This window comes from Stenotrophomonas sp. PFBMAA-4, assembly GCF_030053215.1.
Lineage (GTDB): Bacteria > Pseudomonadota > Gammaproteobacteria > Xanthomonadales > Xanthomonadaceae > Stenotrophomonas.
Map to the genome: position 1 here is coordinate 54,597 of NZ_JASGBW010000007.1, position 56,385 is coordinate 110,981.

The following is a 56,385-nucleotide window of genomic DNA, read 5'->3' on the forward strand; positions in this document are numbered from 1 at the left end:
TGCTGGCATCCCAGGCGGCATTGAGGCGCACGCCAAACCGCGGCGTGATCCAGTGGCCGATATCCGCGGCGACATAGCGCGAGCCTTCCGAATCGGTGCCGAGGGTGACGGTGCGCACTTCGGCCGGGCGCTTGCCCACGTAGTTGATGATGCCGCCCGGAGCCATCACGCCGGCGGCCAGGCCCGCTTCACCCTTGAGGATCTGCACCTCCTGCACGTTCTCCAGCGCCAGGCGCTGTTCGCCGGCGATGGCCAGGCCGTTGAAGCGGTAACCAGTGGCGGCATCCAGGGCGAAGCCGCGGATGGCGATGTTCTGGTAGTAGCCGACCGGCGCGTAGGCATCGCCCAGCGACGCATCGTTGCTGGCCAGCTCGGACAGCGAACGCACCTGGCGGCGGTCGAGGTAGTCGCGGTCCAACACGTTCACCGAGGCCGGCGTGTCCTGCCAGCTGCCGCCACCGAAGGCATTGGCGCGCGAGGTATCGCCGGCGGGTTTGCCGGCCTGCACGCGCACGGCGGCCAGTTCGGTCGGCGTGCGTTCGGCGCCGGGGGCGGCCGCGTCGGGCGACGCCTCGGCTGCGCTGGCGTGCAGCGGCAGGGCGGCGCAGAGGGCGAGGGCGAGCAGGGTGGGGCGCAGGCAGCGGTTCATTCGGTTCGTCTTCTGACAGCAAGGGAGACGAAGCGACGGCGCACGGACGCACCTGCCCGGACCGGGGGTGCGACTGCTGCTCAAAGCTCCCTACGCCGGTGCAAACCGGATCAGGTTCCAAGGGACTCTCTCAGCCTGGCAATCCAGGCACCCCCGCTTCAGGTGACCATTTCACTACAAATGCCGGCGATTTGCGAGCCAGGGGTCGGATCCCTTTCCGCAGGAAAGGGCTCCGACCCCGACGCCGTGCCCGCCGGGAATGGGGTCAGAGCCCTTCCCGTTGGGAAGGGATCCGACCCCTGCACCTGACCTCACGCGGCCGCGCGCAGCGCCTGCAGCAAGGCCTGGCCGGCCTTCGAGTGGAACCATGCCGGATGCCCCAGCATGAACGGCTGCCACGCCACGTCGGCATTGGCGGTGGAGCCGGTGATGCCTTCGAAATACTCCACTTCGGACAGTGCGAAGTCGAAATGGACCATCGGCAGCAGGTCGGCCAGCAGCTGCACGCGCGCGGCCGACAGTGGCAGCACCTCGCGGTAGCCCTGCAGCAGGGCCAGGGCGATGTCGATGCGCACGGCGTCGGAACCACGCTCCAGTTCCAGCCAGGCCACCGCATTGCGCTCGATGGCCGTGGCCAGGTCGAACAGCGCGCTGGTGGGCGAGGCCAGGCCGAAATCCAGCACGGTGGCCACCGCGCCGTCGGCATCCCACAGCAGGTTGGAGACGTGCCAGTCGTTGTGGGCCCACAGCCGTGGCTCATCACGCAGGCGCGCCGCCAGGCCCGCATGCCAGGGCAGCACGTCGGCGCGCAGCTGCGCCTGCCAGGGAATGCGCGCCAGGTAGCGGGCCAGCCCAGGCCGGTGTGGCAGGTCGGCCTGCAGCGCGGCAATGGGGTCATCGGCGCGGATCAGGTCATCGCGCGCCACCAGGATGTGGGTGCTGCGCTGGGGCGCCGCGTAGCTGGCCGACGCCTGGTGCAGGCGCGCCAGCATGCGCCCGGCCTGCCGCGCCTGCGCGCTGTCGGTCAGCAGCGACCACGACACCGCGTCGCGGTACAGGTCCGCGCCGGCACCGGCCGCATGCAGTTCATAGGTCCACGGCCCGTGCTCGACCGCCGTCGCGCCGTCGGCGGCGGCCAGGACCTGCACCACCGGCACGCCGTGTGCGGCCAGGTGGGCGATGAAGTGGTGTTCTTCCTGCAGGCAGGCGGCGCTGCGCACGCTGTGGTGGTGGCGCTTGATGAACACCCGGCCCATCGCGCCTTCGATGATCGCCGCCGTCGACAGCGGGCGCGGGCTGTGCCAGTGCAGCGTGCTGTCCGCCGCCAGCGCCGGGTACCGGGTGCGCAGCCACGCGACTTCGTCGGCGCTGATCGCCGGCCAGTCGGCAGCGACCTTGTCGTTGTTGAGGCCCTGCACGCGATGGGGGGAAGAAGTCATGCCGCAGCCGCTGCCCGGAAAGGAATCACCAAGGCTGCGCATTCAACGCCATGGGCGCGGCGGACGCAACCGGCGGGCGGCGAACGAAAACGGGCAGGTCAGCGACCTGCCCGTTGCCTGGATCACCAGGGAATGCTGCGCTTACCAGCCGCGATGACGGCCACGGTCGTGGTAATGGCGGCGGTCATGGCCACGGTCGTGGTAGCCGCGGCTGTAACCACGGTTGTAGCCGCGGTCGTAACGACGGTTGTCATAGCGACGGTCGTAGCGGCGGTCGTGGTGGTCCTTGGTGGTCAGGTTGCCGATCGCACCACCTGCCACGGCGCCGCCGACGGTCGCGGTCGGGTCACCGTTGGAGATCAGATGGCCGGCCACGCCGCCCACCACCGCACCGACCACGGTGCGCTTGTCCTTCCTCGACATCGCGCTGGCATCGCTGACCACGGCCACGCCGGCCAGCAGGGCAAGCGCCATCGCCAGGCCACGGAAGCTGATTGCGGACGTACTGATCATGTTCGGTTCTCCTGTCTGGGCATGCCACGGTGGGCAGGGAGGGCGGGGGCGCCCCGGCTGCCGTGATGTCCACGCTGGGCTTCCAACATTGTCGGAACATTGCGCGTGGACACCGTGCGGCGTGCGCATTCATCTAGCGTCAAACGGCATGAAGCCTGCCTGAAAGTTCAATCGCCAGAGGGGAAGGATTCAGATTTTGCCGTCACGCAGGTAGTCGAACAGCTCGGCGTCGCCCTTCAGCCCCAGCTTGAGCATCGCATCGCCCTTCTGCCGGCTGATGGTGCTGACGCTCTTGTGCAGCTGCACGGAAATTTCCTTCACCGTCATCCCGGTGCCCAGCAGGCGCAGCACTTCCACTTCGCGTGGCGACAGCGGCTTGCCATCGCCCTCGCGCATGCGCCAGCTGCCCGCTTCCTCCACCCGCTCGCGCAGGCTGCGGCTGATGTAGGGCTGGCCGCGATACACCGTCTGGATGGCCTGCGGCAGTTCGTCCATCGACGAGCCCTTGTCGACCAGGCCGAGCACGCCGCTGTCCAGCACCATGCGCAGGATGGCCAGGTTGTTGGACACGCTCAGCATCAGCACCGGCAGGTCGGGGTAGCGCCGGCGGATCATGCCGATCATCGCGAAGCCATCGGCCTGCGCGCTGCCGGGCATCGAGTAGTCGGTCACCAGCATGTCGCAGGGCTGGCTGGCCAGCACGGCCATCAGGGCCTGCACGCTTTCCGCTTCGCCGACGACCCGGCCCACGCCGCTGGATTCGATCACGGCACGGGTGCCGATGCGTACTACCGGGTGGTCGTCTGCGATGATGATGCGCAAGGTCATGCTCTAGTATGGCCTTTCAGGCGGTGCCGGCCGCGAGCTGCACGGTACCCGGCGGGTTTCTGGGAGAACGTCGCAGATGCGGAACCGGGCAGTACGTGGATGGGCCTTCCTGCTGGGGCTGCTGGGCCTGTGCGCGCTGGCGCAGGCGGCACCCGGGGCATTGCTGCTCAGTCCGCAGGATCGCGCCTACCTTGCCGCACATCCGGTCATCGTCGTCGGCCAGTATGACAGTGGCTGGCCCCCGTTCGAATCACTCAAGGACGGTCAACAGGTAGGACTGGGCCCAGATTATCTGTCGCTTTTCGCACGTCAACTGGGTGTGAAGGTTGAAGCGCGCCAATACCCGGACTGGAGTGCCGTGCTGGATGCGGCGTGCCGCGGCGAAATCGACGTGGTGATGAACGTCGCCCTCAACGCCGACCGCGCGAACTGCCTGGTCTCGACCGCCGCCTACGCCGAAGCGCCCTTGGCGCTGGTAGGCCGCGCGGGGGATCTGCGTTCGTCGAGCAACCCCGACCTGGACGATCTGCGCGTGGTGATCGAGCGCGATTTCCTCACCGGGCCGCAGATCCGGGCCCGGTACCCGCGGGCGCGCCAGATTGTCGCGGACGATACATCTGCGGCCCTCCAGATGGTCAAAGACGACAAGGCCGATGTCTTCATCGGCAATGCCTACGTCGCGACCGCGCTGATTGCGCGCTCGTCGCTGCAGGGGGTGGTGCTGCTGCGCCCCAGCGATCTGCCGCCGGAGCGGCTGCACTTCGCCGTCCCCGCGGTGAAGCAGCCCTTGGCCGACGCACTGGATGTAGCCCTGGCCGGTACCAGCCAGGCACAGCGCGATGCCTTCGCACGGCACTGGCTGCCCACGCCGCAATGGTCCGCGTCGGCACAGCTGGCCCTGAGCCAGGCCGAGAAGCAGGTCCTCCAGCAGCGGGTGAAGATCGCCTACCCGCCCAATGCGCCGCCGCTGTCGTTCGCCGACCGGTACCGGCAGCCGGGCGGGCTGGCAGGCCAGTTCCTGCAGCGCCTGGAGGCGGCGGGGGCCACGCTGGACGTCGAAGACAGCCACGATTGGTACGACGCCCGCGAGAAGGCCCGCCGCGGCGAGCTCAATGCGGTGATGGGCATTCCCAACGACTCGCATTACCTGGGGCCGGACTGGATCTTCAGCCAGCCCTATCTCACCGTTCCCAATGTGATCGTGTCAGCCATCAACGGGCCGCCGGTGCTGGGCCTGGGGGATCTGCGCGGCAAGCGCGTGCTGTTGTCCGACCCGGACAGGCTGCGGGCGCGGGTGCTGCAGGAAGCCCCCGATGCCAGGATCATCGCTGCGCGCAGCGCCGAACAGGCCCTGCAGCGCCTGGAGGCCGGCGATGCCGACGTCTATGTCGGCAATCTTTCGCTGGTCGATCACCTGCTGCGCAGCCGCTTCAGCGGGCACCTGCAGATTGCGGCGCCGGCCGGCTTCAACGACCAGATGGCGCTGGCGGTGGATCGCGACCATGCCGCCCTGGCCACGGTCTTCGACCGCCTGCTGCTGCAGATGGGGGAGGACGAGAAGCAGGCGCTGCGCGATCAGCTGCTCGCCACCGATGCCCGTCACGGGTTCGCGCTGCATGGTGGCATGGGCTGGAGCCTGCCCATCCTGCTGGTGCTGCTGACCGGTGCAGTGGTGCATGCGATCGGCTACATGCGCCTGCGCCGTGAAGTGGCCGTCCGCCGTGACGTCGAGCAGCGCCTGGCGGAGGTGAGTGACAACCTGCCGGCGGTGGTCTACCAGGCCCGCCATGATGCCCGCGGCCGGCTCAGTTTTCCGTTCATCGCGGGCGACATGCAGCCCCTGTTCGGCATCACCGGCGATACGGCGATGGCCGATGCCGGCGCGCTGCTGGCCTGCATCGATGAAGCGGACCGCGAGCACCTGATGCGCACGATCGAGGTCGCCAAGCGCAACTTCGCCCCGCTCGCGCTGGAATTCCGCGTGCAGCCCGTGGGCCTGCCCCCCTGCTGGGTGCGCACCGAAGCCCACCCTTATTCGGCCGAGGCCGGCGCGGTGACCTGGAGCGGCTACTGGGTGGATGTGAGCGAGGCACGCGCGCAGGCCGATGCGCTGGCCGCGGCCACCCGCGAGGCGGAACAGGCGGTGGAAGCCAAGTCGCGCTTCCTGGCCACCATGAGCCACGAGATCCGCACGCCGATGAGCGGCGTGCTGGGCATGCTGGAAGTGCTCTCGCACTCGCCGCTGGACCAGGAACAGAAGCGCATCATCGGGGTGATCGAAGATTCGGCGCAGATGCTGCGGCAGATCCTCGATGACATCCTCGACTACTCGCGCATGGAGGCCGATGCGCTGCCGCTGGCGCCGGTACCGACGCCGCTGCGGCCGCTGCTGGAAAGCGTGTGCAGCCTGCTGTCGGCGCAGGCCACCGCGCGCGGCCTGGACCTGCAGGTGGAGATCGACCCGCGGCTGGCACAGGCGCACGAGGTCGATGGCGTGCGCCTGCGGCAGATCATCTTCAACCTGCTCAGCAACGCCATCAAGTTCACCGCGCAGGGCAGCGTGCGCCTGCAGGTGGATGTCCTCGGGGCCAGCACCGCAGAGGGCGGCCAGCCGCTGCGGCTGAGCGTGTCGGACACCGGCATCGGCATCGCCGAGGCGCAGATCCCGCACCTGTTCGCGCCGTTTGCCCAGGCCGGCGCGCACATCCAGCGCGAACACGGCGGTACCGGCCTGGGCCTGAGCATCTGCCACCGGCTGGTGCAGAAGATGGGCGGTGACATTTCCCTGCAGAGCGTGCTGGGCCAGGGCACGCGGGTGGACGTGCTGCTGTCGCTGGTGGAGGCGCGCGCCGATGACGTGCAGGCGCTGCTGTCCGAACAGGAACAGACCGCGCTGCTGCCACCGGCGCTGCGCGAGGCGCGCGTGCTGGTGGTGGAGGACCACCCCACCAACCAGGCGATGATGGCCTGGCGCCTGCAGCAGCTGGGCGTACCGCATGCGCTGGTGGACGACGGCCAGCAGGCGCTGGACCGCCTGTCGGCCGAGCCCTTCGACCTGGTCATCACCGATTGCCGCATGCCGGTGCTGGATGGCTTTGCCTTCGCCCGCCTGCTGCGCGAGCGCGAAAGCCGCAACGGCCAGCCGCGCCTGCCGATCCTGGCATTGACCGCCAGCGTGGTCAGCGATGATGCACGGCGTTGCCGCGAGTCCGGCATGGACGACGTGCTGGCCAAGCCGCTGTCGCTGGCCACGCTGCGGCAGGCGCTGCTGCGCTGGCTGCCACAGGCGGCGGCACTGCAGGTGGAGGTGGCGGACGCCGCGCCGGCGCCCGCTGCAGAGGTGCCGGAGACAGCGGAACTGCCTGACCTGGCCGCCCTGCAGCAGCGCTTCGGCTCACTGCAGGTGGCCACCCAGCTGCGCGACAGCCTGCTGCAGGCCAGTACGGCGGACATCGCGCAGCTGCAGCGCGCGCTGGGCGAAGCGGACCGCGCCGGTGCGATCCAGCAGCTGCACCGCATGGCCGGCGCGCTGGGTGCGGTGGGCGCACGTGGCCTGGCCGAGCGCGCGGCGGCGCTGGAACAGCAGCTGCAGCAGGCCAGCGATACCGACGCGGCTCCGGCGCTGCAGCAGGTGGGCGCGTTCGTGCAGCACCTGCAGCAGCAGCTGCAGCGCCTGGCCCCCTGAGCCGCCGGTTACCGCGGGGCCGGTGGCTGCGCGGCCTGCTCCTGCAGGAAGGCAATCACCAGCGCGCGGCGTTCGGGGCTGGGGAAGGCGTTGTACATGCGCGTGCCCGGCACCACGTGGGTGGGCGACTGCAGGAAGGTATCCAGCGTCTGCGCGCTCCACACGAAACCGGCGCGGCGCATGCCATCGGAATAGGCGTAATCGGGCAGGCTGCCGGCGCGGCGGCCGATGACCCCGTGCAGGTTGGGGCCGAAGCGGTGGATGCCACCGGCGTTGACCGTGTGGCAGCCCGCACAGATCTCGAAGGCCTGCTGCTGGGCCTGCAGGCGCACCTGTTCGGGCGTCAGCGGTGCCGACGGCGTGCGCTGGCAGGCCGTGGTGGCCAGGGCGAGGGTCAGCAGCAGGGGCAGGCAGGCGCGCATGGGCGGGCAGGATAACGGTGTGCCCGCAGCAGCGGGCTGCGACATGCGGTCGCAGCCCGGCAGCCTCACATGCCCGAGTAGTTCGGTCCGCCGCCGCCCTGCGGGGTCACCCAGACGATGTTCTGGGTGGGGTCCTTGATGTCGCAGGTCTTGCAGTGCACGCAGTTCTGCGCGTTGATCTGCAGCCGCGCGCCATCGCCTTCGCCGACGAACTCGTAGACACCGGCCGGGCAGTAGCGCGCTTCCGGGCCGGCGTACTCGGCCAGGTTCACCTGCACCGGCACGCTGGCGTCCTTCAGCGTCAGGTGGCTGGGCTGGTTCTCGTCGTGGTTGGTGCTGCTCAGGAACACCGAGCTGAGACGATCGAAGGTCAGCACGCCGTCGGGCTTGGGGTAGGCGATGCGCGTGTGCTTGGCCGCCGGTTCCAGGCAGGCGTGGTCCGGGGTGCTGTGGCGCAGGGTCCACGGCGGGTTGCGCACGCCCAGCTTGGGCAGCAGCCACTGCTCGATGCCGGTCATCAGCGTGGCCACGGTCTGGCCCTTCTTGAACCACTGCTTGAAGTTCTTGGCCTGCTGCAGCTCGGCGTGCAGCCAGCTGGCTTCGAAGGCCTTCGGGTAGGCGTCCAGTTCATCGTGCTGGCGGTCGGCGGCCAGCGCGTCGAAGGCTGCATCGGCACACAGCATGCCGGTCTTGATCGCGGCGTGGCTGCCCTTGATGCGGCTGACGTTGAGGTAGCCGGCCTCGCAGCCGACCAGCGCGCCACCGGGGAACACCGTCTTCGGCAGCGACATCAGGCCACCGGCGGTGATGGCGCGGGCGCCGTAGCCGATGCGGGTGCCGCCTTCCAGGTGCTTGCGGATGGACGGGTGGGTCTTGAAGCGCTGGAATTCCTCGAACGGGCTCAGCCACGGGTTCTTGTAGTCCAGGCCGACCACGTAGCCGATGGCGACCTTGCCGCCGTCGGCGTGGTACAGGAACGCGCCGCCATAGGTGTCGTTGTCCAGCGGCCAGCCGGCGGCGTGCACCACCAGGCCCGGCTCATGCTTGGCCGGGTCGATCTGCCACAGCTCCTTGATGCCGATGCCGTAAGCCTGCGGGTCCTTGCCTTCATCGAGCTTGTAGCGCGCGATCAGCTGGCGGCCGAGGTGGCCGCGCGCGCCTTCGCCGAAGATCGTGTACTTCGCATGCAGGGCCATGCCGCGTTCGAAGGCCGGACCGATGGTGCCGTCCTTCTCGATGCCCATGTCGCCGGTGGCCACGCCGATCACTTCGCCGTTGTCGCCATACAGCACTTCGGCGGCGGCGAAGCCGGGGAAGATCGCCACTTCCAGCGCCTCGGCCTGCTGCGCCAGCCAGCGGGTCACTTCGCCCAGGCTGATGATGTAGTTGCCGTCGTTGTGGAAGCACTCCGGCAGCAGTGCATGCGGCGTGCTGCGCGCGCCGGTCTCGCTGAGGAACAGGAATTCGTCGCGGGTGACCTTCTGCTTCAGCGGCGCACCGCGCTCGGCCCAGTCCGGGAACAGCTCGGTCAGCGCGCGCGGGTCCATCACCGCACCGGACAGCACGTGCGCGCCCGGCTCGGAGCCCTTTTCCAGCACGCACACCGACAGCTCGCGGCCGGCTTCCACCGCGCGCTGGCGCAGGCGGATCGCGGTGGCCAGGCCGGCCGGGCCGGCACCGACGATCACCACGTCGAATTCCATTACTTCACGCGGGGGCAGGGCGTTGGCTTCAGCGCTCATCGATTGCATGACTCGTGGGTAGGGCCGGCATCGGGGCCACCGGCGGTGCCTGGGAATCGCGCGTGCGGCCACGAGCGAAACGGTTGTTTGAATGTGTCAGGGTACCGGGACGCGCGTGATCGAGCTAGATAGACGCCGTTCACCGCATGATTGCTGCAGCGCAGCGTAATGTCCCGGCCCCGGATGACCGACAATGGCCGGGTCCTGACTGCGCGTGAGTGCCATGGCTTTGCATCCGTACGATCTGTTCGATGTCCGTTCCCTGCTCAGCGAGGAAGAGCGCGCGGTGCAGGACAGCGTGGCCCGCTTCACCAACGAGCGCGTGCTGCCCATCATCGGCGATGCCTTCGACCAGGCCCGCTTCCCCGAGGAGCTGGTGCCGGAAGTGGCGGCGCTGGGCCTGCTCGGCGCGACGCTGCCGGCCGAGTACGGCGGCGGCGACCTGGGCGCGGTCAGCTACGGCCTGATCTGCCAGGAACTTGAGCGCGGCGATTCCGGCCTGCGCAGCTTCGTGTCGGTGCAGAGCTCGCTGTGCATGTACCCCATCTACGCCTACGGCAGCGAGGAACAGCGCCGCCAGTGGCTGCCGGCGATGGCCCGCGGCGAACTGATCGGCTGCTTCGGCCTGACCGAGGCCCACGGTGGCTCGGACCCGGCCAGCATGAAGACCCGCGCGGTGCGCGATGGCAGCGACTGGCGCATCAGCGGCAGCAAGATGTGGATCACCAGCGGCCCGGTGGCCGACCTGGCCATCGTCTGGGCGCAGACCGAGGACGGCATCCAGGGCTTCGTGCTGGAAAAGGGCATGGCCGGCTTCACCACCCAGGAAATCAAGCACAAGATGAGCCTGCGCGCCTCGCTCACCGGTGCGTTGTACTTCGATGACGTGCGCGTGCCCGACAGCCACCGCCTGCCGAACGTGAAGGGGTTGAAGGGCCCGCTGGGCTGCCTGACCCAGGCCCGCTTCGGCATCAGCTGGGGCCCGATCGGTTCGGCCATCGCCTGCCTGGATGAAGCGCTGGGCTATGCCAAGGAGCGCGTGCTGTTCGGCCGCCCGCTGGCTGCCACCCAGAGTGCGCAGATCAAGCTGGCCGAGATGGCCCGCCGGATCACCACCGCACAGCTGCTGGCCCTGCAGCTGGGCCGGCTGAAGGAAGCGGGGCAGCTGCAGCCGCAGCAGGTCAGCCTGGCCAAGTGGAACAACTGCCGCATGGCCATTGATATCGCCCGCGAATGCCGTGACCTGCTCGGCGGCGCCGGCATCACCACCGAACACGTGGCGATACGGCATGCGCTGAACCTGGAATCGGTGATCACCTATGAAGGCACCGAGACCGTGCACCAGCTGGTGATCGGCCGCGAGCTGACCGGGATCAGCGCGTTCTGAAGGTATCCGGTTTCCGGACGTGATACCGGGGAGCCGAGCGCGGGCTCGGCTCTACAGCAGCGTACGTGTAGAGCCGAGCCCATGCTCGGCTGCTTCCTTTCACGCGCCGCCGGCAAACCCGTGCTGGCGCCAGGCTTCGTACATCACCACGGCCACGGTATTGGACAGATTGAGGCTGCGGTTGTCCGGGCGCATCGGCAGGCGCAGGCGCCGGCCTTCGGGCAGGGCATCGAGCAGGTCCTGCGGCAGGCCGCGGCTTTCCGGCCCGAACAGGAAGGCATCGCCTTCTTCGAACGCCACGCTGTCATAGCGCACGCTGGCCCGGGTACTCAGGGCGAACAGCCGCTTGGGCGCGATGCGCGCCAGCGCGGTGTCCAGGTCGGGGTGCACCTGCAGGCGCGAATACTCGTGGTAGTCCAGCCCGGCGCGCTTGAGCTGCTTGTCTTCCAGTGCGAACCCGAGCGGTTCGACCAGGTGCAGCTGCGCGCCGGTGTTGGCGCAGAGCCGGATCACATTGCCCGTGTTGGGCGGGATTTCCGGTTGGAACAGGATCACGTGGAACAGGGGCGCGGCATTCATCGCTGCAGTGTACCTGCGACCGATGCCGCCTTTACGGCGCACGCCCTGCACGGGGCAGGGCGGACGCCGCTTACGGGCGCAGCAGGACCTGGGCGGTTTCGGTGGCCAGGGCCTGCAGGTCGGCAGCACTCGGGCGCACCTGCAGGGCCGGCAGGTTGGTGATGACCTGGTTGGCGACGCTGGTGGCGGCGGCGGCCAGGGTGGCGGCGTAGCGCTCGGCTTCCAGCTCGGCGGCCAGGGCCACGCGCTGTTCCAGGCTCGGGCGCACTTCGACGGCCGCCAGGGTGGTGATCGGCAGGGCGGCGGCGACCGGGGCGGTGATGAAGCCGCCGCGCTCGGCCAGCTGGTCGGCGCTGGGGCGCACTTCCACGGTGGCGAGGGTGACGATGCCGCTGGCCTGTTCCCAGGCCTGCTGGGCCAGCTGGTCGGCGGCCGGGCGGACCTGCACGGTGGACAGGGTCTTGATGGATTCGGAGGCCTGCACCGACGAAACAACCGCGGTGCCGGCAATCAGGGCGATGGCGATGGCAATGGTCTTGGCGTTCATGACGGGGCCTGTTTAGTGTTGGTGAGCAGTGGTGTGGTAGTAAGGTAGAACACCAATCCGGGGCATGCAAGGAAAATTTTCAATTTCCTTCTTTTGTTCAGCATCCAGTCATTTTGGATCTGAAGCCCTTCCTGGCGCAGGAACAACAAAGCAATCCCCGTGCCAACTTCACATCATTGATTTCAAAGGGTTTTGTAGGCGGTCTGGAGTGTCCGCGGGGCGGACACCTGTCCGTTCGAACCGCCGTGGACACTGTCCGGACGATGAATCCGGCCGCACGTGACCGTGTGGAAGGCAGGCCTGACGGCGCTGGGCGGCGGATACCCCCAGTGACTGGTGGCCGATACCGGCCCCCGCGCCCGCGCGCTAGGATCGCGATTCACCAACGTGACCAAGGACCCGGAAATGTCTCTCGCCCTGCGCCCGCGCACCGCGCTGCTGGCCGTCGCCCTCAGTACCGCCCTCGGCACGCTTGCGCCGACCGCGGCACTGGCGGCCAAGCCGGCCGCCGCCACCAAGGTCGATATCCCGTTCGAGCAGTTCACCCTGCCCAACGGCCTGCGCGTGATCGTGCATACCGACCGCAAGGCGCCGATCGTCGCGGTCAACATCTGGTACCACGTGGGCAGCAAGGACGAGCCGGCCGGCCGCACCGGTTTCGCCCACCTGTTCGAACACCTGATGTTCCAGAGCAGCGAAAACCACGACGGCGAGTACTTCGAGCCCTTCAAGCAGGTCGGCGCCACCGGCCAGAACGGCACCACCAACACCGACCGCACCAACTACTTCGAGAACGTGCCCACGACCGCGCTGGACATGGCGCTGTGGATGGAATCGGACCGCATGGGCCACCTGGTCGGTGCCATCGACCAGGCGGCGCTGGACGAACAGCGCGGCGTGGTGCAGAACGAAAAGCGCCAGGGCGAGAACCAGCCCTATGGCCAGGTGTGGGAAAAGATCAACCGCTCGCTGTACCCGGTTGGCCACCCGTACCACCACAGCGTCATCGGCTCGATGAACGACCTCAACGCCGCCTCGCTGGATGACGTCAAGACCTGGTTCCGCACCTGGTACGGCCCCAACAACGCGGTGCTGGTGCTGGCCGGCGACATCGACCTGGCCACCGCCAAGGAAAAGGCCGCCAAGTACTTCGGCAGCATCCCGGCCGGCCCGACCATGGCCCAGCCGAAGGTGGACGTGGCCAAGCGCGATGCCGACACCCGTGAAGTAATGACCGACAAGGTGCCGCAGGCGCGCATCTACCGCGCCTGGAACGTGGCCCAGGTCGGCACCACCGACATCGACCAGCTGCAGCTGCTGGGGCAGATCCTCGGCGGCGCCAAGTCCTCGCGCCTGAGCCAGCGCCTGCAGCACCAGGACAAGCTGGTGGACAACATCAGCGCCGGTGCCTATGGCTCGCAGCTGGGCTCCAACTTCATGGTCATGGCCACAGTGAAGCAGGGCCAGGACCCGGCCCAGGTCGAGAAGATCATCGATGAGGAAATCGAGCGCCTGCTGAAGGACGGCCCGACCGCCGACGAACTGTCGCGCGCCAAGACCGGCTTCCGCGCCGGCTTCATCCGCGGCATCGAGCGCATCGGTGGCTTCGGCGGCAAGGCCGACGCGCTGGCCGAGTGCGCGGTCTACACCGGCGATCCGGGCTGCTTCCGCACCTCGCTGGCCAACATCGACAAGGCCACCGCCGCCGACCTCAAGCGCGTGGGCGCGCAGTGGCTGGACAAGGGCAGCCACACCCTGGTGGTCGAGCCCGGCGAACGTGTCGCCCTGCAGGAAGAAGCCTCGGCCACGCCGAAGCCGTTCAACGTGCCGGCCGTGGATACGAAGTACAGCACCCTGCCGGAGCAGGTCGACCGCAAGGCCGGCGTGCCGCAGACCCGTGAGTTCCCGGCGCTGAAGTTCCCGGCGCTGCAGCGCGCCACCCTGAAGAACGGCACCACCGTGGTGCTGGCCGAGCGCCACGAGATTCCGGTGGTGCAGTTCAGCTACCAGTTCCCGGGTGGCTTCACTGCCGACCAGGGCCGCAAGCCGGGCACCGCCAACTTCACCATGAACCTGATGACCGAAGGCGCCGGCAAGCTGGGCTCGCTGGCCTTCGCCGATGCCGCCGACGCGCTGGGCGCCAGCCTGGATGCGGGCGCCGGCCTGGACTCGGTGACTGTCGACCTGTCGGCGCTGAAGGAAAACCTGGTGCCGTCGCTGGCGCTGTACCGCGACCTGCTGCGCGAACCGCGCTTCGAGCAGGGCGAGATCGACCGGGTGAAGGCTTCGTGGATCGCTGGCATCAAGCAGGAGAAGGTCAACCCGAACGCGGTGGCCATGCGCGTGCTGCCGCCGCTGCTGTACGGCAAGGGCCACCCGTACGCCATTCCGTTCACCGGCAGCGGTGATGAAGCGGCGATCACCAGCCTGGGCCGCGAAGACCTGGTCGACTTCCACCGCGACTGGCTGCGCCCGCAGGACGGCACCCTGATCGTGGTCGGTGACACCACCCTGGCTGAGATCGTGCCGCTGCTGGACAAGCAGCTGGGCGACTGGAAGGCCAGCGGCGATGCCCCGGTGATCAAGGCCAGCACCGCCGTGGCCGTGCCCAAGGCCGCGCGCGTGTTCCTGATCGACCAGCCCGGTGCGGTGCAGGCCAACCTGTTCGCCGGCCAGGTCGTGGCGCCGTCCAGCGACCCCGGCTCGACCCGCTTCGACATCGCCAACGGCGTGCTCGGCGGCGACTTCACCTCGCGCCTGAACATGAACCTGCGCGAGGACAAGCACTGGTCCTATGGTGCCCGTACCAGCGCCAGCAGCACCGTGGGCCAGCGCCCGTGGATGGCCATGGCACCGGTGCAGATCGACAAGACCGGCCCGGCCCTGGCGGAAATGCGCAAGGAGATCGCCGAGTTCGCCGATGGCAGCAAGCCGGCCACCGAGGCCGAGGTCAACCGCATCCGCAACATCCAGACCCTGAGCCTGCCCGGCGCCTACGAGACCGCCGCCGCGGTGGCCTCGACCATCGGCGCGATCGTGCAGTTCAAGCGCCCGGATGACTACGTGGTGCGCCGCAAGGCCGAAATCGAGGCGATGACCCCGGCGCAGGTGCAGCAGGCCGCGACCGAGATCAAGCCGCAGGGCCTGACCTGGGTGGTGGTGGGTGACCTCAAGCAGACCGAAGCGGCCGTGCGCGCGCTGAAGCTGGGCGAAGTGACCGTGATCGATGCCGAAGGCAACCCGGTCAAGAAATAAGGGATGTGCCTGCCCGCCCCGGCGGGCAGGCCTCCTGTGGTAGCGCCGGGCCATGCCCGGCGAGCGCGTAGCGCGGGATCTGGACGTCTTCGACGAACCGCCGGGCATGGCCCGGCGCTACCGCAGCCCGGCCCCGGCTACCCCCGATTCAGGCGGTTCAGGCAGAATCGCCCCATACCCTTCCAGGATCTGCCCATGCGCTTTCTGCTGCTGTCGTCCCTGCTGCTCACCGTCACCGCCTGCACCTGGGTGCCGATGGAACCGGCCGGCAAGACCGTGCGCGTGCTCCCGGCCGGCCCGCTGCCCGCCGGCTGCATCACCAAGGGCGAGGTCGTGGTCACCGTGAAGAGCAAGGTCGGCTTCTACAACCGCAACCCCCTGCGCGTGCAGGAAGAGCTGGAAACCCTGGCCCGCAACGAGGCCCCCAGCGCCGGCGCCAACGCCGTCCAGGCCGCTGCGCCGCCCGCCGATGGCAGCCAGCGCTTCGCCGCCTTCCAGTGCCCGCCGCGCTGAACAGGGACCATACGGCCAAGGCTGAATTCGTAAAGATGCGGTGAAAGCCCGGGGGTTATAGAATAGCGCCCCCTTTTGCCTGAGCCTTGGCGCTAACTTCGATGCTCTTCAAGAATGTCTCGATCGCCGGCCTGGCACACGTCGACGCGCCGCATACGCTGACGACCAAGGAAATCAACGAGCGGCTGCAGCCGACGCTGGATCGCCTGGGCATCCGCACCGACGTGCTCGGCGATATCGCCGGCATCCACGCCCGCCGCCTGTGGGACAACGGCGTGCTCGCCTCCGACGCCGCCACCATGGCCGGCCGCAAGGCGCTGGAAGATGCCGGCATCACCGCGGGCCAGGTGGGCCTGCTGGTCAACACCTCGGTCAGCCGCGACTACCTGGAGCCGTCCACGGCCTCCATCGTCTCCGGCAACCTCGGCGTCAGCGACGAGTGCATGACCTTCGACGTCGCCAATGCCTGCCTGGCCTTCATCAACGGCATGGATATCGCCGCACGCATGCTCGAGCGCGGTGACATCGACTACGCGCTGGTGGTGGACGGCGAGACTGCCAACCTGGTGTACGAAAAGACCCTGGAGCGCATGACCGCCCCGGACGTCACCGCCGACGACTTCCGCAACGAGCTGGCCGCCCTGACCACCGGTTCGGGTGCCGCCGCCATGGTCATGGCGCGCTCGGAGCTGGTGCCCGACGCCCCGCGCTACAAGGGTGGCGTGACCCGCTCGGCCACCGAGTGGAACCAGCTGTGCCTGGGAAACCTGGACCGCATGGTCACCGACACCCGCCTGCTGCTGATCGAAGGCATCAAGCTGGCGCAGAAGACCTTTGCCGCCGCCAGGATCGCCCTCGGCTGGGCCGTGGAGGAACTGGACCAGTTCGTCATCCACCAGGTCAGCCAGCCGCACACCGCCGCGTTCATCAAGAACTTCGGCATCGACCCGAAGAAGGTCATGACCATCTTCGGCGAGCACGGCAACATCGGCCCGGCCTCGGTGCCGATCGTGCTGAGCAAGCTCAAGCAGCTGGGCAAGCTGAAGAAGGGCGATCGCATCGCGCTGCTCGGCATCGGCTCGGGCCTGAACTGCTCGATGGCTGAAGTGGTCTGGTAAGACTCCCTGTAGAGCCGAGCCCATGCTCGGCTCACGCGCCCAGCGCGGTTCCACTGCGGCCTGACCGGAGAGCCGCCGAGCATCGGCTCGGCTCTACACTGCGCCGCGATTCTCCCTAGGTGCTCCGCATGCGCGATCTTCCCGGTTACCCCGCCCACCCGCAGCGTTTCGAGGTCCGTCCCGGCCTGTCGATGAGCTATCTCGACGAAGGCCCGCGCGATGGCGAGGTGGTGGTGATGGTGCACGGCAACCCGTCGTGGAGCTATTACTGGCGCACGCTGGTGGCCGGCCTGTCGGACAGATACCGCTGCATCGTGCCGGACCACATCGGCATGGGCCTGTCGGACAAGCCCGATGACCGCCGCTACGAGTACACCCTGCAGTCGCGCGTGGATGACCTGGACGCGCTGCTGCAGCACCTGGGCATCACCGGCCCGGTGACCCTGGCCGTGCACGACTGGGGCGGCATGATCGGCTTCGGCTGGGCGCTGTCGCACCATGCGCAGGTCAAGCGCCTGGTGGTGCTCAACACCGCCGCCTTCCCGATGCCGGCGGCCAAGAAGATGCCCTGGCAGATCGCGCTGGGCCGCCACTGGAAGATCGGCGAGTGGATCATCCGCAGCTTCAACGCGTTCTCGTCCGGGGCCTCGTGGCTGGGCGTGGAGCGGAAGATGCCGGCCGACGTGCGCCGCGCCTACGTGTCGCCGTACAACAGCTACGCCAACCGCATCAGCACCATCCGCTTCATGCAGGACATTCCGCTGTCGCCGGCCGACAAGGCCTGGTCGCTGCTGGAGCGCGCCGGCCAGGCGCTGCCGTCCTTCGCGGATCGCCCGGCCTTCATCGGCTGGGGCCTGCGCGACTTCGTGTTCGACCACCACTTCCTGAAGGGCTTCCAGGCGGCGCTGCCGCAGGCGCAGGTGCATGCCTTCGAGGACGCCGGGCATTACGTGCTGGAAGACAAGCACGAAGTGCTGGTGCCGGAAATCCGCGCCTTCCTGGACGCGAATCCCGTCTGAAGGATGTGCCGACCAACGGTCGGGCACCCACCCATTCCATCCCCGGTAGGTGCCGACCGTTGGTCGGCACGCCGGACTACGCTGCGATCGGGTTGTTATCGCCGCCTTCCCAGTCCGCTGCGGTCAGCGGGTCCAGGCCATAGGCGATGCGGGCCTTGTCGCACTGCGGGCTGGCCTTGCCGTACTCCCACGACGCGTCCACCTCGCGGCACACGCTGGGCCGGTTGGGGTGGATGGTGCAGCGCGAATACACGCCGATCTGCGCGTCCAGCGCCACGCAGCGCACGGGCTTGGAGTGCGTGCCGCGCATGCACAGGCGGTGCGGGTCCAGGGTTTCGGTCAGCTGGTGCGGCACGCCGCCGGGGGTGACCTCGTCCGATTCCATCCAGTGGAAGGCCACGCGATATTGGGTGCAGCAGGCGCCGCAGGTCATGCAGGGGTGTTGCATGGGCAAGCCGCCTCGGGCGGCAGTGGGAATCGGGAACGAGGCTGCGGATTTTCCACGAAGCGGGCGGCCGCGCAAGAAATTCCGTAAGCGGCGACAATGAACGGATGAACGGACCCTGCAATATCGCGGCGCGGCTGCCTGAACTGGCCCGCGAGCGCCCTGACCAGATCGCCATCCGTTGCCCCGGCCGCCGTGGTGCCGGCAACGGCATGGCCGCCTATGACGTCACCCTGGACTACCGCCAGCTGGACGCCCGCAGCGACGCCATGGCCGCCGGCCTGGCCGGCTACGGCATCGGCCGCGGCGTGCGCACGGTGGTGATGGTGCGGCCCTCGCCGGAGTTCTTCCTGCTGATGTTCGCCCTGTTCAAGCTGGGCGCGGTGCCGGTGCTGGTCGACCCGGGCATCGACAAGCGCGCGCTGAAACAGTGCCTGGACGAAGCGCAGCCGGAGGCCTTCATCGGCATCCCGCTGGCCCACGTGGCGCGGCTGGCGCTGCGCTGGGCGCCGTCGGCCACCCGCCTGGTCACCGTCGGCCGCCGCCTGGGATGGGGCGGCACCACCCTGGCCGCGCTGGAGCGCGCCGGTGCCAGCGGCGGCCCGATGCTGGCCGCCACCGATGGCGAGGACATGGCGGCGATCCTGTTCACCAGCGGCTCCACCGGCGTGCCCAAGGGCGTGGTCTACCGCCACCGCCACTTCGTTGGCCAGATCCAGCTGCTGGGCAGCGCCTTCGGCATGGAAGCGGGCGGGGTGGACCTGCCGACCTTCCCGCCGTTCGCCCTGTTCGACCCGGCGCTGGGCCTGACCTCGGTCATCCCGGACATGGACCCGACCCGGCCGGCGCAGGCCGACCCGGCGCGCCTGCACGATGCCATCCAGCGCTTCGGCGTCACCCAGCTGTTTGGTTCACCGGCACTCATGCGCGTGCTGGCCAGGCACGGCCGTCCGCTGCCGACGGTGCGCCGGGTGACCTCGGCCGGTGCGCCGGTGCCGCCGGACGTGGTGGCCACCATCCGCCGCCTGCTGCCCGCCGATGCGCAGTTCTGGACGCCCTATGGCGCCACCGAGTGCCTGCCCGTGGCCGTGGTGGAAGGCCGCGAGCTGGAGCGCACGCGCGGTGCCACCGAGGCTGGCGCCGGTACCTGCGTCGGCAGCGTGGTCGCGCCCAACGAGGTGCGCATCATCGCCATCGACGACGCGCCGCTGCCCGACTGGACGCAGGCGCGCGTGCTGGCCATCGGCGAGGTGGGCGAGATCACCGTGGCCGGGCCGACCGCCACCGATACCTACTTCAACCGCCCGCAGGCTACGGCCGCGGCGAAGATCCGCGAAACCCTGGCCGACGGCAGCACCCGCGTGGTGCACCGCATGGGCGACGTCGGCTACTTCGACGCACAGGGCCGCCTCTGGTTCTGCGGGCGCAAGACCCAGCGCGTGGAAACCGCGCGCGGGCCGCTGTACACCGAACAGGTCGAGCCGGTGTTCAACACCGTGCCGGGCGTGGCCCGCACCGCACTGGTCGGCGTAGGTGCCGCCGGCGCGCAGGTGCCGGTGCTGTGCGTGGAGCTGCAGCGCGGCCAGAGCGACAGCCCGGCGCTGCAGGAGGCCCTGCGTGCGCATGCGGCCGCCCGCCTGGCCGACGCTGGGCTGCAGCACTTCCTGGTGCATCCAGCGTTCCCCGTCGATATCCGTCACAACGCCAAGATCGGCCGCGAGAAGCTCGCCGTCTGGGCCAGCGCCCAACTGGAGAAGCGCGCATGAAGATCCTGGTCACCGGCGGCGGTGGTTTCCTTGGCCAGGCGCTGTGCCGCGGCCTGCTTGAACGTGGCCACCAGGTGCTGGCCTTCAACCGCAGCCACTACCCGGAACTGCAGGCGATGGGCGTAGGCCAGATCCGCGGCGACCTGGCCGATGCGCAGGCCGTGCTGCATGCGGTGGCCGGCGTCGACGCCGTGCTGCACAACGGTGCCAAGGCCGGTGCCTGGGGCAGCTACGACAGCTATCACCAGGCCAACGTAGTCGGCACCGACAACGTCATCGCCGCCTGCCGCGCGCACGGCATCGGCAGACTGGTCTACACCTCCACGCCCAGCGTGACCCACCGTGCCACCCACCCGGTGGAAGGGCTGGGTGCCGATGAAGTGCCTTACGGCGAGAACTTCCAGGCACCGTATGCAGCGACCAAGGCGATTGCCGAACAGCGCGTGCTGGCCGCCAACGACGCCACGCTTGCCACCGTGGCGCTGCGCCCGCGCCTGATCTGGGGCCCGGGTGACCAGCAGCTGGTGCCGCGCCTGGCCCAGCGTGCCCGCCAGGGCCGCCTGCGCCTGGTCGGTGATGGCAGCAACAAGGTCGACACCACCTACATCGACAACGCCGCGCTGGCGCATTTCCTCGCACTGGATGCACTGGCCCCGGGCGCGGCCTGCGCCGGCAAGGCCTACTTCATTTCCAACGGCGAGCCGCTGCCGATGCGCGAGCTGCTCAACAAGCTGCTGGCCGCCGTCGGTGCACCGGCCGTGGAAAAGACGCTCAGCTTCAAGACCGCTTACCGCATCGGCGCGATCAGCGAACGGCTGTGGCCGTTGCTGCGCCTGCGCGGCGAACCGCCGCTGACCCGTTTCCTGGCCGAACAACTGTGCACGCCGCACTGGTACAGCATGGAACCGGCGCGTCGCGATTTCGGCTATGTGCCGCAGGTGAGCATCGAAGAAGGGCTGCGCCGCCTGAAGGCCGCGTCGTGACGGCAGCGTCACGGCGCTGAAGGCTTCATCAGCCGCAGAGATCGCCATCACCGGTTGCACACCGGCAGATGCGCAGGATGGACCCAACGCCACACCGGCCGGACCACCCGCGAGGAACGCCATGCTGCATTACGCCGTCATCTTTTTCGTCATCGCCATCATTGCCGCCGTGCTCGGTTTCTCCGGCATTGCGGGCGCCGCCAGCAACATCGCCTGGATCCTGTTCGTGGTGTTCCTGGTGCTCGCCGTGATCTCGATGTTCCGCAAGCGCGGGTAGTAGAGTCGAGCTTGCTCGACTGCTTTTCCCGCTTTTTCGTAGAGTCGAGCCATGCTCGACTGCCCAACATCAGTCGAGCAAGCTCGACTCTACGAAAGCGGGTCGAGCGGGTTACACCAGCGCTCGATCGGCCGCGTGCCGCTCCAGCGCCAGTTCGATCAGCCGCGTGATCAGCGCGGTATAGCCCAACCCGCTGGCACCCCACAGCTTGGGGTACATGCTGATGCGGGTGAAGCCGGGCAGGGTGTTGATCTCGTTGATGACGATCTGCCCCTCAGCGGTGAGGAACACATCCACCCGCGCCATGCCCGCACATTCCAGCACCTGGTAGGCCTGCAGCGCGATCTGCTGGATGCGCGCCTGCGCATCGGCATCGATCGCCGCCGGCACCACCACGTCCGCGCCATCGGCGTTGATGTACTTGGTGTCGTAGGCATAGAACTCATCGTGCACCACCACTTCGCCGCAGACACTGGCCTGCGGCTGGTCGTTGCCCAGCACCGCGCACTCGATCTCACGGCCGACCACGGCCGATTCCACCAGCACCTTGTGGTCATGGCGCAGCGCCAGCTGCAGCGCGTCGGCAAACTCACCGGCCTGCTTGACCTTGCTCACCCCCACCGACGACCCCTGGTTGGCCGGCTTGACGAACAGCGGCAGCCCCAGCTGCGCGATCAGTGCCTGCACATCCACGCCTGCGGCCTCGTGGCGGCGGATGCAGACCCATGGCGCCACCGGCAGGCCCGCGTCGCGCAGCAGCCGCTTGGCCACGTCCTTGTCCATCGCCGCTGCCGACCCCAGCACCGGCGAACCGACGAAGGGCAGGTTGGCCATGCGCAGCAGCCCCTGCAGCGCGCCGTCCTCGCCCAGCGGGCCGTGCACGATGGGCAGCACCACATCGATCTGGCCCAGCGCGGTGGACGCATCCACCGGCTGCAGCTGTGCGTGGCCCGCGCCCGGCCGCAGCGCCAGCGCCGTGCCCGAAGGGCGCAACGCGATGCGCGCCGGGTCATCGGCATGGACCAGGAAAGTCCCGGGCTGGCTCAGGTGCCACTGGCCCTGCTTGTCGATGCCGACCAGTACGGGTTCGAAGCGCTCGCGATCGAGCGCATCGAGGATGTTCTTCGCCGACTGCAGCGAAACTTCGTGCTCGGAGGACATGCCCCCGAAGATGATGCCGACCCGGGTCCGTGCCATGGGTGTTGTCCTGTGCAACAAGGCCACACAGCATGAACCGCCCGGCCCGGTTCCGGTAGTTGCCAACCTTGGTTGGCATACCAGCAACAGCAGTGGGGTCAGAGCCCGTTGCACAGCAACGGGATCCGACCCCGTGCCGACCAACGGTCGGCACCCACCAAAGCAGAAGGCCGTTCCGACAGATCGCGGAAAACTGTCGAAGGCGGGGTGGGTCCGGTTGCGGGGGCGTGAGCCGCATGGATGCGGCGACCGAGCTTACATGGACGTACTTGCAGCGTCCCCCGCAACCGGACCCACCCCGCCATCCCACGGACTGCCCGCTTTTGACGTTGATCTTGCCGGCCAGAGGCCGGTGCCTCTGCGGGTGCCGGGCGGCCGCCCGGCCCAAGCCCGCCACCCACGCAGGTAGAATGCACGCATGGCTCTCTCCCTGCTCTCGTCCCTCAAGCCGCTCGCCGGCCGCGCCCTGCAGACCGCCCTGAACCGCGCACTGGCGCTGGATCCGGATACCCGGCATGCCCTGGCCAGCCTCGACGGCCGCCACATCGACCTGACCCTGGACGCACCGTCGCTGGCGATGCGCATCAGCGTGGCTGGCGACCAGCTGCGCGTCGGCCCGGTGGATGCACAGGAAGCCGACCTGGCCGTGCGCAGCAGCCTGGCCGGCGTGCTTGCCCAGCTGCCGCTGCTGGCCAATGCGCGCCGCGGCAGCGACAACGGCAAGGGCCGCGTGCGCGTGGCCGGCGATGCCGAACTCGCGCGCCGCCTGCAGCAGCTGGCCAAAGGCTTCGACCCCGACTGGCAGCAACCCTTCGTCAGCGTGTTCGGTGAAGTGCTGGGCGTGCAGGTGGCCAACACCCTGCGCGGCGCCCTGCAGCACGCGCGCCAGGGTGCCATCGACCTGGCCCACAGCGCCGCCGAGTTCATCACCGAAGAGTCGCGCGACGTGGTGCCACGTGCCGAACTGGATGCCTTCCACGACGACGTGGACGTGCTGCGCGACGACGTCGAGCGCCTGGGTGCACGCGTGCAGCGCCTGCGGGGTGCCGCATGAAGGCGCTGCTGCGGGCCAACCGCATCGGCCGCATCATCCTGCGCTACCGCCTCGACGATCTGCTGCAGGGCACGCCGGCCGAGCGCTGGCTGCGCCTGGCCAAGCCCTTCGTGCCGCGCGCCTCGGCTGACATCGCCTCGCAGTCGCGCGGTGCGCGCCTGCGCCTGGCGCTGCAGGATCTGGGCCCGATCTTCGTCAAGTTCGGGCAGATCCTGTCCACCCGCCGCGACCTGGTGCCGCCGGACGTGGCCAACGAACTGACCCTGCTGCAGGACCGGGTCAAGCCCTTCGATGGCGACACTGCGCGCCGCATCGTGGAAGAGGCGCTGGGCCTGCCGGTCAGCGAAGCGTTCGCCAGCTTCGACACCGAACCGCTGGCTTCGGCGTCGATCGCCCAGGTCCACGCCGCGACCTTGTCCGATGGCCGCCAGGTGGTGGTGAAGGTGCTGCGCCCGGGCATCGAGAAGCAGATCGATGCCGACATCGCCCTGCTCAATTCACTGGCCGCGCTGGTCGAGCGCACCCATCCGCGCGCCGACAAGATCCGCCCGCGCGAAGTGGTGGCCGAGGTCGAGAACACCCTGGCCGCCGAGCTGGACCTGCAGCGCGAAGGCGCCAATGCCAGCGTGCTGCGCCGCTTCTGGGAAAACAGCGACGACCTGTACGTGCCGGAAGTGATCTGGAGCCACACCGCCGAGCGCGCGCTGACCCTGGAGCGGGTGTGGGGCATTCCGTCCGACGACATCGCCGCGCTGGACAAGGCCGGCATCGACCGCAAGGCGCTGGCCGCCAAGGGCGTGCGGGTGTTCTACACCCAGGTGTTCCGCGACAACTTCTTCCACGCCGATGCGCACGCCGGCAACATCTGGGTCGACACCGATCCGGCGCGCCGCGACAACCCGCGCTTCATCGCGCTGGACTTCGGCATCATGGGCCAGCTCTCGCAGGAAGATCAGTACTACCTGGCCGAGAACTTCATGGCTATCTTCAACCGCGATTACCGCCGCATCGCCGAACTGCACGTGCAGGCGCGCTGGATGCCGGACAACGTGCGCATCGACGATCTGGAAGCGGCGGTGCGTTCGGTGTGCGAACCGTACTTCACCCGCCCGCTGTCGCAGATCTCGCTGGCCGAGGTACTGCTGAAGCTGTTCCGGGTGGCCCAGCGCTACCAGCTCACCCTGCAGCCGCAGCTGATCCTGCTGCAGAAGACCCTGCTGAACATCGAAGGCGTGGGCCGCCAGCTCGACCCGCAGATCGACATCTGGGCGGTGGCCAAGCCGGTCCTGGCCAGGATCCTGCGCGACCGCTACAGCCCGCGCCGGGTCGTGCGCGAGATCGGCAAGCGCCTGCCGGAAATCATGACCCACGCACCGGACATGCCGCGCCTGGTGCACGCCTGGCTGACCCAGCAGGTGGAAGGCCGCCACGAACTGGCGATGCGCTCGCGCGACCTGGTCACCCTCGATGCCAGCCTGCAGCGCCTGCAGAAGCGCGCGGTGGGGGCGATCACCGGCGTCGGCCTGCTGGCCATCGCCACGCTGATGTACGTGCTGCAGCCGCCGGGCTGGTACTGGGGCGACCTGCCGGTGCTGAGCCTGGGCGCGGCAGCGGTAGGGGCCTTCGCCCTGGCCCGGGCCTGGTGGCGGTGAGCGCCGCCCTGCAGGCGCTGAAGGAAGAACTGGCCCGTCACGGCGCGGCCAACGATGCGCGCGAGACCGAGCGCGGCCGGCGCATGCTGAACATCACCGCCGACACCGGTGAGCTGCTGTCGGTGCTGGTGCGCTTCGGCCAGGCGCGGCGGGTGCTGGAAATCGGCACCTCCAATGGTTACTCCACGCTGTGGCTGGCTGAAGCCGCCGCAGCCATCGATGGCCACGTCACCACGTTGGAGTACGCCGCCGACAAGGTCGCGCTGGCGCAGGCGAATTTCGAACGCAGCGGCCTGGCCGGGTGCATCCGCCTGGTGCACGGCGATGCCGGGCAATGGCTGGCCAGCGCTGCCGATGCCAGCATCGACCTGCTGTTCCTCGATTCGGACCGCGCACAGTACGCCGGCTGGTGGCCGCAGCTGCGCCGCGTGCTGCGACCCGGCGGCCTGCTGGTAGTCGACAACGCCACCTCGCACGCTGCACAGATGGAGCCGCTGCGCGCGCTGCTGGATGCCGACACGGCCTTCAGCACCAGCCTGGTGCCGGTGGGCAACGGCGAACTGCTGGCCGTGCGCAACAGCTGACCATCGGTAGGTAGTGCCGGCCGCTGGCCGGCAACCTGAGCCAAGCCGGCCAGCGGCCGGCTCTACCGCATTCAGTGCACAGCCGGGATAATCGCGCGGTGAGCACCGAACCCGACACCCTCGCCGCGGTCGAGACTGAAACCGCCCCCCTGCAGCTGCTGCACCTGGACGAGCGCCTGGCCGTGGTCAACAAGCCGGCCGGGCTGATGGTCCACGACAGCAAGCTGGCCCGTGGCGAAGACGATTTCCTCGCCGATCGCCTGCGCGAGCAGCTGGGCCGGCCGATCTTCCTGGTGCATCGCCTGGACCGCGCCACCAGCGGCTGCCTGCTGCTGGCCTTCGACCGCGACACCGCCAGCGTGCTGGGCAAGGCCCTGATGGGCGGCGAGGTGAGCAAGGATTACCTGGCCATCTGCCGCGGCTGGCCGGCCGAGGAGGCCTGGCAGGTCGACCACGACCTCGATGGCGGCCCGGGCAAGCCGGTGAAAAAGCCGGCGGTGACCGATTTCCAGCGCCTGGCCACCGGCGAACTGTCGGTGCCGGTGGGCGACTTCGCCAGCTCGCGCTATGCGCTGCTGCGCTGCCAGCCGCAGACCGGCCGCTTCCGGCAGATCCGCCGCCACCTCAAGCATCTCTCGCATCACCTGATCGGCGATACCAGCCACGGTGATGGCCGCCACAACCGCAATTTCCGCATGCAGGGCGTGCACCGCATGCTGCTGCACGCCGAACGCCTGCGTTTCCCCCACCCCGACGGCGGCACGGTGGACGTGCGCGCGCCGGTGGATGGCGAGTTCCAGAAGGCGCTGGACCTGTTCGGCTGGCAGGTACCGTAGTGGTAGCGCCGGGCCGTGCCCGGCGGCTTCTGCGATGAAACGGCCGCGCTTCGCGCTCGCCGGGCATGGCCCGGCGCTACCGCCTCACTTCGCTTCGGGCTCGTTGATGATGGCCTGCATGTCCTTCTCCAGGTCGGCCATCAGCGGCTTCATCTTCTCCTGGATGGCGATCATCACGTTCTGCATCAGCAGCGGGGTCTTGTCCAGCAGGCTCTGCCCGGCCGAGCTCTCGTAGAACTCGGCCATCGCCAGCACGTCTTCCTTGCTGAAGCTCTTCTTGTAGAGATCCACGTACATCGGCCGCAGCTGCTGCCAGGACAGCGCCTTGGTCAGGGTGGCGGTGGTGCGCTGCTGCATGCGCTGCAGCTGCTCGGTCTGCTGCGGGGTGAGCTGGCGCTGCCGGGCGATCTCCTCGAACTGCTGGCGCTGCATCGCCTCCAGCTGCGGCAGCATGCCATCGAGCAGGCTCTGCGCACGCGAGGCGGCCAGCAGGCGGTTGATGTCGGCATCGGTGGGCGCTGCCGCCAGGGCCGGCGCGCTCGCCGCGGCCAGCGCCAGCAGCAGCACGGTACGGCGCAGGGCGGTGGACAGGGCGGGAATGAAGCGGGTCATGCGAAGCTTCCTGCGGTACATGGGACGGCCAGCATACCTGCTGGACAGGCGAAGGCGGCGTGTTCGGTGCCTGATCGGCGGCATACGCCACGCGATGGCAGCCACGGCAACGCGGCTGCCGCTACAATGCGCGGATGGGCAGTGGACCGGTCACCATCAGCGCGCAGCTTGAAATCCCCGACGGCGAGATCGTCGAGCGGTTCGTGCGCGCCAGTGGCGCCGGCGGGCAGAACGTCAACAAGGTCTCCACCGCGGTGGAACTGCGTTTCGACGTGGCCAACTCGCCCTCGTTGCCCGACCCGTTGCGCGAGCGCCTGCTGGCGCGGCGCGACCGGCGCATGACCGGCGAAGGCGTGCTGGTCATCGATGCGCAACGGTTCCGGACCCAGGATCGCAATCGCGAGGATGCGCGCGAGCGGCTGGCGGCCTTCATCCAGGCCGGGTTGAGCGTGCCCAAGCCACGCAAGGCCACCAAGCCGACCCTCGGGTCGAAACTGCGTCGTCTGGACGCCAAACGCGGGCGCGCGCAGATCAAGCGCGGGCGCTCATCACGTGACTGGGAGTGATTGCTTGAACAACCCGACGCCGTTGCTGCCGGCCGTTCCGCCGAGCATGCCGCAGGTCAAACCCAACGCCTTCCTGCGCTGGCTGGCGCGCTGCACGCTGCGCATGGGCGGCTGGAAGGTCACCGGTACCCTGCCTGACGTGCCCAGGCTGGTCTTCATCATCGCGCCGCATTCGTCCAACTGGGACGGCCTGTGGGGCATGGCGGCGAAGATCGCACTGGGCATGAAGGTGAAAGTGCTGGGCAAGGCCTCGCTGTTCTGGTGGCCGCTGGGCCCCCTGCTGCACAAGCTGGGCGTGATCCCGCTGGACCGCAGCGCGCCGCAGGGCACCGTCGGCCAGGCCGTGGACCTGCTGCGCAACAACGAGAAGATGTGGTTCGCCATCACCCCCGAAGGCACCCGCAAGGCCGTGAAGGACTGGAAAGCCGGTTTCCTGAAGATCGCGCGGATGGCCGACGTGCCGGTCCTGGCGGCGTACTTCCACTACCCGGAAAAGACCATCGGCATCGGCCCGCTGTTCCAGCCGACCGGCGATGACGCCGCCGACATGGCCGCCATCCGTGAGTTCTACCGGCCCTGGATGGGCAAGACCCGCGGCACGGTCTGAGCCGGCCACGGCCGGCAACCGAGGCGCCACGTCCGGCACATGCCGGGCGAGCGCGACAGGAGTAGGGTGGAGGGCTGGTATCCCATACCGTCCGCCCAAGGAGCGTTTTACATGTCGCGTACCGTAGTCCTGGCCGCCGCCATCAGCCTGGCGCTGGCGGCCTGTTCCGGCAAGGAGTCCACCCCCGTGTCCGAAGCACAGAAAGCCCCGGCCCAGCAGCCGGCCGAAGCCTCCACCAACCCGCTGCTGAGCGCCAGCACGCTGCCGTTCCAGGCGCCGCAGTTCGACAAGATCAAGGACAGCGACTACACGCCGGCCTTCGAAGAAGGCATGCGCCAGCACCTGGCCGATGTCCGCAAGATCGCCGACAACGCCGAGCCGGCCACCTTCGACAACACCATCGTGGCGATGGAGCGCAGCGGCGAGACCCTGAACCGCGTGTCGCGCATCTTCTTCGGCCTGGTCCAGGCCGATGGCACTGAAGCGCGCCAGAAGATCCAGGAAGACATCGCCCCGAAGCTGGCCGCGCACCAGGACGAGATCAACCTCGACCCGAAGCTGTTCGCCCGCGTGAAGTCGCTGTATGACCAGCGTGACACGCTGGAACTTGACCCGGTGCAGAAGCGCCTGGTCGAGCATTACTACGACGGCCTGGTGCGCGCCGGCGCGCAGCTGTCCGACGCCGACAAGGCGAGCCTGCGCAAGCTCAACGTCGAAGAGACCACCCTGTCCACCCAGTTCCACACCCGCCTGGTGGCTGCAACCGCCGCTGCGGCCGTGGTCGTCGATGACAAGGCCAAGCTGGCCGGCCTGGACGAGAACGCGATCAACAACGCGGCCAACGCCGCCAAGGATCGCAAGCTGGATGGCAAGTTCGTGCTGCCGCTGCAGAACACCACCCAGCAGCCGGTGCTCGGCTCGCTCAGCGACCGCGACCAGCGCGCGGCCGTGCTGAAGGCCTCGGAAACCCGCGCCGAGCGTGGCGACAAGAACGACACGCGCGAGACCGTGCAGCGCCTGGCCCAGCTGCGCGCGCAGAAGGCCAAGCTGCTCGGCTTTGAAACCTTCGCCGATTACCAGCTGGGCGACCAGATGGCCAAGACCCCGGCCGCGGCGCTGAAGCTGCTGACCGACACGGTGCCGGCCGCCACCGCCAAGGCGCGTGCCGAAGCCGGTGAGATCCAGAAGGTGATCGACGCCCAGAAGGGTGGCTTCCAGGTCGCCGCTTCCGATTGGGACTTCTACGCCGAGCAGGTCCGCAAGGCCAAGTACGATCTGGACGAGTCGCAGGTCAAGCCGTACTTCGAACTGGACAACGTGCTGCAGAACGGCGTCTTCTACGCCGCCACCCAGCTGTACGGCATCACCTTCAAGCCGCGCACCGACATTCCGACCTACAACCCGGACATGAAGGTGTACGAAGTGTTCGACAAGGACGGCACCTCGCTGGCCCTGTTCTACACCGACTACTTCAAGCGTGACACCAAGTCCGGCGGCGCCTGGATGGACGTGTTCGTCGAGCAGGACGGCCTGACCGGTGCCAAGCCGGTGGTCTACAACGTCTGCAACTTCACCAAGCCGGCCGATGGCCAGCCTGCGCTGATCAGCTTCGACGACGTCACCACCATGTTCCATGAGTTCGGCCACGCCCTGCATGGCATGTTCTCGAACGTGAAGTACCCGTCGATCGCCGGTACCGCCACCTCGCGCGATTTCGTCGAGTTCCCCTCGCAGTTCAACGAGCACTGGGCGCTGGACCCGAAGGTCTTCGCCAACTACGCCAAGCACTACAAGACCGGCGAAGCGATGCCGCAGGAACTGGTCGACAAGATCCTCAAGGCACGCAGCTTCAACCAGGGCTACGCGACCACCGAGTACCTGTCGGCGGCGCTGCTTGACCTGGCCTGGCACACGCAGAAGGCCGATGCCCCGCTGCAGGACGTCGGTGCCTTCGAAGCCAGCGCGCTGAAGAAGTTCAAGGTCGACCTGCCGCAGGTGCCGCCGCGCTACCGCACCACCTACTTCGACCACATCTGGGGCGGCGGCTACTCGGCCGGTTACTACGCCTACTTCTGGGCCGAAGTGCTGGACCATGACGCCTACCAGTGGTTCACCGAACACGGTGGCCTGACGGCGGCCAACGGCCAGGAGTTCCGCGACAAGATCCTCTCGCGCGGCAACAGTGTGGAACTGTCGACCCTGTACCGCGATTTCCGCGGCAAGGACCCGTCGGTGGAACCGCTGCTGAAGTTCCGCGGGCTGAAGTAAGAAACAGAAAACGGCGGGGGCAACCCCGCCGTTTTTCGTTGTGTAGAGCCGAGCCCACGCTCGGCTGATGTTTCCTGGAAGGGCAGCCGAGCATGGGCTCGGCTCTACAAACAGCGTTACGTCCCTACGTGCACGCGATTGGCCTGTTCGGCCAACCCAAGGTGATCCAGCGCGATGTCCAGCGCCAGAACGTAACTCTGCGCACCGTAGCCGGCGGCGATGCCCAGGCGTTGGCCGACACCGGCCGGCAGGCACGGTTCGGCAACCGCACCGTCGTCATGTACTTCCACGTAGGCGTTGTGCAGGTACGGCAGCAGGCGCTGCAGGCGCAGGCTGTTGGCACACGCGCCCGGGTCGAGCAGCGTCACCTCGCCGCGGCTGTGGTCGGCCACGCGCAGTGCATCCAGCAGTTCCTGTTCCGAGCCGCAGGCGCGGATGGCCACGCTGGTGCCGGCGTCGATCGCGCGGTGCACCAGTGATTTCAGCACCGGCGCCGGCAGCGGCATCGCCGTGCGGATCAGGGAGCCGGCGGCTTCCGGGCCACGAATGATGAAGATCGACATGGCTCAGCCCTCCTGCGCCAGGCGGCGGCCAACGATGGCCAGCGACAACGGGTAACCGGCCTGCTGGCTGCGCTGGTCGACCACCACCGCGGCCGGACCGTGCTGCAGGCGCAGGCGCGCCTCCAGCCCCGGTTCGCTGCGCGACTGCAGTTCGATGTACTGCGCTGGCAGTCGTTCCAGCGCCGCCTGCAACGCGCCGCCCTCGGCCTGCCATTGCGCCTCGTCGGCCGCACCGACATCCAGCAGTACCCAGTCGGCCGAGCGCGCCTGCGGCTGGCACAGGCAGTGGCGCACTTCGGACAGGCTGGCGCAGTCGCTGCACAGCACGCGATGGCCGCTCAGCTGTGCGGGCAGCTGCGGGCGCGGTGCCGGCGAAGACGCGTGGCGGATCACCAGGAGGGTCATACAACACCTTGTGGAATGCGCCCTGTGGCGCGGTGGGCACACGATGCGCGCCGTGCCCGTAAAGGAGCGATGCCCGTTGCCGGGGGCGCGCGTAAAACCTGCGTAACGCTTCCCGTAGAGCCGTGCCCATGCTCGGCCTGCTTTTTGTAGAGTCGAGCTTGCTCGACTGAGGCGCAGAGCAGCCGAGCATAGGCTGGGCTCTACAGGCTCCCGGTGCGGGAACCTCGCGGGCCTGCCTGTGGTCTGATAGCGCTACCGCCTACCCGGAACCTGCCATGGACGCTGTCACCCGCCCCCCGTTTGCCGAACGCGCGCTCACCTGGCTGAAGAAGGAAGCGCTGCCGCTGCTGGTCATGCTCGGCCTGCTTGCCGCTGCCCGCGACACCCTGGCCAACCACTACGTGGTGCCCAGCGGCTCGATGCAGCCGACCCTGCAGCCGGGCGACCGCGTGGTGGTGGACATGCGCGCCTACGGCCTGCGCCTGCCGTTCACCAGCCAGCAGCTGCTGGCCACCGGCACCCCGCAGCGCGGCGAAGTGGCCGTGTTCGATTCGCCGGCCGATGGCACCCGCCTGATCAAGCGCGTTGTAGCCGTAGCCGGTGACCACGTGCAGCTGCGCGGCGGCCACCTGGCCATCAACGGCCAGCCGCTGCAGATCGCCGACCTGCGCGACACCGAAGCCTTCGGTGAGCGCCAGGCCCAGCTTGACCTGGACATGGGCGGTGGCCCGGACATCGGCGACATGGTGGTGCCGGACGGCAAGCTGCTGGTGCTGGGCGACCACCGCGGCAACAGCTTCGATGGCCGCTTCTTCGGCTTCGTCGACGCCGGCAAGGTCTATGGCCGTGCCGTGGCGATCTACTACCGCAGCGGCGATGGCTTCGAATGGAAGCACCTGTAAGCTGAATTGATACGTCCTGCATATCGATCCTGACTCATCAGGTTATGGATCGACTGGATCGAGGGGCCTACGCTGGTCCCCGTACCCCCACGCCGGCCGCCCCCACGGCCGTTCGATCCCATGACTGGCGAAACTGCGGCGTCCCTCAGCGGCCGCCCCCGCACTCCTGATTCCGTTGTCGACACCCGCATCCAGCAGGGCACCCCGGCGTTCCGGCGCACGGCGGTGGCGCTGTTCCTGGCGGGGTTCTCGACCTTCGGCCTGCTGTACACCGTGCAGCCCCTGCTGCCCGAGTTCAGCCGCCACTTCGGGGTGTCTGCCGCCGGCAGCGCGATGTCGCTGTCCCTGAGCACCGGCACCCTGGCCGTGGCCATGCTGCTGGCCGGCCTGCTGTCCGATGCGGTGGGCCGCCGGCCACTGATGATCGTCGCGCTGATGGCCTCGGCCGTGCTGTCGCTGTGCACCGCGCTGGTCGATGACTGGACGACGATGCTGGTGCTGCGCACCCTGCTGGGCCTGGCGCTGAGCGGCGTGCCGGCGGTGGCGATGACCTACCTGGTGGAGGAAATGGACAGCCGCGCGCTGGGCCTGGCCATGGGCCTGTACATCGGCGGCAACGCCATCGGTGGCATGAGCGGGCGCCTGCTGGCCGGCATCATCGCCGACCACTGGGGCTGGCGCTGGGGCATCGGCGTGGTCTCGATCATCGCCGTGGCCAGCACCGTGCTGCTGTGGCTGCAGCTGCCGCCGTCGCGGCATTTCCAGGCACGCCGCGGCGGCCTGCGCCAGCTGCCCTCGCGCTGGCGCACGCTGTTCGCCGATCCGGGCCTGCCGTGGCTGTTCGCCACCTCGTTCGTGCTGATGGGCGTGTTCGTCACCCTCTACAACTACCTGGGCTACCACCTGCTGGCGCCGCCGTACCACCTCAGCCAGACCGTGGTCGGCCTGATCTTCAGCGTGTACCTGGTCGGCACGTTCAGCTCGGCGTGGATGGGCCAGCAGGCCACCCGGTACGGGCGCGGCCGCGTGCTGACCATTGCCTTCGGCCTGATCGGTGCCGGCATCGTGCTGCTGTCGATGCCGTGGCTGACCACGATGGCGCTGGGCATCGCCCTGGTCACCTTCGGCTTCTTCGGTGGCCATTCGGTGGCAAGCAGCTGGGTTGGCAGCCGTGCCGGTTCGATGCGTGCCGAAGCCTCGGCGCTGTACCTGTTCGCCTACTACCTGGGCAGCAGCGTGCTCGGCGCCGTCGGTGGCCTGGCCTATGCCGCGTGGGATTGGCTGGGCGTGTGCCTGTTCACCGGCGTGCTGACCGTGCTCGGCGGCGGCATCATCTGGGCCCTGCAGCAGCGCGCCCCGCAGCCGGTCACCGCCTGACCCCCGCCGGGCCATGCCCGGCGAGCGCGCAGCGCGGGGCATCACCCCTCGGCGAACGCCCCGCGCAACAACCCGGCGAAATTGCGGATCAACGACGTGACCCCTTCGCGGTGCCACGCCAGCTGCACTTCCGAATGCGCCCCAGCATCGGCCAGCGCCACGAAGCGTGCGCCCTCCACCCGGATGTGGTCGCAGGAGGAGGGCAGCACCGCCACGCCCAGCCCGGCAGCCGCCAGGCTGATCAGCGTCGATGCCTCACCGGCCTCCTGCACGATGCGCGGGGTGAACCCCGCCGCCGCGCACAGCGCGATCATGTGGTCATGGATGCCGGCCCCGGCACTGCGGCGGAACGCCACGAACGGCTCCTGGGCGAAATCGCGCAGCGCCAGCGTGCCCTGCTTCGACAGGCGGCGCAGGGCAGGGTGGTCGGCGTGCACGATCAATGCCAGCGGATCGACGAACAGGCTGTGCGCCACCAGTTCCGGCGGCAGCGCACGCTTGCGGATGATGCCCACGTCCAGGCTGCCATCGAGCAGGGCATCGATCTGCTGCAGGGTGTTCATTTCGCTCAGCTGCAGGCGCACCTGCGGGTACTGCTGGCGGTAGTGCAGGATCGAACGCGGAATCTGCGGCGACAGCGGCGTGGCCCGGGTCAGGCCGATATGCAGCTCGCCCTGCTCGCCCCGCTGCGCGCGCTGCACCTCGTCCACTGCCGTTTCCACCTGCTGCACGATGGCCCGCGCCCGTTCCTGCAGCAGCTCACCGGCGGCAGTGAGCTGCACGCGGCGATGGCTGCGCACGAACAGGCGCGCCCCGATCAGTTCCTCCAGCTGGCGGATCTGCTGGCTGAGCGGCGGCTGCGACATGCCCAGCCGCTCGGCCGCCTGGCCGAAGTGCAGCGTGTCGGCAACGGCGAGGAAGTAACGCAGGTGGCGGAGTTCGATGGACATGGGGCCAGTTTATGCATCGTCAGCCGGAAATGAATCAGAGATGGGATCCGATGCCGTGCCGACCAACGGTCGGCACCCACCAACAGCAGCTGGCACCAACAGCAGCGACCAACTGTCAGAGGCGGGGCGGAGTGGGTGGGCAGTACCGTTGGCGCCATGGATGGCGCCATCGAGTCCCCATGGACGGGTTTACGGCGTGTCCTGCCCACCCACTCCGCCCCGCCATCCCACGAATAGCCCGCTGTTGCCGTTGCCGTTGCTTCGGCCTCTGCAGGTGCAGGGCGGCAGCCCTGCAAACCAGGAAACCCCTACCGCTCGGAATGCCCGCTCTGGTCGTAATCGCGCGGGCTGAACAACTCCGGCTGGATCAGCTCGATGAACGCCCGTGCCTGCGCCGACAACGCCTTGCCCCGCCGCACGATCACCCCGTAGCTGCGCTCGGGGAACCAGCGCTTCATCGACCGCGCCGCCAGTCGCTCGCGGTCGGCCTCGTTCAGGCATAGCGCCGGCACGATGGAAATGCCCATGCCCATCGCCACGTACTGCTTGATCACTTCCCAGCCACCTACTTCCAGCGCCACGGTATAGGCGATGCGGTGGCGCTGGAACACCTGGTCCACCAGGCGATAGGTGATCTGCCGCTTCGGTGGCAGCACCAGCGGATAGCGCGCGATGTCGGCCAGTTCCAGCTCGCCGCCGCTGGCCAGCGGATGGTCGTGCGGGGCGATCAGCACCTGCTCGAAGCGGTAGGCCGGGGCATAGGTCAGGTCGGCCGGCACATCGGTCATCGAGCCGATCGCCAGGTCGGCGGCATCCTCGCGCAGCAGGTCGGTGCCGTCGGCACTGATCGCGTTGTGCAGGGTCAGGCGCACATCCGGATGATGCATCCGGAAGCGTTCGACGATCTTCGGCAGCAGGTACAGGATGGTCGAACTGTTGGCGGCGATGTTCAGCTCGCCCGCATCCAGCCCGCGCACCTTGTCGCGGAAGCGCGCTTCCAGCCCGTCCAGGCTTTCCACCAGCGGCTGCGCCATTTCATACAGCACCTGGCCCTCGCGGCTGGGCACCAGACGCCGCCCGCTGCGCTCGAACAGCGGCACCCCCAGCTCGCGTTCCAGTGCCTGCAGCTGCAGGCTGATGGCGGGCTGGCTGACGAACAGCGCCTCAGCAGCCCGTGAGACCGAACCCAGCCGCACCGTCTGGCAGAACGCCCGGAGCGGCTTCAGCCGGTCGGATTTGTAGGAAAAACGCGGACTTGGCGGGCTGCGCGTGGTCATGGCGTCATAAGTATTAGCACACCTTATGTACAACATTGCAAAAACTGTTTTGCCAAATACTCCGCCCGGGCGGCACTTTGGTGGCGTTCCCCCACCGCTGGAGTCGCCCCATGTCCGCCGTTGCTTCCGCCCTTTCCTCCATCCCCGCCAAGGCCACCCCCGGTATCGCCCTGGCGACCCGCGTGGCCGGCCAGGAGACCGTGCTGCCGGCACCGCTGCTGGCGCTGCTGGTCTCGCTGCACCGGGCGGTGGAACCGGGCCGGCAGGTGCGGCTGCAGGCCCGCCGCGAGCGCCAGGCGTTCTTCGACCAGGGCGGCCTGCCGGACTTCCGCGAAGACACCGCTGCCATCCGCAGCGGCGACTGGCGCGTGGCGCCGCTGCCGGCCGCCCTGCAGGACCGCCGCGTCGAGATCACCGGCCCGACCGACCCGAAGATGGTCATCAACGCGCTGAACTCCGGCGCCAAGGTGTTCATGGCCGACTTCGAGGATTCCACCTCGCCCACCTGGCGCAACCTGCTGGCGGGGCAGCAGTCGCTGGCGGCTGCCGTGCGCGGTGATCTGGAATTCACCGCGCCGGCCGCCAACGGCAAGCCGGGCAAGCACTACTCGCTGCGCCCCTTTGAGGAACAGGCGGTGCTGATCGTGCGCCCGCGCGGCTGGCATCTGGACGAGAAGCATGTGCGCGTCGATGGCCAGTTCATCGCCGGTGGCCTGTTCGATGCGGCGGTGTTCGCCTTCCACAATGCCCGCGCGCTGCAGGCCAAGGACCGCGGCCCGTACTTCTACCTGCCCAAGCTGCAGAGCATGGAAGAGGCCGCCCTGTGGGAGACCGCGCTGTCGCACATCGAAGGCATGCTCGGCCTGCCGCACGGCCAGATCAAGGTGACCGTGCTGATCGAAACGCTGCCGGCGGTGTTCGAGATGGACGAGATCCTGCACGCCCTGCGCGAGCGCATCGTCGGCCTGAACTGTGGGCGCTGGGATTACATCTTCTCCTACCTGAAGACCTTCCGCCGCCACGCAGACCGGGTGCTGCCCGAGCGCGGCCAGGTGACCATGACCCAGCCGTTCCTGAAGGCCTATTCGGAACTGCTGATCCAGACCTGCCACCGCCGTGGCGCGCACGCGATGGGCGGCATGGCGGCGCAGATTCCGATCAACAGCGATGCCGCCGCCAACGAGCAGGCCATGGCTCGCGTGCGTGCCGACAAGCTGCGCGAGGTCAGCGCCGGCCACGACGGTACCTGGGTCGCGCACCCGGCGCTGATCCCGGTGGCGATGGCCATCTTCGACGAGCACATGCCCACCGCCAACCAGCACCAGGTGCTGCGCCAGGACGTGCGCGTGGGCCGCGATGAGCTGATCGCGCGGCCGCCGGGCAGCATCACCCGTGCCGGTTTCGATGGCAACGTCGAAGTCTGCGTGCGCTATCTGGCCGCGTGGCTGGACGGCAACGGCTGCGTGCCGATCCACCACCTGATGGAAGACGCGGCCACTGCCGAGATCAGCCGCAGCCAGCTGTGGCAGTGGCTGCACACGCCGGGCCAGCAGCTGGACGACGGCACGGCCATCGACCTGCCGCTGCTCGACACCGCCCTGGCGCAGCTGCCGGCGCGGCTGGGTGATACCCGCGCACTGCCCGGTGGCGCCCGCATCGGCGAAGCCATCGCCCTGCTGGGCGAACTGAGCCGCAACGACGACCTGACCGATTTCCTGACCCTGCCGGCCTACGCGCGCATCGACTGACGGCCTGCATTCCCCGAAACCATCCCAGCCGGGCAGCGCCCGGCTCTACAACACCGAACTGGAGAAAGACATGAGCACCCTGCCCACTGCCGAACAGATCCAGCACGACTGGGACACCCACCCGCGCTGGGAAGGCATCCAGCGCAACTACAGCGCCGCCGACGTGGTGCGCCTGCGTGGCACCGTCCACATCGAGCATTCGCTGGCCCGGCTGGGCGCGGAAAAGCTGTGGAAATCGCTGCACGAGCGCGAGTTCGTCAATGCGCTGGGCGCGCTGACCGGCAACCAGGCCATGCAGCAGGTCAAGGCCGGGCTGAAGGCGATCTACCTGTCCGGCTGGCAGGTGGCCGCCGATGCCAACCTGGCCGGGCAGATGTACCCGGACCAGTCGCTGTACCCGGCCGACTCGGTGCCGGCGGTGGTCAAGCGCATCAACAACACCCTCCTGCGCGCCGACCAGCTGCACCATGCCGAAGGCAAGGATGACATCGACTTCCTGCAGCCCATCGTGGCCGATGCCGAGGCCGGTTTCGGCGGCGTGCTCAACGCCTTCGAGCTGATGAAGGCGATGATCGAGGCGGGCGCCGCCGGCGTGCACTTCGAGGACCAGCTGGCCTCGGTGAAGAAATGCGGGCACATGGGCGGCAAGGTGCTGGTGCCGACCCGCGAGGCCATCGAGAAGCTCAACGCCGCGCGCCTGGCCGCCGACGTGCTGGGCGTGCCGACCCTGCTGGTGGCGCGCACCGATGCCGAAGCCGCCGACCTGCTGACCAGCGACATCGACGGCAACGACCAGCCGTTCACCACCGGCGAACGCACCGTGGAAGGCTTCTACAAGACCCGCAACGGCCTGGACCAGGCCATCAGCCGCGGCCTGGCCTACGCCCCCTATGCCGACCTGGTGTGGTGCGAGACCGGCAAGCCGGACCTGGAGTTCGCGCGGAAGTTCGCCGAGGCCATCCATGCCAAGTTCCCCGGCAAGCTGCTGGCCTACAACTGCTCGCCCAGCTTCAACTGGAAGAAGAACCTGGACGACGCCACCATCGCCAAGTTCCAGCGCGAGCTGGGCAGCTACGGCTACAAGTTCCAGTTCATCACCCTGGCCGGCTTCCACGCGCTGAACTACGGCATGTTCAACCTGGCCCACGGTTATGCACGCCGCCAGATGAGCGCCTTCGTGGAACTGCAGGAAGCCGAGTTTGAAGCGGCCGAGCGTGGCTTCACCGCGGTCAAGCACCAGCGCGAGGTCGGCACCGGCTACTTCGATGCGGTGACCCAGGCGATCCAGCAGGGCCAGTCGTCGACCACCGCGTTGACTGGCTCGACCGAAGAAGAGCAGTTCCACGGCGGCCGCAGCGAGCGCGCCGCCTGAGCCGACCTCGACCCCGTAGAGTCGAGCTTGCTCGACTGACGTGGACGTGGACGTGACCTCACCCGAAGCCAGGACAGTCGAGCAAGCTCGACTCTACCCCGGCCCTCGGACCCATCAGGGTGGCCAGGGAAGGGCCAGACGACGCCGGCAGGTCGGGGGACCTGCCGGCGTCGTTGTATCCGGGTGCCGCCCGCACGCGGCAACTGCCCTCATGAATGCGGGTTGCCCGCCTGTTCGGGCCCGATCGTGGTGTCTTCATGAAAAATGAGAAGACGCGCACAGTTTGATTCACTGCTATGCTCCGCTCCTCACCAGGGGACGCTGGCGGCGGGGAATGACCGGCAGGGGCGCGGCCGAGATGATCGACATGACAACCGGTATCGCCCAGGTGGCGATGGCCGAGATCGTGCACGCCGTTTTGTCAGGCGAGGAAGTGGCCCTGTTTTCGCGCTTCGCGCGCCCGCTGAAGATCGAGGCCGGGCAGTGGCTGTTCCATCGCGGCGATCGTGGCGAACGCATGTTCGTCATCGTGGAAGGCCGGATCGAACTTGATTTCGGTGAGGACCTGGTGGTCAAGACTCTGGGGCGGCACGAGTTCTTCGGTGAACTCGGCCTGCTGGTGGGCGACCACCTGCGCAGTGCCGGTGCCCGCGCGATCGAAGACTGCCAGCTACTGGAACTGGGCCCGGCTGATTTCCATTGCCTGGTTGAATCCGATCCGGGTCTGGTGGCCTATTTCCTGCGCCGCACGATCATGCGCATGCTGTCCAACGAACAGGTGCTGATCAGCCAGCTGCGCCGGCGCAACCACGACCTGGAAACCGCGCTGGACAACCTGTACATCACCACCCACCAGCTCACCCACACGCGCGAGCTGGTGCGTACCGATGAACTGACCGGCCTGCACAACCGCCGCGGCCTGACCCTGTACCTGCAGGAATGCCGCAGCCAGCCGCAGGGCGCACCGCAGGCGCTGCTGCTGATCGACTGCGACCGCTTCAAGCAGGTGAACGACCGCCACGGCCACCAGGCCGGTGACCGCGTGCTGCAGAGCATGGGCAACATCCTGCGTTCGATGGCCGGCGAGCACGACCTGGCGTGCCGGCTGGGCGGCGATGAGTTCTGCCTGATCCTGCGCCACGCCGACCGCCAAGCAGCCCAGCACGCGGCCGAGTTCATCCTGAGCGCGGTGCATGGCCTGATGGAACGCAGCCACGGCACTCCGCATATCACCCCGACCAGCATCGGCGTCAGCCTGCTGGCGGCCGATGCGGACTGGAGTGAGTGGTATGCGGGCGCCGACCGCGCGCTGTACCGGGCCAAGCGTGCCGGCGGCAACGGTCTGCATTGGGCCGACAACACGGACGAACGGTGAGCGGAGACCTTGGCGATGAATGGCGACACCGGAACGTCGATCCCTCATAACGCACAGCTGCGGGCGCTGTTGTTCACCGACCTGTGCGATTCGCTGCAGCTGGTGGAGCGTATCGGTGATGTCGCCGCAGCCGAATTCTTCCAGCAGCACGACCGCCTGGTGCTGGCGCTGCAGCAGCAGTGGAACGGGCAGTTGATCGATCGGTCCGATGGCCTGTTCGTTCTGTTCGAACGTCCCGTCGATGGCATCGGTTTTGCCATTTCCTACCAGAACGCGGTCGACGCGATGGGCCAAGAGCGTGGCATCGTGCTGCGCGCGCGCGCTGGCCTGCACGTGGGTGACGTGCTGTTCTGGGAAAACAGTGCCGAGGCCGTTGCCCATGGCGCAAAGCCGGTGGAGGTTGAGGGCCTGGCCAAGCCGATGGCCGCGCGCTTGATGCAGCTGGCGTGGCCGGGGCAGGTTCTGCTGTCCTCGGTGGCCGAGCAGATGGCGCGGCGTGCCAGCAGCGAGCTGCCCTGGTCGGCCGACGAACTGCGCTGGAAGGACCATGGGCTGTGGCGCTTCAAGGGCATCGGCGAGCGCCAGCAGGTGTTTGAAGTCGGCATCCGTGGCCGCGCGCCGCTGCGCCGGCCACGTTCGGGTGGTAAGGCGTGGCGCGATCTGCCCCTGTGGCGCCGCCCTGCCGCGCTGTTCACCGAGGCTGCGCTGGCGGCGGTGCTGGTGGTGGTGATGTGGACCCTGCTGCGACCGGCACCGGCGATCGCGTTCGCCGAGCGCGACTGGGTGATCCTGGCGGCGGTGAGCAACAGCACGGCCTACCCGCAACTGGATTCCAGCCTGGAACAGGCGCTCTACATCAGCCTGGGGCAGTCGCGCTTCGTCAACATCCTCAGCGAACTGAAGGTGCGTGACACTCTGCAGTTGATGCAGCGCCCAGCCAATGCCCGGCTGGACCGTGCTCTGGCGATCGAGGTTGCGCTGCGCGATGGTGCGCGCGCGGTGCTGATGCCCACCGTGCTGGAGCTCAACGGAAAAGTGCGGGTGGGCGTGGAGGTGGTGGACCCACGCAGCGGGCAGACGGTCTACACGCATTTTGCTGATGGCAATGGCCTGGATTCGATCCTGGCTTCCACTGACACCGTGGTGAAGGCACTGCGCAGCGATCTCGGTGAAGCGCTGCACGATGTCAGCCGTGAGCAGAAACCACTGCCAATGGTGGCTACCGCCAATCTTGACGCGTTGCACGCCTACGCCAAGGGCAGCGACGCACTGGCGCAGGAGCGTTTTGACGAGGCGCTGCTGTTCTTCCAGCAGGCCACGCGCCTGGATCCCCAGTTCACCTTTGCGTACATCGGGCAGATGCGACTGCAGTACGCCATGGGAAATGTCTCGGCGGCCGGCGAACTGTATCGCCAGGCAGTGTCGGGGCGCACGCGGTTGAGCGCGCGCGACCAGCTGTACCTGGACGCTTGGGGTGCGGACTTCAGCGGCGCCTCTCCGCAGCGCAGCGCAGAGAAGTGGCGGATGCTGACCCAGCTGTATCCGGATGATCCGGCCGGCTGGATGAACCACGCGATGGCCCTGTTCGCCTATGGCGACTATGACGGTGCGCTGGCCGACATGACGCCGCTGCTGGAACGCCATCAGCCACAGCGCGCGCTGGTTCTGTCCTTCGTCGGTCGCACCCAGCTTGCGCGTGGCGAGGTCAAGGCTGCTGTCGCTGCGTTCAAGGGTGCAGGCGCGCTGCCGAACTGGCAGGGCGACATGCTCGAGGTGGTCGCGTTGGTGCTGGATGGCGAAGCGCAGAAAGCACGCGAGCGCAGCGAGGCCATCACTTCGCGCGGGCTCGGTGCGCGCATGGAGTACAGCGGGCTTCTCGCTATGCAGGGCCGTGCGAAAGATGCTGCCGCTGAGATGAAACAGGCTGCAGCCCAGTGTGCAAGCGTGCCGGAGCTATGCGACATTCTGGCACTGCAGTCGGTGGCATGGACGGCACAGGCCGGCGGTGGTGTGTCCCGGCAGCAGTACGCCAGGTTGCTGGACCGAACGCTGGCGGCCGTGGCAGAGGGGGTTGGCGCTGCGCCGCGTCATCGCGCGTTCGTTGCGATGTCTGTGGCCTACCACCTGCAGCGCGCGGGGTTCGATGCCGAGCTGCGCTCCCGTCGGCCAGCGCTGGAAGCATTGGCTGAACGCAGCAACGACCCGCGGCTGCGGGAACTATGGGTGATGATGCGTGCGCGCGGCGAGCTGGATGCGGGGAGATCAGAGGTCGCGTCCTCATTGCTGAAGACGCTGGACAAGGGAACGCTGTATCAGTGGCACGTACTGCAGATGGATGTCGACCGCGCCCTTGGCGATGAGCTGGCAGTGCAGCGAACGCAGCACTGGTTGAGGCAGCGCACAGGCTTGGCCTTCGCTGAAGACGCCGGGGCCCTGGTATTGCTGCCATTGAATGTGGCCGACGCGCGTCGGCTGTCTGATGCGGCCAGCCCGCACCAGGCGGGAATGCCCTGAGGCAGGATCAGTCCTGCAGCCCCTTCAGCCCGCTTTCGAACATGAAGGGCACCTTGAACGGCCCCGTCGCCGCCAGCCGCTCGGTCATCAGCGCTGCGGCCTGAGCGAATTCTTCCTTGTCGCCCAGCGAGGCCAGCGGCGTTTGGCAGCCGTCCACGCAGTCGGCATCTGCGCCAAGCGCAATCAGTGCCTTTGCCGGATCTACGGCGAATGCGCTGCGGAAGGCATCATCGCTGGAGAGCTTCTCCAGCAGGGACTGAACGATTTCGGGGGAAAGGACGGAACGGGGCATGGATGGCTATCGCAGGTTGGGGAAAGAACAGGTATCGGCTGGGCGTGCGCAGAATTGATAGGGCGTCTCCCATGCCGCGCTATGATCGTGGGCTCCCCGAGTACCTGGACGCGCATCGAATGAACTTCCGTCGCTGCAGGACGATGATCGTCGAGCCGCTGGAGAAGCCGCATTTCGACCTGGATGGTCTGCTTTCGGGCGGCAGTGGCGTCAGCTTCGAACAATCGTTGCAGGTCGTGGCCGCGCACTTGCCGGCACCGTGTGCTGTCGATGTCGCCAGCTGCCTGTGGCTGCTTCAATGCAGCGCGGAGCAGTGGCAGCCGTTGCCTATGGAGCCGGACGCACGACAACGCGTGCTGGCATTGCTGGAGCAGGGGCTGCTGGTCAGCGACGATCCGGCCTATGCCACCGCAGCCGCGGCCGAACAGCAGGTACGCGACAGCCAGTGGTGGCCATTGTCGGCGCTGCATTACCAGCACTCACGCTGGGACGGCGTGGACAGTGTCGGCGACATGGAGCGCAGCCAGCTGACGACTGCGCAGGATCTGGTAAGCAACTTCGGCCCGCCGCCCGCCGAAGCGCCGATCCGCCGGCCCGGCGCACAGCCGTTGCCACGCTGTGACGACGACCCGACGCAGGCCCAGCTGCAGGCGCGTGCGACCTGCCGCAACTTCGACGGTACGCGTGCCGTGCCGTTGCCGATGCTGGCACGGCTGCTGCAGCAGGTGCTGATGGCGCAGGCGCACGTGGAAACCGAACCCGGTGTGCGCTTCCTGAAAAAGAACATCCCGTCGGCCGGCAGTCTCCATCCACTGGAAGCGTATGTGGTGGCGCGCAATGTGGAAAGGGTGCCGCCGGGCCTCTATCACTACCACGCCACCGAGCACGAACTGGGTCCAATTGCATCGACGCCCAATGACCTGGATAGCTTCTGCCACTGCCTGCTGGCCGGTCAGCACTGGTTCGCCAGCGCACCGGTGCTGCTGATCCTGACCTGCCGCTTCGAGCGCACGTTCTGGAAGTATCGCAGCCATGCCAAGGCCTATCGGGCGGTCACTCTGGATGCCGGCCATGTGTCGCAGGCCATTTACAGCGCGGCGACGGCGCAGGGGCTGGGCGCGTTCGTCACTGCCGCGATCAATGAGGCTGAGGCCGAGCGCGCGCTGGGCCTGCAGCCGATGGCTGAAGGCGCCTTGGCAGTCTGTGGCGTCGGCTGGCGTGCCACCGAGCGGGTCACGGCGGAGCTGGATCCGCTGGGCCGGGTGTGGCCGGTCACGCGCTGATCTGCAACGCGTGACCCTTCACGGGATCACCCCGCCTCGAAATCCACCAGCACCGCACCATCGCCCACCTGGTCACCAGCCTTGGCGCGATAACCCTTCACCGTGCCGTCGGCCGGTGCCTGCAGGGTGTGCTCCATCTTCATCGCTTCCAGCACCACCAGCGGCGTGCCGCGCTTTACCTGCGTACCGGCCTCGACCAGGGTGGCCACGATCTTGCCCGGCATCGGTGCCAGCAGGCTGCCGGCATCGGCGGTGGCGTTGTCGGATTCACCGACCGGGTCGTGCAGGGTGAAGCGGTGCTGGCCATTGGCGCCGAAGAGGAACACCTGGTCGCCTTCGCGCAGCAGCTGCAGCTGCCAGCGGCGGCCATCCAGCTGCACGCTCAGGCGGTCGCCGTCGGCGCTGCCGAGCACCGTGGCCGGTGCGGCATCATCGCGCTGCACGCGCCAGCCGTCGGCCTGCGCCCACACCTTCAGCGTGTGCGTGCGCTCGCCCTGCTGCAGCGGCAGCACACGCGGTGCCGAAGCACCCAAGCGCCAACCGTCCTGCACCTGCCACGGCGAATGCGGATCGCGCGCATCGCTGCCCGCACGCGCGGTGCTGGCCACGGCGGCGATTGCCGCCAGCTGCCACAGCGCATCGTCGCTGTCGCCGACCGCGCTCAGTGCAACCTGCTCGCGTTCGATCAGCGCGGTGTCGAGCTTCGCGTGCGCGAACGAATCGGTGTTCACCAGGCGACGCAGGAAACCGGCATTGGTGGTCACGCCCACCACCTGGCAGTCGGCCAGGGCCTGGCTCATGCGGCGCAGCGCGGCCTCGCGGTCCACGTCCCAGACGATCAGCTTGGCAATCATCGGGTCGTAGTACGGGGTGATGCTGTCGCCTTCTTCCACGCCGGTATCCACGCGCACGTTCGCCGAGGGCGTCGGCAGGCGCAGGCGGCGCAGGGTGCCGGTGGACGGCAGGAAGCCACGGTCGGCATCTTCGGCATACAGGCGCGCTTCGATGGCGTGGCCGTGGATGGCCAGTTGTTCCTGGCGCAGCGGCATCGGCTGGCCAGCGGCCACGCGCAGCTGCCATTCCACCAGGTCGGTGCCGGTGATGTACTCGGTCACCGGATGCTCGACCTGCAGGCGGGTGTTCATTTCCATGAAATAGAAATCGCCGTCCGGGCCGGCGATGAACTCCACCGTGCCCGCACCGACGTAGCCCACCGCGCGCGCGGCATCGACCGCGGCCTTGCCCATCGCCGCACGACGCTCGGCGCTCATGCCCGGTGCCGGGGCTTCTTCCAGCACCTTCTGGTGGCGGCGCTGCACCGAGCAGTCGCGCTCGAACAGGTACACCGCATCCCCGTGGGAATCGCCGAACACCTGGATCTCGATATGGCGCGGGCGCTCGACGTACTTTTCCACCAGCACGTGGTCGTTGCCGAACGCCGAAGCGGCCTCGCGCTGGCAGCTGGCCAGCGCATCGACGAAGTCCTCGCTGCGTTCGACCTTGCGCATGCCCTTGCCACCGCCACCGGCGCTGGCCTTGATCAGCACCGGGTAGCCGATGGCATCGGCCTGCGCGCGCAGGAACGCGGGCTCCTGCTGGTCACCGTGGTAGCCCGGGGTCAGCGGCACGCCGGCCTTGGCCATCAGCGCCTTGGCCGCGCTCTTGTCGCCCATCGCGCGGATGGCACTGGCCGGCGGGCCGATGAAGGTGATGCCGGCGGCGGCACACGCATCGGCGAAGTCGGCGTTCTCGGAGAGGAAGCCATAGCCGGGGTGGATGGCCTGCGCACCGCTGCGGCGCGCGGCGTCCAGCAGCACGTCGCCACGCAGGTAGCTTTCACGTGCGGCGGCCGCACCGATGTGGATGGCCTCGTCGGCCAGGCGCACGTGGCGCGCGTTGCGGTCGGCATCGGAATACACCGCCACGGTGGCGATGCCCAGGCGGCGGCAGGTGGCGATGACGCGGCAGGCGATCTCGCCGCGGTTGGCGATCAGTACTTTGGTGAACATGGCAACGGGCTTCATGGGAGCTTGCTCGGTCATGGCGCGGGTCACATGCGGAACACGCCGAAGCGCGTCTGCTGCGGGGCGGCGTTGAGGCTGGCCGACAGGGCCAGGGCCAGGACACGGCGGGTGTCGACCGGATCGATCACACCGTCATCCCACAGGCGCGCGCTGGCGTAGTAGGGGTGGCCCTGCTGTTCGAACTGGTCGCGGATCGGCGCCTTGAAGGCATCTTCTTCCGCGGCAGGCCACTGCCCGCCCTTGGCTTCGATGCCATCGCGCTTGACCGTGGCCAGCACGCTGGCCGCCTGCTCGCCGCCCATCACACCGATGCGTGCATTCGGCCACATCCACAGGAAGTTGGGCGAATAGGCGCGGCCGCACATGCCGTAGTTGCCGGCACCGAACGAGCCGCCGATGACCACGGTGAACTTGGGCACCTTGGCGCAGGCCACGGCCATCACCAGCTTGGCCCCGTCCTTGGCGATGCCGCCCTGTTCGTACTTGCGGCCGACCATGAAGCCGGTGATGTTCTGCAGGAACACCAGCGGGATGTTGCGCTGGGTGCACAGCTCGATGAAGTGCGCGCCCTTCAGCGCGGACTCGGAGAACAGGATGCCGTTGTTGGCGATGATGCCGATCGGGTAGCCGTTCAGATGCGCGAAGCCGGTGACCAGCGTGGCGCCATAGCGCGGCTTGAACTCATCGAAACGCGAGCCATCGACCAGGCGTGCGATCACTTCGCGCACGTCGTAGGGCTTGCGCGTATCGGCCGGAATCACGCCGTACAGGTCGTGCGCCGGCAGCAGCGGTTCCTCGCTGGCCTGCACCGCCATCGCCGGTTCCGGCTTGCGCCAGTTCAGCTGGGCGATGATCGCGCGCACCCGCGCCAGTGCCTGCAGGTCGTTGTCGGCCATGTGGTCGGCCACGCCGGAAATGCGCGTGTGCACGTCGGCGCCGCCCAGTTCCTCGGCGGTCACCACTTCACCAGTGGCGGCCTTCACCAGCGGCGGGCCGCCGAGGAAGATCGTGCCCTGCTCGCGCACGATCACCGTCTCGTCGCTCATCGCCGGCACATAGGCGCCGCCGGCGGTGCAGCTGCCCATCACGCAGGCGATCTGCGGGATGCCCTGCGCGGACAGGTTGGCCTGGTTGTAGAAGATGCGGCCGAAATGATCGCGGTCGGGGAACACCTCGTCCTGCAGCGGCAGGAAAGCACCACCGGAATCGACCAGGTAGATGCAGGGCAGGTGGTTCTGCTCGGCGATCTCCTGCGCGCGCAGGTGCTTCTTCACCGTCATCGGGTAGTAGGTGCCGCCCTTGACCGTGGCATCGTTGGCCACGATCACGCATTCGACGCCGCTGACCCGGCCGATGCCGGCCACCACGCCCGCGGCGGGCACGGCGTCTTCATACATGCCGTGCGCGGCCAGCGGCGCGATTTCCAGGAAGGCGCTGCCGGGGTCGAGCAGGGCGTCGATGCGGTCGCGCACCAGCAGCTTGCCGCGTGCGGTGTGCTTGGCGCGCGCGGCCTCGTTGCCGCCCAGCGCGGTGCGCGCCAGCGTGGCGTGCAGGTCATCCACCACGGCCTGCATGGCGGCGCGGTTGCTTTCGAAGGTGTCGCTGCCCGGTTGCAGCTGGCTGTTGAGGACGGTCATCGCAGTGGCCTTACAGGGTGCGCTGGAACAGTTCGCGGCCGATCAGCATGCGGCGGATCTCCGAGGTGCCGGCGCCGATTTCATACAGCTTGGCGTCGCGCCACAGGCGGCCGGTCGGGTATTCGTTGATGTAGCCGTTGCCGCCCAGGATCTGGATCGCCTGGCCGGTCAGCCAGGTGGCTTTCTCGGCGGCATACAGGATGGCACCGGCGGCGTCCTGGCGGGTGGTGCGGCCCTGGTCGCAGGCGCGCGCCACGGCGTACACATAGGCGCGGCAGGCACCCAGGCCCACGTACATGTCGGCGATCTTGGCCTGGATCAGCTGGAAGCTGCCGATGGCTTCACCAAACTGGTGGCGCTCGTGCACATACGGCATCACCACGTCCATGGCCGCGGCCATCAGGCCCAGCGGACCACCGGAGAGGACCACGCGCTCGTAGTCCAGGCCGGACATCAGTACGCGCACGCCACCGCCCACCTGGCCCAGCACGTTTTCTTCCGGCACTTCGCAGTCCTGGAACACCAGCTCGCAGGTGGGCGAGGAGCGCATGCCCAGCTTGTCCAGCTTCTGCGCGGTGGTGAAGCCCTTCATGCCCTTTTCGACCAGGAAGGCGGTGATGCCCTTGGCGCCGGCTGCCATGTCGGTCTTGGCGTAGACCACCAGCACGTCGGCATCCGGGCCGTTGGTGATCCACATCTTGTTGCCGTTGAGCACGTAGCGGTCACCGCGCTTGTCCGCGCGCAGCTTCATCGACACCACGTCCGAACCGGCGCCCGGCTCGCTCATCGCCAGCGCACCGACCAGCGCGCCGCTGCACAGGCCGGGCAGGAAGCGCTGCTTCTGTTCCTCGTTGCCGTTCTTGCGCAGCTGGTTCACGCACAGGTTGGAGTGCGCGCCATAGGACAGGCCGATGCCGCCGGAGGCGCGCGAAATCTCTTCCATCGCCACCACGTGGGCCAGGTAGCCCATGCCGGTGCCGCCGTATTCTTCTTCAACGGTGAGGCCCAGCAGGCCCTGTTCGCCCAGCTTCGGCCACAGGGCCAGCGGGAACTGGTTGGTGGCATCGGCCTCGGCGGCCAGCGGAGCGACCTCGGCAGCGGCAAAATGGGCCACGCTCTGGCGCAGCAGGTCGATCTCTTCGCCAAGATCGAAGTTCAGGGATGGCACGTGCATTGCGGCGGCTCCACGAGGAAGGTGGGGGAATGGACGCACCCGTCAGGGGGAGGCTGGTGGCTGTTGAAGGCAGCGGCCAGCACGGGCGATGGCCCCAGCGTAGCGGGGTTCGGGAAAGAAGTGAACACAAATTCAAAAATTGAAACTAGAATCAGGATATGGCCTACAAACGCTCTGCATTGATGGAAGAACGCCTGGCCGGGGCCCGTGAACGGATCCTGCTGGCGACCCGCGAGCTGGTGGCTGCCGGCGGCTGGCGCAACGCCCCGGTGACCGCCGTGGCGACCCAGGCCGGGGTGTCCACCGGACTGATCTACCGGCACTTCCCGTCCAAGGCCGAGCTGTTCGTGGAGGTGCTCAACGCCGCCGTGGCCCACGAGGTGGAGATCATGGAGCGCATCGCCAGCGGCCCCGAAGTGGCCAGCGAGCGCCTGCGCCTGGCCATCACCGCCTTCGTCCGCCGCGCCCTGGCCGGGCCGGGGCTGGCCCACGCCTTCATCGTCGAACCGGTGGACCCGGACGTGGAGGCCGAGCGCATGCGCGGGCGCCGCGCCTTCGGCGATGTGTTCCTGCGCCTGGTGGAAGAGGGCGTGGCGGCTGGCGAGCTGCCTGCGCAGGACGCGCATGCCACCGCCGCCTGCCTGGTGGGCGCCTTTACCGAAGCGATGGTCGGCCCGACCGCACCCAGCCGCGAAGCACACCGCGACGAAGGCGCACTGGTGGATGCGATCTGCAGCTTCTGCCTGCGCGCGATCGGCGCCCCCGCAAAACGGTAGCGCCGGGCCATGCCCGGCGGCCGTTGCCGCGCTGCGCGCTCGCCGGGCGTGGCCCGGCGCTACCCGCATGCGGCCACGGCCGCATGCTGCGCCGCACCAGCATCGACGCCTGTTGTCGCACGCAAAGCGCGTTCTATACTCGGCCCATCACGCAGTCGCTCAGCCGTGGTCCAACGACTATCAGCCAGGGGTAACGAAGAGTGCGGAATTACGATCTGGAGTTCCTGAAACGCTTCTCCATGGTGATCGCGCTGCTGGCGGCCATCACCCTCGGTCTCATCCTCCTGGCGGCGTACATCCACACCCGGATTCCGCCCGAGGTATCGCCCACGGCAGCCAAGCGCACCGAGCAGCGCATCTCGCCCACCGGCGCGGTGTATGCCGGCAGTACCGGCGCCGCCGCACAGGCCGCCGCCAAGGCCGCCGCACTGGCCAAGGCCGCGTCGCAGGTCGCCTATGGCGGCACCAAGGACGGCAAGGTCATCTTCGACAACCTGTGCACCGCCTGCCACACCACCGGCGTCGGCCAGGCGCCCACGCTCGACCACGCGCACTGGGACCAGCGCCTGGCGCAGGGCAAGGACACGCTCTACAAGCACGCCATCGAGGGCTACACCGGCCCGGATGGCGGCATCATGCCGCCCAAGGGCGGCAACCCGGCGCTCACCGAGGAGCAGATCCACGCCACCGTGGACTGGATGCTGGGCAACCTGAAGTAACCGCGGGAACGGCCAAACCGGGAAACGGCGGAATGGCGGAATGGGGGGGTAGAGTCGACTGTCAGTCGACTATCGCGCGCAGCGCGGGCTTTTCGGCGACGTAGCGAAGAGCAGTCGACTGACAGTCGACTCTACCCCCGCGCCCCCGTGCTTTGCCCACCGAGGCCTGATCGCCCATCGTGCCCCGCGCTGCAAGCGGGCCTGCACATTTCGGGGTTAGTCTGTGCGCCCATTTCGTGGAGTCGCCCGTCGATGCGCCGCCGTTCCCTCACCCTAGCCCTGTCCCTGCTGCTGCCGGCCACCGCCTTTGCCCAGGCCCAGCCGCAGGCCGCGCCGACCCCGACCGCCACCACCGCACGGAGCAAGGCCCCGGTCGTGCTGACCACGGCCCCGGCCGACTGGCGCGCGCTGGACGGCCAGCACGTGCGCATCGCCGCCCCGCTCACCCTGGCCGGCACCGATGGCCTGGAACGCTTCGGCCAGCTCACCGTGGCCTTCGACGGCCGCCTCTGGCAGCCCACCGAAGTGGCCGCGCCGGGTACGGCCGGCATCGAACAGGTGATGGCTGACAACCAGCGCCGCCGCCTGGTGCTGGATGACGGCAGCGATGCCCGCGACCCGGGCAGCGTGCCGTACCTGGCCGGCAACCCGGTGCTGCGCACCGGCATGCAGCTGCGCAACGTCGAAGGCATCGTGCGGGTGGACGCACAGGGCCGCCCCAGCCTGCAGGTGGAAGGCAGGCTGAAGCTGCCCGACCTGCAGCGCCCGGCAGTGCCCAAGGTGGCCGGCGACCTGCACATCGCCGCCTTCAACCTGGAGAACTTCTTCAACGGTGACGGCCAGGGCGGTGGCTTCCCGACCCTGCGCGGTGCGCGCACGCTGGACGAGCACAAGGCCCAGGTGGCCAAGCTGGTGGCCACCATCAGCGCGCTGGATGCCCACATCGCCGCGCTGATGGAACTGGAAAACGACGGCTACGGCCCGCAGTCGGCCATCGCCGAACTGCTGGCCGCGCTCAACGCCACGCTGGAACCGGCCCAGCAGTGGGCGATGGTCGATGCGGGCGAAGGCCCGGGCACCAATCCGATCCGGGTGGGCATCATCTACCGCAAGGGCCTGTTCAAGCCGCTGGGCGCACCGCTGACCAAGCTGGACGGCCCGTTCGCCGAACACAGCCGTGCGCCGCTGGCCCAGGCGTTCCAGGGCAACGGCGCGCCGTTCATGGTGGTCGCCAACCACTTCAAGTCCAAGGGCTGCCGCGATGCTGCCGGCGCCGATGCCGACCGCAATGATGGCCAGGGCTGCTGGAACGCCACCCGCGTGGAATCGGCGCGGCAGCTGAACCAGTGGGTCGGCGCCGAGGCAGCGCGCCTGAAGGTGAAGGACATCGTGCTGCTGGGCGACTTCAACGCCTACGCCCAGGAAGATCCGATCCGCACCCTGCATGACCTCGGCTGGCAGGACGCCTTCAAGGTGGCCAAGGTCGAGCACCCCTACAGCTACGTCTACAACGGCTACACCGGCCGCCTCGACCACGCGCTGCTGAGCCCGGGCATGGCCAAGCGCCTGCGCGGTGCCGCCGAATGGCACAGCAACGCCGACGAACAGGACGCCAGCGGTTACCAGGGCCGCAACGTGCCGGGCCCGTGGCGCAGCTCCGACCACGACCCGCTGCTGCTGGGTTTCGGTAAATAACCCAACATCGGGGTCGGATCCCATTCCAACGGAATGGGCTCTGACCCCGATGCATCGCGGGGTCTCAAACGCAGGGGTCAGAGCCCATTCCGCTGGAATGGGATCCGACCCCCGGCGGCCTTTCACCCCCAGGCGATCAACCCGATCGCCAGCACCGCCAGCGCCAGCCCGGCGCGGTTCCACTTCGTGGTGGCCTCGCCGAAGGCGAACACGCCCACCAGCGCGCCCAGCACCACCACGCCGATGTTCATGCCGGCGAACACGGTGGCCGGGCTGTCCGGCATCGACTGGTGCGCGTGCACATAGAACAGGATGTTGCCGCCGTTGAGCAGGCCCAGCAGCGCGCCGGCCCCCAGGTTGCGCCAGGCCAGCCGGCTGCGGCCGCTGGCATGCCGCCACAGCTGCAGCGCCAGCATCAGCACGAAGGCTACGCTGAAGCTGGCCAGCACCGCCGCCATCGACGGCGTGCCCGACAGCGCCACCTGCTTGAGCAGCACGTCCACCACGGCAAAGCCGCCCCACACGCCCAGCAGCCAGCCCCAGCCACCGGGCGAGGCCGCCACTGCAGGGCCACGCGGGCGCAGGCTGATGGCCACCATCGCCAGCAGGCCCAAGCCCAGCCCGGCCAGCTTCCACGGCGTGGCGGTCTGGCCGAAGAACAGGAAGGCTGCGGCCAGCGACAGCAGCAGCGACAGGCGCTGGGCCACATCGCTGCGCACGATGCCGGCCACCGCCACCGCGCGGCCCAGCACCAGGAAGATCGACGGCAGCACCACCGCCAGCGCCAGCAGCGACACCCACGGCGCATGCGGCGCGCGCAGCGCCTCCAGCGGCGGCTGCAGCACCACGGCGGTGAGGGTGGCGGCCACCAGGTAGTTCCAGGTCACCATCTGTGGCACGTCCAGCGCGCGGCGGTTGGCCAGTTTCAACAACACCGAAACCAGCACACTGCAGATCACGGCCAGGGACAGGTAGAGCATGGGGCGGGGCACAGGGCAGGGGCGGGGGACGGTATCATGGTGCCATGCACAAGCCCTCGTTCCCCGTCGCCCCCGGCGAAACCGCCTACCTCGTACTGGACGGCCCGGCCGGCCCGCTGGAAGTGGTCGTCGACCTGCCCAAGGCCGACGTGCCGGTGCAGCCGATCGTGGCCATCGTCTGCCACCCGCTGTCCACCGAAGGCGGCACCCTGCACAACAAGGTGGTCACCATGGCCGCCACCACCCTGCGCGAGCAGGGCATCACCACGGTGCGCTTCAACTTCCGCAGCGTGGGCGGTTCGGCCGGCAGCTTCGACCATGGCGTGGGCGAACAGGACGACCTGAAGGCCGTCACCGCCTGGGTGCGCAGCCAGCGCCCGGACGACCGCCTGTGGCTGGCCGGTTTCAGCTTTGGCGCGTTCGTTTCGCTGAAGGCCGCGGGCGAGCTGCAGCCGGAAGCGCTGATCTCGATCGCGCCGCCGGCTGGCCGCTGGGATTTCAGCGGCGTGCAGCCGCCGGCCCGCTGGCTGGTCATCCAGGGCGAGCAGGACGAGATCGTTGACCCGCAGGCCGTCTACCAGTGGCTGGAAACGCTGGACGCCCCGCACGAGCTGGTACGCATGCCCGAAACCAGCCACTTCTTCCATCGCAAGCTGATCGACCTGCGCGGCGCGCTCACCCACGGTGTCAAGCACTGGCTGGGCGCGGCGGCATGAGCGAGCAGGCGTTGACCCCGTCGCAGCGGTACGCGGCCGGGGTTGCCAGCGGCGACTGGCAGGACGATCCGGCCCAGCACGCGGCCCTGGCCGAACTGGACCGCATCCACCTGGGCCTGGTCGACAGCGCCGAGGACGGCTGGCTGGACCGCCTGTCCTCGTTCTGGAAGAAGCCGGAGCCGGTCAAGGGCCTGTACTTCTGGGGCGGCGTCGGCCGCGGCAAGACCTTCCTGGTGGACCTGTTCTACGACGGCCTGCCGATCAAGCAGAAGTACCGCACGCACTTCCACCGCTTCATGCGCAGCGTCCACGAGCGCCTGCGCGAGCACCAGGGGCAGAGCGACCCGCTGGCGAAGATCGCCCAGGAATGGCGCAGCAACCTGCGCGTGCTGGTGCTGGACGAGTTCTTCGTCACCGACATCGGCGATGCGATGCTGCTGGCGCGCCTGCTCGAGCGCCTGTTCGCCGAGGGCGTGACCCTGGTAACCACCTCCAATACGGCGGTGGAGAACCTGTATCTGAACGGCCTGCAGCGCGAGAGCTTCATGCCGGCCATCGGCCTGCTGCAGCGCTACTGCGTGGAGCTGTACGCCGAGGGCACCGAGGATTACCGCATGCGCGCGCTGACCCGCTCGCCGGTGTACCGCGCGCCGCTGGCGGCCGACAGCGATGGCTGGCTGGCCAGCCGTTGGGGCGAACTGAGCGGCGGGCAGCCGGCCAAGGCCGGCAACATCGAGATCGAGGGCCGCAAGATTGCGGTGCGGGGCCGCGGCAAGAGCATTGCCTGGTTCGATTTCGCCGCCCTCTGCGAAGGCCCGCGCGGCCCGTCGGACTACATCGAGATCGCGCACGAGTTCAACACGGTGCTGCTGGGCGGCATTCCTGCCTTCGACCGCCTGAACGAAGATGCCGCGCGCCGCTTCGTGAACCTGATCGACGAGCTGTACGACCGCCACGTCAACCTGGTCTGCACCGCCAGCACCTCGCCGGTGGAGCTGTATGCCGGCGAGCGCCTGCAGGGCGCGTTCGAGCGTACCGCCTCGCGCCTGATTGAAATGCAGAGCGCGGAGTACCTGGGCACCCCGCACCGGGCGTGACCCTTATGTAGAGCCGAGCCCACGCTCGGCTGCTGTTGGGGTGCTCGGGGGCTGCAGGGGGCAGCCGAGCGCGGGCTCGGCTCTACAACAGCGCGACGGGCTATCGGCTCGGCGCCACCGCATCGCCCTGCGGCTGCTCGCGCACGTTGGCCGCCGCCTGTACGTTGTCGCTGCGCTCGATCAGCCGCAGAGGCTGCCCCTGGTAGCGCACCTCCAGCGCGTCGTGGGCCTCGGCCACCGCCGCCACCAGCGGGCACAGCGCCTGCGCCTTGGCTTCCAGCTGCCGGCTGCGGGCCTCCATGCGGCGTTCAACCTCCGCATCCAGGCGGTCGGCGCGGCGCTCCATGGCTTCGCCACGGCCGGTGAACACCTGCCACAGCACGCTGCGGGTCATCGAAGTGGCCATGCTTTCGGCCATCTGCTCGATGTGTTCGTCGAAACCCTCGCCGAAGGTGGCCTGTTCCCAGTAGCCGCGGCCCAGGCTGCCGTCGATCCAGCCTTCCATCTCGCCCCGCATCGCACGCATCTGGCGGTTGCGGCGCTTGCCGGTGATGGCCTCGAAGGCGGCATCCAGCGCATCGAAGGTGACCCCGCTCACCTCATGCGCCAGCGCCGTGGCCGCCGGCATCAGCTGCCGGGCCCCGGCCTCCATCTGCCGCAGGCGGGCGGCGTCGGCCTCGCTGACCGGCACGACCGTGTTGTCCAGGCTCAGCACGCCATCGTGGAACACCACCTCGTGCGGCGCCTGCGGGCCGTGCCGCAGCCAGACGCCGCCACTGTCCACCAGCACGTCGTAGTCGGTGTGCATGCCGCACTGGTCGGCGCTCAGCGTCGGGCCGTCGCCGGCCATCGCCGGGGCGGCGGCCAGGCAGGCCAGCAGGGTCAGGGGCAGGCGCATGGTGGAGTCCTTTCCGGTCAGAGCAGGGCCCCAGCATCCCGCGCCCGCAAGGCGCCGTCACCGGCCGG

The 56,385-nt window shown here is 68.5% G+C and carries 49 protein-coding genes and 1 riboswitch (1 of these 50 cut by a window edge); of the genes, 28 read left to right on the forward strand and 21 right to left on the reverse strand.

Going from position 1 to position 56,385, the window contains the following annotated elements; all coding sequences use genetic code 11:
- From QMZ26_RS06710 to QMZ26_RS06725, 4 genes are all read right to left on the reverse strand, one after another.
- Positions 1-649: the start of a TonB-dependent siderophore receptor gene (locus tag QMZ26_RS06710; RefSeq protein WP_283220973.1), read on the reverse strand. The gene continues 1,541 nt to the left of window position 1, outside the view; only the first 649 of its 2,190 coding nucleotides appear in the window; its start codon is at positions 647-649; the stop codon falls past the left edge of the window.
- 70 nt (positions 650-719) lie between these two features.
- Positions 720-814: riboswitch (TPP riboswitch) on the reverse strand.
- A 146-nt stretch (positions 815-960) separates the two neighbouring features.
- Positions 961-2,088 carry a phosphotransferase gene (locus QMZ26_RS06715; RefSeq protein ID WP_283220974.1) on the reverse strand — a complete coding sequence of 376 codons (1,128 nt, stop codon included), beginning with the start codon at positions 2,086-2,088 and terminating at the stop codon, positions 961-963.
- A gap of 141 nt (positions 2,089-2,229) precedes the next feature.
- The gene (locus tag QMZ26_RS06720; RefSeq protein WP_079224772.1) at positions 2,230-2,601 is read right to left on the reverse strand and encodes a glycine zipper 2TM domain-containing protein; all 372 of its coding nucleotides are present in this window, start codon (positions 2,599-2,601) and stop codon (positions 2,230-2,232) included.
- Positions 2,602-2,790: 189 nt separating this feature from the next.
- Entirely contained in the window at positions 2,791-3,429 is a 639-nt protein-coding gene (locus tag QMZ26_RS06725; RefSeq protein WP_108757972.1) for a response regulator, read from the reverse strand.
- A 76-nt stretch (positions 3,430-3,505) separates the two neighbouring features.
- Here QMZ26_RS06725 and QMZ26_RS06730 point away from each other — a divergent pair, with 76 nt between their 5' ends.
- Positions 3,506-7,114, forward strand: a complete 3,609-nt coding sequence (locus tag QMZ26_RS06730) for a transporter substrate-binding domain-containing protein (protein WP_283220975.1) — start codon at positions 3,506-3,508, stop codon at positions 7,112-7,114.
- A gap of 8 nt (positions 7,115-7,122) precedes the next feature.
- Here the strand turns inward: QMZ26_RS06730 and QMZ26_RS06735 are convergent, their stop codons facing one another.
- Both QMZ26_RS06735 and QMZ26_RS06740 read right to left on the reverse strand, forming a co-directional pair.
- The gene (locus QMZ26_RS06735) at positions 7,123-7,536 is read right to left on the reverse strand and encodes a c-type cytochrome (RefSeq protein ID WP_283220976.1); all 414 of its coding nucleotides are present in this window, start codon (positions 7,534-7,536) and stop codon (positions 7,123-7,125) included.
- Positions 7,537-7,601: 65 nt separating this feature from the next.
- Positions 7,602-9,278 (reverse strand): electron transfer flavoprotein-ubiquinone oxidoreductase, encoded by a 1,677-nt coding sequence (locus QMZ26_RS06740; RefSeq protein ID WP_283220977.1) that lies wholly within the window; start codon positions 9,276-9,278, stop codon positions 7,602-7,604.
- A gap of 223 nt (positions 9,279-9,501) precedes the next feature.
- On the opposite strand from QMZ26_RS06740, the gene QMZ26_RS06745 reads away from it, so the two are divergent.
- The gene (locus QMZ26_RS06745) at positions 9,502-10,665 is read left to right on the forward strand and encodes an acyl-CoA dehydrogenase family protein (protein WP_108747742.1); all 1,164 of its coding nucleotides are present in this window, start codon (positions 9,502-9,504) and stop codon (positions 10,663-10,665) included.
- A 99-nt stretch (positions 10,666-10,764) separates the two neighbouring features.
- Here the strand turns inward: QMZ26_RS06745 and QMZ26_RS06750 are convergent, their stop codons facing one another.
- Entirely contained in the window at positions 10,765-11,244 is a 480-nt protein-coding gene (locus QMZ26_RS06750; protein ID WP_079224780.1) for a tRNA (cytidine(34)-2'-O)-methyltransferase, read from the reverse strand.
- Between the two features lie 70 nt (positions 11,245-11,314).
- Positions 11,315-11,791 carry a hypothetical protein gene (locus tag QMZ26_RS06755; RefSeq protein ID WP_283220978.1) on the reverse strand — a complete coding sequence of 159 codons (477 nt, stop codon included), beginning with the start codon at positions 11,789-11,791 and terminating at the stop codon, positions 11,315-11,317.
- A 405-nt stretch (positions 11,792-12,196) separates the two neighbouring features.
- Between QMZ26_RS06755 and QMZ26_RS06760 the strand changes: the two genes are divergently transcribed.
- The 4 genes from QMZ26_RS06760 (at position 12,197) to QMZ26_RS06775 (ending at position 17,696) form a co-directional block, all read left to right on the forward strand.
- Positions 12,197-15,046, forward strand: coding sequence for a pitrilysin family protein (locus QMZ26_RS06760; protein WP_200732286.1), 2,850 nt, complete (start codon positions 12,197-12,199; stop codon positions 15,044-15,046).
- A 195-nt stretch (positions 15,047-15,241) separates the two neighbouring features.
- A complete protein-coding gene (locus tag QMZ26_RS06765) occupies positions 15,242-15,559 on the forward strand; it encodes a DUF4156 domain-containing protein (RefSeq protein ID WP_079224785.1) in 318 nt (105 codons plus the stop codon).
- A 101-nt stretch (positions 15,560-15,660) separates the two neighbouring features.
- Positions 15,661-16,677 carry a 3-oxoacyl-ACP synthase III gene (locus QMZ26_RS06770; RefSeq protein WP_200732287.1) on the forward strand — a complete coding sequence of 339 codons (1,017 nt, stop codon included), beginning with the start codon at positions 15,661-15,663 and terminating at the stop codon, positions 16,675-16,677.
- Between the two features lie 128 nt (positions 16,678-16,805).
- Entirely contained in the window at positions 16,806-17,696 is an 891-nt protein-coding gene (locus tag QMZ26_RS06775) for an alpha/beta fold hydrolase (protein WP_200732288.1), read from the forward strand.
- 76 nt (positions 17,697-17,772) lie between these two features.
- On the opposite strand, the gene QMZ26_RS06780 is transcribed toward QMZ26_RS06775, so the two are convergent.
- Positions 17,773-18,144: a YkgJ family cysteine cluster protein gene (locus tag QMZ26_RS06780; protein ID WP_079224790.1), complete on the reverse strand. Its 372-nt coding sequence runs from the start codon at positions 18,142-18,144 to the stop codon at positions 17,773-17,775.
- Positions 18,145-18,248: 104 nt separating this feature from the next.
- Here QMZ26_RS06780 and oleC point away from each other — a divergent pair, with 104 nt between their 5' ends.
- From oleC to QMZ26_RS06795, 3 genes are all read left to right on the forward strand, one after another.
- On the forward strand, positions 18,249-19,907 hold the full coding sequence (gene oleC, locus QMZ26_RS06785) for an olefin beta-lactone synthetase (RefSeq protein WP_283220979.1): 1,659 nt from the start codon (positions 18,249-18,251) through the stop codon (positions 19,905-19,907).
- Positions 19,904-20,890, forward strand: a complete 987-nt coding sequence (gene oleD / locus QMZ26_RS06790) for a 2-alkyl-3-oxoalkanoate reductase (protein WP_079224794.1) — start codon at positions 19,904-19,906, stop codon at positions 20,888-20,890. Before oleC ends, oleD begins: the two co-directional genes overlap by 4 nt.
- Positions 20,891-21,011: 121 nt before the next feature.
- The gene (locus QMZ26_RS06795; RefSeq protein WP_004153593.1) at positions 21,012-21,167 is read left to right on the forward strand and encodes a DUF1328 domain-containing protein; all 156 of its coding nucleotides are present in this window, start codon (positions 21,012-21,014) and stop codon (positions 21,165-21,167) included.
- Between the two features lie 111 nt (positions 21,168-21,278).
- Here QMZ26_RS06795 and ddlA read toward each other — a convergent pair whose 3' ends face one another.
- A complete protein-coding gene (gene ddlA, locus QMZ26_RS06800) occupies positions 21,279-22,364 on the reverse strand; it encodes a D-alanine--D-alanine ligase (RefSeq protein ID WP_283220980.1) in 1,086 nt (361 codons plus the stop codon).
- 418 nt (positions 22,365-22,782) lie between these two features.
- Here ddlA and QMZ26_RS06805 point away from each other — a divergent pair, with 418 nt between their 5' ends.
- The 4 genes from QMZ26_RS06805 (at position 22,783) to QMZ26_RS06820 (ending at position 26,490) form a co-directional block, all read left to right on the forward strand.
- A complete protein-coding gene (locus QMZ26_RS06805) occupies positions 22,783-23,418 on the forward strand; it encodes an SCP2 sterol-binding domain-containing protein (protein WP_283220981.1) in 636 nt (211 codons plus the stop codon).
- A complete protein-coding gene (gene ubiB / locus QMZ26_RS06810) occupies positions 23,415-25,070 on the forward strand; it encodes a ubiquinone biosynthesis regulatory protein kinase UbiB (RefSeq protein ID WP_283220982.1) in 1,656 nt (551 codons plus the stop codon). The genes QMZ26_RS06805 and ubiB overlap by 4 nt, the downstream gene beginning before the upstream one ends.
- Entirely contained in the window at positions 25,067-25,654 is a 588-nt protein-coding gene (locus tag QMZ26_RS06815) for an O-methyltransferase (RefSeq protein ID WP_200732292.1), read from the forward strand. Before ubiB ends, QMZ26_RS06815 begins: the two co-directional genes overlap by 4 nt.
- 98 nt (positions 25,655-25,752) lie before the next feature.
- Complete coding sequence (locus tag QMZ26_RS06820; protein WP_283220983.1) at positions 25,753-26,490, forward strand: pseudouridine synthase; 738 nt, start codon at positions 25,753-25,755, stop codon at positions 26,488-26,490.
- Between the two features lie 84 nt (positions 26,491-26,574).
- On the opposite strand, the gene QMZ26_RS06825 is transcribed toward QMZ26_RS06820, so the two are convergent.
- Positions 26,575-27,102: a DUF2059 domain-containing protein gene (locus QMZ26_RS06825; protein ID WP_079224805.1), complete on the reverse strand. Its 528-nt coding sequence runs from the start codon at positions 27,100-27,102 to the stop codon at positions 26,575-26,577.
- Between the two features lie 134 nt (positions 27,103-27,236).
- Here QMZ26_RS06825 and arfB point away from each other — a divergent pair, with 134 nt between their 5' ends.
- From arfB to dcp, 3 genes are all read left to right on the forward strand, one after another.
- Positions 27,237-27,668, forward strand: a complete 432-nt coding sequence (gene arfB / locus QMZ26_RS06830; protein WP_049429794.1) for an alternative ribosome rescue aminoacyl-tRNA hydrolase ArfB — start codon at positions 27,237-27,239, stop codon at positions 27,666-27,668.
- Between the two features lie 46 nt (positions 27,669-27,714).
- Entirely contained in the window at positions 27,715-28,275 is a 561-nt protein-coding gene (locus tag QMZ26_RS06835) for a lysophospholipid acyltransferase family protein (protein WP_234458306.1), read from the forward strand.
- Between the two features lie 111 nt (positions 28,276-28,386).
- On the forward strand, positions 28,387-30,543 hold the full coding sequence (gene dcp / locus QMZ26_RS06840) for a peptidyl-dipeptidase Dcp (RefSeq protein WP_079224807.1): 2,157 nt from the start codon (positions 28,387-28,389) through the stop codon (positions 30,541-30,543).
- Between the two features lie 116 nt (positions 30,544-30,659).
- On the opposite strand, the gene QMZ26_RS06845 is transcribed toward dcp, so the two are convergent.
- Positions 30,660-31,106 (reverse strand): 3-dehydroquinate dehydratase, encoded by a 447-nt coding sequence (locus QMZ26_RS06845; RefSeq protein ID WP_079224808.1) that lies wholly within the window; start codon positions 31,104-31,106, stop codon positions 30,660-30,662.
- Between the two features lie 3 nt (positions 31,107-31,109).
- Positions 31,110-31,511: a hypothetical protein gene (locus QMZ26_RS06850; RefSeq protein ID WP_283220984.1), complete on the reverse strand. Its 402-nt coding sequence runs from the start codon at positions 31,509-31,511 to the stop codon at positions 31,110-31,112.
- A gap of 275 nt (positions 31,512-31,786) precedes the next feature.
- Between QMZ26_RS06850 and lepB the strand changes: the two genes are divergently transcribed.
- Positions 31,787-32,413, forward strand: coding sequence for a signal peptidase I (gene lepB, locus QMZ26_RS06855; protein WP_079224810.1), 627 nt, complete (start codon positions 31,787-31,789; stop codon positions 32,411-32,413).
- A 120-nt stretch (positions 32,414-32,533) separates the two neighbouring features.
- Entirely contained in the window at positions 32,534-33,790 is a 1,257-nt protein-coding gene (locus tag QMZ26_RS06860) for an MFS transporter (RefSeq protein WP_283220985.1), read from the forward strand.
- Positions 33,791-33,831: 41 nt separating this feature from the next.
- Here QMZ26_RS06860 and QMZ26_RS06865 read toward each other — a convergent pair whose 3' ends face one another.
- On the reverse strand, positions 33,832-34,740 hold the full coding sequence (locus QMZ26_RS06865) for a LysR family transcriptional regulator (protein ID WP_283220986.1): 909 nt from the start codon (positions 34,738-34,740) through the stop codon (positions 33,832-33,834).
- A 308-nt stretch (positions 34,741-35,048) separates the two neighbouring features.
- Entirely contained in the window at positions 35,049-36,017 is a 969-nt protein-coding gene (locus QMZ26_RS06870) for a LysR family transcriptional regulator (protein WP_283220987.1), read from the reverse strand.
- Positions 36,018-36,127: 110 nt separating this feature from the next.
- Here QMZ26_RS06870 and aceB point away from each other — a divergent pair, with 110 nt between their 5' ends.
- The 4 genes from aceB (at position 36,128) to QMZ26_RS06890 (ending at position 43,026) form a co-directional block, all read left to right on the forward strand.
- Positions 36,128-37,765, forward strand: coding sequence for a malate synthase A (gene aceB, locus QMZ26_RS06875; protein WP_283220988.1), 1,638 nt, complete (start codon positions 36,128-36,130; stop codon positions 37,763-37,765).
- Positions 37,766-37,835: 70 nt separating this feature from the next.
- Positions 37,836-39,137 (forward strand): isocitrate lyase, encoded by a 1,302-nt coding sequence (aceA, locus tag QMZ26_RS06880; protein ID WP_108745712.1) that lies wholly within the window; start codon positions 37,836-37,838, stop codon positions 39,135-39,137.
- A 334-nt stretch (positions 39,138-39,471) separates the two neighbouring features.
- Complete coding sequence (locus tag QMZ26_RS06885; protein ID WP_283220989.1) at positions 39,472-40,512, forward strand: GGDEF domain-containing protein; 1,041 nt, start codon at positions 39,472-39,474, stop codon at positions 40,510-40,512.
- Between the two features lie 15 nt (positions 40,513-40,527).
- Positions 40,528-43,026 carry a putative peptide modification system cyclase gene (locus QMZ26_RS06890; RefSeq protein ID WP_283220990.1) on the forward strand — a complete coding sequence of 833 codons (2,499 nt, stop codon included), beginning with the start codon at positions 40,528-40,530 and terminating at the stop codon, positions 43,024-43,026.
- Positions 43,027-43,033: 7 nt separating this feature from the next.
- Here the strand turns inward: QMZ26_RS06890 and QMZ26_RS06895 are convergent, their stop codons facing one another.
- Positions 43,034-43,318 carry an NHLP-related RiPP peptide gene (locus QMZ26_RS06895; protein WP_200733981.1) on the reverse strand — a complete coding sequence of 95 codons (285 nt, stop codon included), beginning with the start codon at positions 43,316-43,318 and terminating at the stop codon, positions 43,034-43,036.
- Positions 43,319-43,437: 119 nt separating this feature from the next.
- Here QMZ26_RS06895 and QMZ26_RS06900 point away from each other — a divergent pair, with 119 nt between their 5' ends.
- Complete coding sequence (locus QMZ26_RS06900; protein WP_283220991.1) at positions 43,438-44,601, forward strand: putative peptide maturation dehydrogenase; 1,164 nt, start codon at positions 43,438-43,440, stop codon at positions 44,599-44,601.
- A gap of 26 nt (positions 44,602-44,627) precedes the next feature.
- Here QMZ26_RS06900 and QMZ26_RS06905 read toward each other — a convergent pair whose 3' ends face one another.
- Genes QMZ26_RS06905 through QMZ26_RS06915 form a run of 3 tightly spaced genes read right to left on the reverse strand, consistent with a single transcriptional unit; the run spans position 44,628 to position 49,436 of the window.
- Positions 44,628-46,610 (reverse strand): acetyl/propionyl/methylcrotonyl-CoA carboxylase subunit alpha, encoded by a 1,983-nt coding sequence (locus QMZ26_RS06905; protein ID WP_283220992.1) that lies wholly within the window; start codon positions 46,608-46,610, stop codon positions 44,628-44,630.
- A 41-nt stretch (positions 46,611-46,651) separates the two neighbouring features.
- Positions 46,652-48,262 (reverse strand): carboxyl transferase domain-containing protein, encoded by a 1,611-nt coding sequence (locus QMZ26_RS06910; RefSeq protein WP_283220993.1) that lies wholly within the window; start codon positions 48,260-48,262, stop codon positions 46,652-46,654.
- 10 nt (positions 48,263-48,272) lie between these two features.
- Entirely contained in the window at positions 48,273-49,436 is a 1,164-nt protein-coding gene (locus tag QMZ26_RS06915) for an isovaleryl-CoA dehydrogenase (RefSeq protein WP_079224828.1), read from the reverse strand.
- 158 nt (positions 49,437-49,594) lie between these two features.
- Between QMZ26_RS06915 and QMZ26_RS06920 the strand changes: the two genes are divergently transcribed.
- The 3 genes from QMZ26_RS06920 (at position 49,595) to QMZ26_RS06930 (ending at position 52,626) form a co-directional block, all read left to right on the forward strand.
- Entirely contained in the window at positions 49,595-50,212 is a 618-nt protein-coding gene (locus QMZ26_RS06920; RefSeq protein WP_283220994.1) for a TetR/AcrR family transcriptional regulator, read from the forward strand.
- Positions 50,213-50,412: 200 nt separating this feature from the next.
- The gene (locus QMZ26_RS06925) at positions 50,413-50,931 is read left to right on the forward strand and encodes a c-type cytochrome (protein WP_079224832.1); all 519 of its coding nucleotides are present in this window, start codon (positions 50,413-50,415) and stop codon (positions 50,929-50,931) included.
- A 252-nt stretch (positions 50,932-51,183) separates the two neighbouring features.
- The gene (locus tag QMZ26_RS06930) at positions 51,184-52,626 is read left to right on the forward strand and encodes an ExeM/NucH family extracellular endonuclease (RefSeq protein ID WP_283220995.1); all 1,443 of its coding nucleotides are present in this window, start codon (positions 51,184-51,186) and stop codon (positions 52,624-52,626) included.
- A gap of 122 nt (positions 52,627-52,748) precedes the next feature.
- Here the strand turns inward: QMZ26_RS06930 and QMZ26_RS06935 are convergent, their stop codons facing one another.
- Positions 52,749-53,606 (reverse strand): hypothetical protein, encoded by an 858-nt coding sequence (locus tag QMZ26_RS06935; protein ID WP_108745720.1) that lies wholly within the window; start codon positions 53,604-53,606, stop codon positions 52,749-52,751.
- A 44-nt stretch (positions 53,607-53,650) separates the two neighbouring features.
- On the opposite strand from QMZ26_RS06935, the gene QMZ26_RS06940 reads away from it, so the two are divergent.
- Together QMZ26_RS06940 and zapE are read left to right on the forward strand one after the other, a co-directional pair.
- Positions 53,651-54,322 carry a CocE/NonD family hydrolase gene (locus QMZ26_RS06940; RefSeq protein WP_283220996.1) on the forward strand — a complete coding sequence of 224 codons (672 nt, stop codon included), beginning with the start codon at positions 53,651-53,653 and terminating at the stop codon, positions 54,320-54,322.
- Positions 54,319-55,419 (forward strand): cell division protein ZapE, encoded by a 1,101-nt coding sequence (gene zapE, locus QMZ26_RS06945; RefSeq protein WP_079224839.1) that lies wholly within the window; start codon positions 54,319-54,321, stop codon positions 55,417-55,419. Before QMZ26_RS06940 ends, zapE begins: the two co-directional genes overlap by 4 nt.
- 100 nt (positions 55,420-55,519) lie before the next feature.
- Here the strand turns inward: zapE and QMZ26_RS06950 are convergent, their stop codons facing one another.
- A complete protein-coding gene (locus QMZ26_RS06950) occupies positions 55,520-56,317 on the reverse strand; it encodes a DUF2884 family protein (RefSeq protein WP_283220997.1) in 798 nt (265 codons plus the stop codon).
- Between the last annotated feature and the right edge of the window lie 68 nt (positions 56,318-56,385).

Coding starts and splice junctions, on each gene's coding strand:
- QMZ26_RS06715 (WP_283220974.1), bottom strand. CDS start 2,088: ATGACTTCTTCCCCCCATCGCGTGCAGGGCCTCAACAACGACAAGGTC.
- QMZ26_RS06720 (WP_079224772.1), bottom strand. CDS start 2,601: ATGATCAGTACGTCCGCAATCAGCTTCCGTGGCCTGGCGATGGCGCTT.
- QMZ26_RS06725 (WP_108757972.1), bottom strand. CDS start 3,429: ATGACCTTGCGCATCATCATCGCAGACGACCACCCGGTAGTACGCATC.
- QMZ26_RS06730 (WP_283220975.1), top strand. CDS start 3,506: ATGCGGAACCGGGCAGTACGTGGATGGGCCTTCCTGCTGGGGCTGCTG.
- QMZ26_RS06735 (WP_283220976.1), bottom strand. CDS start 7,536: ATGCGCGCCTGCCTGCCCCTGCTGCTGACCCTCGCCCTGGCCACCACG.
- QMZ26_RS06740 (WP_283220977.1), bottom strand. CDS start 9,278: ATGAGCGCTGAAGCCAACGCCCTGCCCCCGCGTGAAGTAATGGAATTC.
- QMZ26_RS06745 (WP_108747742.1), top strand. CDS start 9,502: ATGGCTTTGCATCCGTACGATCTGTTCGATGTCCGTTCCCTGCTCAGC.
- QMZ26_RS06750 (WP_079224780.1), bottom strand. CDS start 11,244: ATGAATGCCGCGCCCCTGTTCCACGTGATCCTGTTCCAACCGGAAATC.
- QMZ26_RS06755 (WP_283220978.1), bottom strand. CDS start 11,791: ATGAACGCCAAGACCATTGCCATCGCCATCGCCCTGATTGCCGGCACC.
- QMZ26_RS06760 (WP_200732286.1), top strand. CDS start 12,197: ATGTCTCTCGCCCTGCGCCCGCGCACCGCGCTGCTGGCCGTCGCCCTC.
- QMZ26_RS06765 (WP_079224785.1), top strand. CDS start 15,242: ATGCGCTTTCTGCTGCTGTCGTCCCTGCTGCTCACCGTCACCGCCTGC.
- QMZ26_RS06770 (WP_200732287.1), top strand. CDS start 15,661: ATGCTCTTCAAGAATGTCTCGATCGCCGGCCTGGCACACGTCGACGCG.
- QMZ26_RS06775 (WP_200732288.1), top strand. CDS start 16,806: ATGCGCGATCTTCCCGGTTACCCCGCCCACCCGCAGCGTTTCGAGGTC.
- QMZ26_RS06780 (WP_079224790.1), bottom strand. CDS start 18,144: ATGCAACACCCCTGCATGACCTGCGGCGCCTGCTGCACCCAATATCGC.
- oleC (WP_283220979.1), top strand. CDS start 18,249: ATGAACGGACCCTGCAATATCGCGGCGCGGCTGCCTGAACTGGCCCGC.
- oleD (WP_079224794.1), top strand. CDS start 19,904: ATGAAGATCCTGGTCACCGGCGGCGGTGGTTTCCTTGGCCAGGCGCTG.
- QMZ26_RS06795 (WP_004153593.1), top strand. CDS start 21,012: ATGCTGCATTACGCCGTCATCTTTTTCGTCATCGCCATCATTGCCGCC.
- ddlA (WP_283220980.1), bottom strand. CDS start 22,364: ATGGCACGGACCCGGGTCGGCATCATCTTCGGGGGCATGTCCTCCGAG.
- QMZ26_RS06805 (WP_283220981.1), top strand. CDS start 22,783: ATGGCTCTCTCCCTGCTCTCGTCCCTCAAGCCGCTCGCCGGCCGCGCC.
- ubiB (WP_283220982.1), top strand. CDS start 23,415: ATGAAGGCGCTGCTGCGGGCCAACCGCATCGGCCGCATCATCCTGCGC.
- QMZ26_RS06825 (WP_079224805.1), bottom strand. CDS start 27,102: ATGACCCGCTTCATTCCCGCCCTGTCCACCGCCCTGCGCCGTACCGTG.
- arfB (WP_049429794.1), top strand. CDS start 27,237: ATGGGCAGTGGACCGGTCACCATCAGCGCGCAGCTTGAAATCCCCGAC.
- QMZ26_RS06835 (WP_234458306.1), top strand. CDS start 27,715: ATGCCGCAGGTCAAACCCAACGCCTTCCTGCGCTGGCTGGCGCGCTGC.
- dcp (WP_079224807.1), top strand. CDS start 28,387: ATGTCGCGTACCGTAGTCCTGGCCGCCGCCATCAGCCTGGCGCTGGCG.
- QMZ26_RS06845 (WP_079224808.1), bottom strand. CDS start 31,106: ATGTCGATCTTCATCATTCGTGGCCCGGAAGCCGCCGGCTCCCTGATC.
- QMZ26_RS06850 (WP_283220984.1), bottom strand. CDS start 31,511: ATGACCCTCCTGGTGATCCGCCACGCGTCTTCGCCGGCACCGCGCCCG.
- lepB (WP_079224810.1), top strand. CDS start 31,787: ATGGACGCTGTCACCCGCCCCCCGTTTGCCGAACGCGCGCTCACCTGG.
- QMZ26_RS06860 (WP_283220985.1), top strand. CDS start 32,534: ATGACTGGCGAAACTGCGGCGTCCCTCAGCGGCCGCCCCCGCACTCCT.
- QMZ26_RS06865 (WP_283220986.1), bottom strand. CDS start 34,740: ATGTCCATCGAACTCCGCCACCTGCGTTACTTCCTCGCCGTTGCCGAC.
- QMZ26_RS06870 (WP_283220987.1), bottom strand. CDS start 36,017: ATGACCACGCGCAGCCCGCCAAGTCCGCGTTTTTCCTACAAATCCGAC.
- aceB (WP_283220988.1), top strand. CDS start 36,128: ATGTCCGCCGTTGCTTCCGCCCTTTCCTCCATCCCCGCCAAGGCCACC.
- aceA (WP_108745712.1), top strand. CDS start 37,836: ATGAGCACCCTGCCCACTGCCGAACAGATCCAGCACGACTGGGACACC.
- QMZ26_RS06885 (WP_283220989.1), top strand. CDS start 39,472: ATGACCGGCAGGGGCGCGGCCGAGATGATCGACATGACAACCGGTATC.
- QMZ26_RS06890 (WP_283220990.1), top strand. CDS start 40,528: ATGAATGGCGACACCGGAACGTCGATCCCTCATAACGCACAGCTGCGG.
- QMZ26_RS06895 (WP_200733981.1), bottom strand. CDS start 43,318: ATGCCCCGTTCCGTCCTTTCCCCCGAAATCGTTCAGTCCCTGCTGGAG.
- QMZ26_RS06900 (WP_283220991.1), top strand. CDS start 43,438: ATGAACTTCCGTCGCTGCAGGACGATGATCGTCGAGCCGCTGGAGAAG.
- QMZ26_RS06905 (WP_283220992.1), bottom strand. CDS start 46,610: ATGTTCACCAAAGTACTGATCGCCAACCGCGGCGAGATCGCCTGCCGC.
- QMZ26_RS06910 (WP_283220993.1), bottom strand. CDS start 48,262: ATGACCGTCCTCAACAGCCAGCTGCAACCGGGCAGCGACACCTTCGAA.
- QMZ26_RS06915 (WP_079224828.1), bottom strand. CDS start 49,436: ATGCACGTGCCATCCCTGAACTTCGATCTTGGCGAAGAGATCGACCTG.
- QMZ26_RS06920 (WP_283220994.1), top strand. CDS start 49,595: ATGGCCTACAAACGCTCTGCATTGATGGAAGAACGCCTGGCCGGGGCC.
- QMZ26_RS06930 (WP_283220995.1), top strand. CDS start 51,184: ATGCGCCGCCGTTCCCTCACCCTAGCCCTGTCCCTGCTGCTGCCGGCC.
- QMZ26_RS06935 (WP_108745720.1), bottom strand. CDS start 53,606: ATGCTCTACCTGTCCCTGGCCGTGATCTGCAGTGTGCTGGTTTCGGTG.
- QMZ26_RS06940 (WP_283220996.1), top strand. CDS start 53,651: ATGCACAAGCCCTCGTTCCCCGTCGCCCCCGGCGAAACCGCCTACCTC.
- zapE (WP_079224839.1), top strand. CDS start 54,319: ATGAGCGAGCAGGCGTTGACCCCGTCGCAGCGGTACGCGGCCGGGGTT.
- QMZ26_RS06950 (WP_283220997.1), bottom strand. CDS start 56,317: ATGCGCCTGCCCCTGACCCTGCTGGCCTGCCTGGCCGCCGCCCCGGCG.